Annotated in this window: 49 protein-coding genes and 1 pseudogene (2 of these 50 only partly in view); 17 read left to right on the top strand and 33 right to left on the bottom strand. The window is 63.8% G+C overall.

Translation table 11 applies throughout. The annotated features are described in order from the left end of the window. The 18 genes from SJI03_RS02365 to SJI03_RS02280 form a co-directional block, all read right to left on the bottom strand. Positions 1-529 carry the 5' end (the start) of a ribonucleotide-diphosphate reductase subunit beta gene (locus SJI03_RS02365; protein ID WP_034746600.1) on the bottom strand. 623 nt of this gene lie to the left of the window's left edge, so only the first 529 of its 1,152 coding nucleotides appear in the window; it begins with the start codon at positions 527-529; the stop codon falls past the left edge of the window. 118 nt (positions 530-647) lie between these two features. Beyond that, positions 648-3,599, bottom strand: coding sequence for a ribonucleoside-diphosphate reductase subunit alpha (locus SJI03_RS02360; protein WP_099376531.1), 2,952 nt, complete (start codon positions 3,597-3,599; stop codon positions 648-650). 391 nt (positions 3,600-3,990) lie between these two features. Beyond that, positions 3,991-4,602: a 1,6-anhydro-N-acetylmuramyl-L-alanine amidase AmpD gene (ampD, locus tag SJI03_RS02355; protein ID WP_322426130.1), complete on the bottom strand. Its 612-nt coding sequence runs from the start codon at positions 4,600-4,602 to the stop codon at positions 3,991-3,993. Then, the gene (locus SJI03_RS02350) at positions 4,580-5,653 is read right to left on the bottom strand and encodes a sigma-54 dependent transcriptional regulator (protein WP_322426129.1); all 1,074 of its coding nucleotides are present in this window, start codon (positions 5,651-5,653) and stop codon (positions 4,580-4,582) included. The genes ampD and SJI03_RS02350 overlap by 23 nt, the downstream gene beginning before the upstream one ends. A 118-nt stretch (positions 5,654-5,771) precedes the next feature. Beyond that, positions 5,772-6,032 (bottom strand): PP0621 family protein, encoded by a 261-nt coding sequence (locus tag SJI03_RS02345; RefSeq protein WP_077408507.1) that lies wholly within the window; start codon positions 6,030-6,032, stop codon positions 5,772-5,774. Beyond that, positions 6,029-6,832 (bottom strand): cytochrome C assembly family protein, encoded by an 804-nt coding sequence (locus tag SJI03_RS02340; RefSeq protein ID WP_322426128.1) that lies wholly within the window; start codon positions 6,830-6,832, stop codon positions 6,029-6,031. The genes SJI03_RS02345 and SJI03_RS02340 overlap by 4 nt, the downstream gene beginning before the upstream one ends. 233 nt (positions 6,833-7,065) lie before the next feature. Beyond that, entirely contained in the window at positions 7,066-7,995 is a 930-nt protein-coding gene (locus SJI03_RS02335; protein WP_099376700.1) for an ABC transporter substrate-binding protein, read from the bottom strand. A gap of 186 nt (positions 7,996-8,181) precedes the next feature. Then, complete coding sequence (locus SJI03_RS02330) at positions 8,182-10,701, bottom strand: TonB-dependent siderophore receptor (protein ID WP_322426127.1); 2,520 nt, start codon at positions 10,699-10,701, stop codon at positions 8,182-8,184. Positions 10,702-10,781: 80 nt separating this feature from the next. Continuing rightward, on the bottom strand, positions 10,782-11,750 hold the full coding sequence (locus SJI03_RS02325) for a FecR domain-containing protein (RefSeq protein ID WP_322426126.1): 969 nt from the start codon (positions 11,748-11,750) through the stop codon (positions 10,782-10,784). Beyond that, positions 11,740-12,270, bottom strand: coding sequence for a sigma-70 family RNA polymerase sigma factor (locus SJI03_RS02320; protein WP_322426125.1), 531 nt, complete (start codon positions 12,268-12,270; stop codon positions 11,740-11,742). The genes SJI03_RS02325 and SJI03_RS02320 overlap by 11 nt, the downstream gene beginning before the upstream one ends. Positions 12,271-12,404: 134 nt before the next feature. Next, complete coding sequence (locus SJI03_RS02315) at positions 12,405-14,399, bottom strand: MacB family efflux pump subunit (RefSeq protein WP_322426124.1); 1,995 nt, start codon at positions 14,397-14,399, stop codon at positions 12,405-12,407. Positions 14,400-14,404: 5 nt separating this feature from the next. Further along, positions 14,405-15,592 (bottom strand): efflux RND transporter periplasmic adaptor subunit, encoded by a 1,188-nt coding sequence (locus SJI03_RS02310; protein ID WP_322426123.1) that lies wholly within the window; start codon positions 15,590-15,592, stop codon positions 14,405-14,407. Positions 15,593-15,683: 91 nt separating this feature from the next. Further along, positions 15,684-16,025: a DUF3325 domain-containing protein gene (locus tag SJI03_RS02305; RefSeq protein WP_322426122.1), complete on the bottom strand. Its 342-nt coding sequence runs from the start codon at positions 16,023-16,025 to the stop codon at positions 15,684-15,686. Beyond that, positions 16,022-17,725, bottom strand: a complete 1,704-nt coding sequence (locus SJI03_RS02300; protein ID WP_322426121.1) for a PepSY-associated TM helix domain-containing protein — start codon at positions 17,723-17,725, stop codon at positions 16,022-16,024. Before SJI03_RS02300 ends, SJI03_RS02305 begins: the two co-directional genes overlap by 4 nt. After that, the gene (locus SJI03_RS02295) at positions 17,722-18,003 is read right to left on the bottom strand and encodes a hypothetical protein (RefSeq protein ID WP_322426120.1); all 282 of its coding nucleotides are present in this window, start codon (positions 18,001-18,003) and stop codon (positions 17,722-17,724) included. Before SJI03_RS02295 ends, SJI03_RS02300 begins: the two co-directional genes overlap by 4 nt. A 116-nt stretch (positions 18,004-18,119) precedes the next feature. Further along, complete coding sequence (locus tag SJI03_RS02290) at positions 18,120-20,321, bottom strand: TonB-dependent siderophore receptor (protein ID WP_322426119.1); 2,202 nt, start codon at positions 20,319-20,321, stop codon at positions 18,120-18,122. 112 nt (positions 20,322-20,433) lie between these two features. Beyond that, positions 20,434-21,426, bottom strand: a complete 993-nt coding sequence (locus tag SJI03_RS02285) for a FecR domain-containing protein (protein ID WP_416208695.1) — start codon at positions 21,424-21,426, stop codon at positions 20,434-20,436. Next, entirely contained in the window at positions 21,423-21,932 is a 510-nt protein-coding gene (locus SJI03_RS02280; RefSeq protein WP_099376517.1) for a sigma-70 family RNA polymerase sigma factor, read from the bottom strand. The genes SJI03_RS02285 and SJI03_RS02280 overlap by 4 nt, the downstream gene beginning before the upstream one ends. A 239-nt stretch (positions 21,933-22,171) precedes the next feature. Here SJI03_RS02280 and ffh point away from each other — a divergent pair, with 239 nt between their 5' ends. Both ffh and SJI03_RS02270 read left to right on the top strand, forming a co-directional pair. Continuing rightward, positions 22,172-23,539 (top strand): signal recognition particle protein, encoded by a 1,368-nt coding sequence (gene ffh, locus SJI03_RS02275; protein WP_034780269.1) that lies wholly within the window; start codon positions 22,172-22,174, stop codon positions 23,537-23,539. 436 nt (positions 23,540-23,975) lie between these two features. Next, positions 23,976-24,371, top strand: a complete 396-nt coding sequence (locus SJI03_RS02270) for an SWIB/MDM2 domain-containing protein (RefSeq protein ID WP_071653383.1) — start codon at positions 23,976-23,978, stop codon at positions 24,369-24,371. Between the two features lie 79 nt (positions 24,372-24,450). Here the strand turns inward: SJI03_RS02270 and SJI03_RS02265 are convergent, their stop codons facing one another. Next, a complete protein-coding gene (locus SJI03_RS02265; protein ID WP_099376515.1) occupies positions 24,451-25,077 on the bottom strand; it encodes a lytic transglycosylase domain-containing protein in 627 nt (208 codons plus the stop codon). Then, entirely contained in the window at positions 25,074-26,813 is a 1,740-nt protein-coding gene (locus tag SJI03_RS02260) for a proline--tRNA ligase (protein ID WP_322426117.1), read from the bottom strand. Before SJI03_RS02260 ends, SJI03_RS02265 begins: the two co-directional genes overlap by 4 nt. Before the next feature lie 204 nt (positions 26,814-27,017). Here SJI03_RS02260 and SJI03_RS02255 point away from each other — a divergent pair, with 204 nt between their 5' ends. Continuing rightward, positions 27,018-27,650: an RNA pyrophosphohydrolase gene (locus SJI03_RS02255; RefSeq protein ID WP_034780273.1), complete on the top strand. Its 633-nt coding sequence runs from the start codon at positions 27,018-27,020 to the stop codon at positions 27,648-27,650. A gap of 102 nt (positions 27,651-27,752) precedes the next feature. Here SJI03_RS02255 and mqo read toward each other — a convergent pair whose 3' ends face one another. Next, positions 27,753-29,351: a malate dehydrogenase (quinone) gene (mqo, locus tag SJI03_RS02250; RefSeq protein ID WP_322426116.1), complete on the bottom strand. Its 1,599-nt coding sequence runs from the start codon at positions 29,349-29,351 to the stop codon at positions 27,753-27,755. A gap of 35 nt (positions 29,352-29,386) precedes the next feature. Here mqo and SJI03_RS02245 point away from each other — a divergent pair, with 35 nt between their 5' ends. Both SJI03_RS02245 and SJI03_RS02240 read left to right on the top strand, forming a co-directional pair. Then, positions 29,387-29,563, top strand: coding sequence for a hypothetical protein (locus tag SJI03_RS02245; protein ID WP_158301081.1), 177 nt, complete (start codon positions 29,387-29,389; stop codon positions 29,561-29,563). A gap of 226 nt (positions 29,564-29,789) precedes the next feature. After that, positions 29,790-30,212, top strand: coding sequence for a DUF1841 family protein (locus SJI03_RS02240; protein ID WP_071321999.1), 423 nt, complete (start codon positions 29,790-29,792; stop codon positions 30,210-30,212). 135 nt (positions 30,213-30,347) lie between these two features. Here the strand turns inward: SJI03_RS02240 and SJI03_RS02235 are convergent, their stop codons facing one another. Genes SJI03_RS02235 through nirK form a run of 3 tightly spaced genes read right to left on the bottom strand, consistent with a single transcriptional unit; the run spans position 30,348 to position 34,840 of the window. Beyond that, positions 30,348-32,633 (bottom strand): nitric-oxide reductase large subunit, encoded by a 2,286-nt coding sequence (locus tag SJI03_RS02235; RefSeq protein ID WP_322426115.1) that lies wholly within the window; start codon positions 32,631-32,633, stop codon positions 30,348-30,350. A 14-nt stretch (positions 32,634-32,647) separates the two neighbouring features. Then, a complete protein-coding gene (gene ytfE, locus SJI03_RS02230) occupies positions 32,648-33,325 on the bottom strand; it encodes an iron-sulfur cluster repair protein YtfE (protein WP_035822177.1) in 678 nt (225 codons plus the stop codon). Positions 33,326-33,355: 30 nt separating this feature from the next. After that, positions 33,356-34,840, bottom strand: coding sequence for a copper-containing nitrite reductase (gene nirK / locus SJI03_RS02225; protein WP_322426114.1), 1,485 nt, complete (start codon positions 34,838-34,840; stop codon positions 33,356-33,358). A 150-nt stretch (positions 34,841-34,990) separates the two neighbouring features. On the opposite strand from nirK, the gene norR reads away from it, so the two are divergent. Continuing rightward, positions 34,991-36,547: a nitric oxide reductase transcriptional regulator NorR gene (norR, locus tag SJI03_RS02220; protein ID WP_322426113.1), complete on the top strand. Its 1,557-nt coding sequence runs from the start codon at positions 34,991-34,993 to the stop codon at positions 36,545-36,547. A gap of 13 nt (positions 36,548-36,560) precedes the next feature. Here norR and SJI03_RS02215 read toward each other — a convergent pair whose 3' ends face one another. Both SJI03_RS02215 and SJI03_RS02210 read right to left on the bottom strand, forming a co-directional pair. After that, positions 36,561-36,902 (bottom strand): cytochrome c, encoded by a 342-nt coding sequence (locus tag SJI03_RS02215; RefSeq protein ID WP_322426112.1) that lies wholly within the window; start codon positions 36,900-36,902, stop codon positions 36,561-36,563. 11 nt (positions 36,903-36,913) lie between these two features. Beyond that, the gene (locus SJI03_RS02210; protein ID WP_046684254.1) at positions 36,914-37,243 is read right to left on the bottom strand and encodes a c-type cytochrome; all 330 of its coding nucleotides are present in this window, start codon (positions 37,241-37,243) and stop codon (positions 36,914-36,916) included. A 233-nt stretch (positions 37,244-37,476) separates the two neighbouring features. Here SJI03_RS02210 and SJI03_RS02205 point away from each other — a divergent pair, with 233 nt between their 5' ends. The 8 genes and pseudogenes from SJI03_RS02205 (at position 37,477) to SJI03_RS02170 (ending at position 46,947) form a co-directional block, all read left to right on the top strand. Next, a complete protein-coding gene (locus SJI03_RS02205; protein ID WP_322426111.1) occupies positions 37,477-38,346 on the top strand; it encodes a MoxR family ATPase in 870 nt (289 codons plus the stop codon). A gap of 9 nt (positions 38,347-38,355) precedes the next feature. Continuing rightward, positions 38,356-38,994 carry a GNAT family protein gene (locus SJI03_RS02200; protein WP_322426110.1) on the top strand — a complete coding sequence of 213 codons (639 nt, stop codon included), beginning with the start codon at positions 38,356-38,358 and terminating at the stop codon, positions 38,992-38,994. Beyond that, positions 38,988-40,157, top strand: coding sequence for a vWA domain-containing protein (locus SJI03_RS02195; protein WP_099376503.1), 1,170 nt, complete (start codon positions 38,988-38,990; stop codon positions 40,155-40,157). Before SJI03_RS02200 ends, SJI03_RS02195 begins: the two co-directional genes overlap by 7 nt. A 312-nt stretch (positions 40,158-40,469) precedes the next feature. Beyond that, positions 40,470-41,657 (top strand): cation:proton antiporter, encoded by a 1,188-nt coding sequence (locus SJI03_RS02190; RefSeq protein WP_034780723.1) that lies wholly within the window; start codon positions 40,470-40,472, stop codon positions 41,655-41,657. After that, entirely contained in the window at positions 41,658-42,788 is a 1,131-nt protein-coding gene (locus tag SJI03_RS02185) for a YbdK family carboxylate-amine ligase (RefSeq protein WP_322426108.1), read from the top strand. 278 nt (positions 42,789-43,066) lie between these two features. Beyond that, a pseudogene (locus SJI03_RS02180) lies at positions 43,067-43,549 on the top strand (sigma-70 family RNA polymerase sigma factor); the annotation flags it as partial. A gap of 54 nt (positions 43,550-43,603) precedes the next feature. Then, complete coding sequence (locus tag SJI03_RS02175) at positions 43,604-44,383, top strand: FecR family protein (RefSeq protein WP_322426427.1); 780 nt, start codon at positions 43,604-43,606, stop codon at positions 44,381-44,383. 95 nt (positions 44,384-44,478) lie between these two features. After that, positions 44,479-46,947: a TonB-dependent siderophore receptor gene (locus SJI03_RS02170; RefSeq protein ID WP_322426107.1), complete on the top strand. Its 2,469-nt coding sequence runs from the start codon at positions 44,479-44,481 to the stop codon at positions 46,945-46,947. 13 nt (positions 46,948-46,960) lie between these two features. Here the strand turns inward: SJI03_RS02170 and SJI03_RS02165 are convergent, their stop codons facing one another. Together SJI03_RS02165 and SJI03_RS02160 are read right to left on the bottom strand one after the other, a co-directional pair. Next, a complete protein-coding gene (locus tag SJI03_RS02165; RefSeq protein ID WP_322426106.1) occupies positions 46,961-48,040 on the bottom strand; it encodes an alginate lyase family protein in 1,080 nt (359 codons plus the stop codon). Then, positions 48,037-49,038, bottom strand: coding sequence for a gamma-glutamyl-gamma-aminobutyrate hydrolase family protein (locus SJI03_RS02160; RefSeq protein ID WP_099376498.1), 1,002 nt, complete (start codon positions 49,036-49,038; stop codon positions 48,037-48,039). Before SJI03_RS02160 ends, SJI03_RS02165 begins: the two co-directional genes overlap by 4 nt. 219 nt (positions 49,039-49,257) lie before the next feature. Here SJI03_RS02160 and SJI03_RS02155 point away from each other — a divergent pair, with 219 nt between their 5' ends. Genes SJI03_RS02155 through SJI03_RS02145 form a run of 3 tightly spaced genes read left to right on the top strand, consistent with a single transcriptional unit; the run spans position 49,258 to position 51,120 of the window. After that, positions 49,258-49,566, top strand: a complete 309-nt coding sequence (locus SJI03_RS02155) for a hypothetical protein (RefSeq protein ID WP_322426105.1) — start codon at positions 49,258-49,260, stop codon at positions 49,564-49,566. Next, entirely contained in the window at positions 49,563-50,600 is a 1,038-nt protein-coding gene (dapA, locus tag SJI03_RS02150) for a 4-hydroxy-tetrahydrodipicolinate synthase (RefSeq protein ID WP_322426104.1), read from the top strand. The genes SJI03_RS02155 and dapA overlap by 4 nt, the downstream gene beginning before the upstream one ends. 10 nt (positions 50,601-50,610) lie before the next feature. Then, positions 50,611-51,120 carry a cobyrinic acid ac-diamide synthase gene (locus tag SJI03_RS02145; protein ID WP_322426103.1) on the top strand — a complete coding sequence of 170 codons (510 nt, stop codon included), beginning with the start codon at positions 50,611-50,613 and terminating at the stop codon, positions 51,118-51,120. 57 nt (positions 51,121-51,177) lie between these two features. Here SJI03_RS02145 and SJI03_RS02140 read toward each other — a convergent pair whose 3' ends face one another. From SJI03_RS02140 to kdpB, 5 genes are all read right to left on the bottom strand, one after another. Beyond that, positions 51,178-51,927: a TorF family putative porin gene (locus tag SJI03_RS02140; RefSeq protein WP_099376698.1), complete on the bottom strand. Its 750-nt coding sequence runs from the start codon at positions 51,925-51,927 to the stop codon at positions 51,178-51,180. Between the two features lie 145 nt (positions 51,928-52,072). Then, the gene (kdpE, locus tag SJI03_RS02135) at positions 52,073-52,771 is read right to left on the bottom strand and encodes a two-component system response regulator KdpE (protein WP_034746496.1); all 699 of its coding nucleotides are present in this window, start codon (positions 52,769-52,771) and stop codon (positions 52,073-52,075) included. Further along, positions 52,768-55,509, bottom strand: coding sequence for a DUF4118 domain-containing protein (locus tag SJI03_RS02130; RefSeq protein WP_322426101.1), 2,742 nt, complete (start codon positions 55,507-55,509; stop codon positions 52,768-52,770). Before SJI03_RS02130 ends, kdpE begins: the two co-directional genes overlap by 4 nt. A gap of 58 nt (positions 55,510-55,567) precedes the next feature. Then, the gene (gene kdpC / locus SJI03_RS02125) at positions 55,568-56,143 is read right to left on the bottom strand and encodes a potassium-transporting ATPase subunit KdpC (RefSeq protein WP_099376494.1); all 576 of its coding nucleotides are present in this window, start codon (positions 56,141-56,143) and stop codon (positions 55,568-55,570) included. 10 nt (positions 56,144-56,153) lie between these two features. Beyond that, positions 56,154-57,671, bottom strand: the 3' portion of a protein-coding gene (kdpB, locus tag SJI03_RS02120; RefSeq protein ID WP_322426100.1) for a potassium-transporting ATPase subunit KdpB. Its footprint extends 561 nt past the window's final position; 1,518 of the gene's 2,079 nt are visible here — the last part of the coding sequence; its start codon lies beyond the right edge, outside the window; it ends in the stop codon at positions 56,154-56,156.

Below are 57,671 nucleotides of genomic sequence, written 5' to 3'. Positions count from 1 at the left end.
AGATCTCGCCTTCGTCCAGGCCCAGCGATTCGACGATGTACTGGTAGGCGTGCGTGTGGATCGCTTCCTCGAACGCCTGGCGCAGCAGGTACTGGCGGCACTCGGGCGCCGTGATGTGGCGGTAGGTGCCCAGCACGATGTTATTGGCGGCCAGCGAGTCGGCCGTCACGAAGAAGCCCAGGTTGCGCTTGACCAGGCGACGCTCGTCGTCGGTCAGGCCGTTCGGGTTCTTCCACAGCTCGATGTCGCGCTGCATGTTCACTTCCTGCGGCATCCAGTGGTTGGCGCAGCCGGCCAGGTATTTGTCCCATGCCCATTTGTACTTGAACGGTACCAACTGGTTGACGTCCGTCTTGCCGTTGATGATGCGCTTGTCGTCGGCATTCACGCGGCGCGCCACTTGCTCGGCGTTCGCTTCGGACGGCTCGGCACCTGCCGGCAGGTTCAATTCGGTATTACCCAGTGGCGCTTGCTGCGCCGGACGCGGCACAGCTGCCGACGTGGTTTCATCATCCCATGACAACGACATATTCTTCTTCCTTTCCATGCCGGCGAGCCGGCGATCCGCAACAGGCCCGTTGTATCGGACAATGCGGACATTGACAACATTGAATCAGCCCGACCGTGCCGGGCTGACAACTAAAATCTTACTGGCAGGCTTCGCACTCTTCAAAGCCGTCATCACCCGGACGCAGGTAGCAAGCTTCGCCATCGGCGTCGTCCGCTGCCGCTGCCACTACCGGCGCCACGGCCACCGCTGCTGCCGCCACGACGGCTGCCTGGGCGCTTTGCGCGCTGGCCGACATGCCGCCGTCGACTGCCACGGCGTTCAGGGCGCCCGTCTTGGAGGTCGATTTCTCCATGTGGGTAGCGGCGATGGTACGCAGGTAGTAGGTGGTTTTCAGGCCACGCAGCCATGCCAGCTTGTAGGTCTCGTCCAGTTTCTTGCCCGAGGCGCCAGCCATGTAGATGTTCAGCGACTGGGCCTGGTCGATCCACTTCTGGCGACGCGAAGCCGCTTCCACCAGCCAGCTTGGCGACACTTCGAAGGCGGTGGCGTAGATATCGCGCAGGTCTTGCGGGATGCGGTCGATCTTCACCAGCGAGCCGTCGAAGTACTTCAGGTCGGAGATCATGACTTCATCCCACAGGTCGCGTGCCTTCAGGTCGCGCACCAGGTAGCCGTTGATCTCGGTGAATTCGCCCGACAGGTTCGATTTCACGTACAGGTTCTGGAACGTCGGCTCGATACAGGCCGAGACGCCGATGATGTTCGAAATCGTCGCCGTCGGGGCGATCGCCACGCAGTTCGAGTTGCGCATGCCGAACTTGGCGATGCGTTCGCGCACCGGGGTCCAGTCCATGGCCGACGAGGAATCGACTTCCAGGTAGCCGCCGCGCTCTTCGGCCAGCAGTTTCACCGAGTCCTGTGGCAGGATGCCACGGTCCCACAGCGAACCGGCATACGATTCATAGCGGCCGCGTTCTTCGGCCAGTTCCGTCGACGCCAGGTAGGCGTAGTAGCAGACGGCTTCCATCGAGGTGTCTGCGAACGACACGGCGGCGTCCGAGGCGAACGGGATGCGCATCATGTGCAGACAGTCCTGGAAGCCCATCACGCCCATGCCGACCGGACGGTGGCGCATGTTCGAATTGCGCGCCTTCTCGACGGCGTAGTAATTGATGTCGATGACGTTGTCGAGCATGCGCATGGCGGTGCGCACGGTCTTGGCCAGCTTGACGTGATCGAGCTTGCCTTCCTTCATGTGCGCCGGCATGTTGACGGAGCCGAGGTTGCAGACGGCGATTTCGTCAGGTCCCGTGTTCAGCGTGATTTCCGTGCACAGGTTCGAGCTGTGAACGACGCCGACGTGCGACTGCGGGCTGCGGATGTTGCAAGGATCCTTGAACGTGATCCATGGGTGGCCCGTTTCAAACAGCATCGACAGCATCTTGCGCCACAGGTCCAGCGCGGCGATCTTCTTGAAGACGCGGATTTCGCCGGCGGCAGCCTTGGCTTCGTAGCCCAGGTAAGCCTGTTCGAAGGCCTTGCCGACCTTGTCGTGCAGGTCTGGCGTGTCCGACGGCGAGAACAGGGTCCAATCGCCTTTTTCCATGACGCGCTTCATGAACATGTCGGGAATCCAGTTCGCCGTGTTCATGTCGTGCGTGCGGCGGCGGTCGTCGCCCGTGTTCTTGCGCAGGTCGAGGAATTCCTCGATATCCATGTGCCAGGTTTCCAGGTAGGCGCAGACGGCGCCCTTGCGCTTGCCGCCCTGGTTGACCGCCACGGCCGTGTCATTGACTACTTTCAGGAACGGCACCACGCCTTGCGACTTGCCGTTGGTACCCTTGATGTGGGCGCCCAGGGCGCGCACTGGCGTCCAGTCGTTACCCAGGCCGCCGGCGAACTTGGCCAGCAGCGCGTTGTCCTTGATGGCGTCGTAGATGCCTTCCAGGTCATCCGAGACGGTGCTCAGGTAGCACGACGACAGCTGCGAACGCAGGGTGCCCGAGTTGAACAGGGTCGGGGTCGAGCTCATGAAGTCGAACGAGGACAGCAGGCTGTAGAACTCGATGGCGCGCGCTTCGCGGTCCGCTTCATTCAGCGCCAGGCCCATGGCCACGCGCATGTAGAACGCCTGCGGCATTTCGATGCGCACGTCCTGGATGTGCAGGAAGTAGCGGTCATACAGGGTTTGCAGGCCGATGTAGCCGAACTGCAAGTCGCGGTCGGCGACGATGGCTTTTGCCAGACGCTCCAGGTCGAAACTGGCGAGTACCGGGTTCAGCAGCTCGGCGGCGATGCCCTTGGCGATGTATTGCGGGAAATACGTCAGGTATTCGGCGGCAGCGGCCGCTTGCGGCACTTCCTTGCCGAACACTTCCTTGCGCACCGTGTGCAGCAGGATGCGGGCCGTGACCTGGCTGTAGGCCGGGTCTTTTTCCATCAGCGCGCGCGCCGCCAGGATGGCCGACTTGTGCAGCTCTTCGACAGGCACGCCGTCGTACAGGTTTTTCACGGTTTCAGCGAGGATGGCGTCGGCATCGACGTGCTTTTCCAGGCCGGCGCAGGCGGCGTTGATCAGGTCGCGCACTTCCTGCATGTCCAGCAGGCGGCGCACGCCGTTATCCAGCACGTTCAATTGTGGTGCGGAAACTTGCGCGGAAGCGCCCTGCGCTTCCTTCTGCAGCCGACGCTCTTCCATGTGCTTGGCGCGGTACAGCACGTAGGCACGCGCCACGTCGTGCTCACCCGAACGCATCAGCGACAGTTCCACCTGGTCTTGCACGTCTTCGATATGGAAGGTGCCGCCGCCCGGATGGCGGCGCACCAGCGCGGCGACCACGCCGTCGGTCAGTTGTTCCACCAGTTCGCGGATGCGTGCCGAGGCTGCGCCCTGGCCGCCGTTAACGGCCAAAAACGCCTTGGTCATGGCGATGGCGATCTTCGAAGGCTCAAATGCCACCACCGCGCCGTTGCGGCGGATGATGCGATAGTCGCCCAATGCCGCGCCCGTGCTCGCTACGCTGTTGGCCGCGCCTGGCGCTGGCGATACTGGCGTTGGATGGATGGAAATATCTTGTGGTGATTGCATTGAAGCTCCCGTTGTCAGCTAAAGTCAGCCTGCAGTTTTGCTGCCGCGTGTGTTGTTGAATAGAACGCCCGATGGTCAGGGTTTCTTCAGGTATTTGTTGCTAAATAGTAAATTTATAATGCATAAAACAGGTCAGTATCCATCTCGCCACACCGCACTGCCCGGCTGGCGCAAAACACGATCAAGGGTGATAAACCGCCAGTTCCAGTGCTTTATCAGCAATCCGGGTAGCTTTGACAATAATTCTGAAAACGTCTGTGATGGCACTACATATAGTCTTTACATCCAACTTCTGCACTAATTGTAGTGCCCATCGGAGGGGGATGCAATAGTTTTCCGGCATCCGCGGGCGTAATTTTTTGTATTTTCATATACGATTTCGGTTGACTTTTCAGGGCATGGATGGGAAGCCCAATCCCCGCGAAGTAAGCGCTAACGCAGGCTGCCCGCACAGAATTTCCAGCCAGCACTCTTGGTAAAAATACCAGTCGAAAAACGGCCCCGGATCCGTCTTCCTTCCCGGCGCAATATGCTCGTGACCGCGCACCTGGGACAGTCCGTAGCGCGCCACCAGTGCCGCCGTCAGCGCCGCCAGCACATGATATTGCCGCCGCTGGAAGGGCACATCGTCCGCGCCTTCCATTTCGATACCGATGGAATAGCCATTGCACTGCGGGCGTCCCTCGAAGGTGGACGCGCCCGCATGCCAGGCACGTTGATCAGTAGAAACATATTGCAACAGCGCACCATCGCGCCGCACAAAAAAGTGCGCCGACACCTGCAAGCCACGCAGGTCGGCGAAAGAAGGATCGGCATTATAATCTACCCGGCCCGTAAACAAGTCCGACACATGCGGTCCGCCAAAGTGGCCACCCGGCAAACTGATGTTATGGATCACCAGCAAATCGACATGCACCCCGTCCGGGCGCGCATCGTGGTACGGCGAGTCATAGCGCAACGCGCCGTCGCACCAGCCGTCTTCATCTATCATCCATGCGCTCATCAAATAGGGCTTCCTGTATCGTCAATTTCTGCATGCGGTAACGCAACTGGCGCACGCTCAGGCCCAGCTGGCGTGCCGCCCGCGCACGGTGGTAGCGCGCCTGCACCAGCGCCAGCATGATCATGTCGCGCTCGGCCTGGCGCAAATACATGTCCAGCGGCAAGGCCGGGGCCACGCCATGCGCCGCCATGCCGGGCAGGCACAGTTGCCGTTCCGGCAAGGCCGGCGTTGCTGGTGCCGCCCGCAAGGGTATGCTGCCCGCCGCGGAGGGCAAGGCCAGCCCGTCGAGCGCAATCACGCCGCCGTCGGCAAAGGCCAGCGCCCGCTCCAGCAGGTTTTCCAGTTCCCGCACATTGCCGGGAAACGCATACGCGCCCAAGGCCGCCAGCACCGGCGGCGCCAGACTCACGGCCCGGCGTGGCGACAGGCGCGCCAGGATCACCTCACATAATACCTGCAGATCGCCGCGCCGCTCGCGCAGCGGCGGCAGCGCCAGCTCGATCACATGCAGGCGGTAAAACAGGTCTTGGCGAAACGTGCCGGCGGCCACCCCGCGCGCCAGGCCATGCTGGCTGGCGCACAGGATGCGCACGTCGACGGCTTCGTCGCTACTGCCGCCCAGCTTGCGCACGCGGCGCTCCTGCAGCACGCGCAACAGTTTTACCTGCATGGTCAGCGGCAGGTCATCGACTTCGTCGAGCAGCAGGCTGCCGCCATGGGCCGCCTGGAACAAGCCCTGGCGTTCGTGCAGCGCGCCCGTATAGGCGCCCGGGCGGCAGCCGAAGAATTCCGCTTCCATCAGCGCTTCGGGAATGGCACCGCAGTTGACGGCGATAAACGGGAAGCTGGCGCGCGCGCCCTGCGCATGGATGGCGCGCGCCGCCAGTTCCTTGCCCGTGCCCGATTCGCCGCGGATGGCCACCGGCGCGCCACAGCGGGCGATGCGGCCGATCTGCGCGCGCAGCGCCTGCATGGGCAGCGAGTTGCCGCTCAATTGTGGCGCCGGCGGCATGCCGGCAGCGGTATGCGGACTGGGGTTGGGACGGGACATGAGGCGCGCCTTTCTACAATGGCGGCGGCGAACCGCCTGTTGCAGATGCTACGCCGGACGGATGCCGGAGGACGTTACGATACGGATGAGCAACGCGCGCAAACCTGCGGGCCCGCCCTTACAAGGTGGCGTGCGCGTGGCTGCAGTAGTCGTGGCCCTTGGCCTGCACGTTTTCCGAGGCCGGGTAGTACACGCCGCAATGAGCGCAGCACAGCATCAGCTCGGCATCCGGCAATTCCTGCGGCCGCACCGGTGGCGTAAACGGATTCGGCCGCTGTTGCTGTTGCGCACGGGCCCGTTGCTGCATGCCACGAATCTTGCTGCGGATAGCAAACAGCACCAGAAACACCAGCGCCAGCCAGAATAAAACACGTGTCATGCGAATCCTCGGTGTAAAACCACTTCCAGTACAAAACGGCTGCCGACATAGGCCAGCAGCAAGGTGGCGAAACCGGCCAGGGTAAAGCTCAGGGCCGTCTTGCCGCGCCAGCCGCGGAAGCGGCGCCCTGCCAGCAGCGAGGCAAACAGCAGCCACGACAGCATGGTAAACACGGATTTATGATCCCAGTTCAGGGCCTTGCCAAACAGTTGTTCGGAAAACACGATGCCCGACAGCACGGTCAGGCTGAGCAAAATAAAACCCAGACCGATCATACGGAACAGCAGCTTTTCCATCGTCAGCAGGGCTGGCAACTGGTCCAGCGCCGTGCCGATGAAGCCACGGCTTTCACTGCGCGTATGCAGACGCGATTCCTGCAGCGCCATCAGCACGGCGTGAAAGGCGGCAATCGTCAGGGTGCTGTAGGCGAGCACGGCGACGGCGATATGCCAGCCGAAGACGGCTGACTTGCCTTCCATGTTGACCTGGCTGCCAGGAAAGGCCCAGGCCAGGCCGATGGCGAGGACGGCGCTGGGCATGACCATGCGGCGCAGTCCGTCCAGGCTGAAGTTGCGGTTCTCTATCCAGTAGGCGCCCACCGAGACCCACAGCGCGGCCGACAGCATGGCGGAAAAACCGAAGCGCAAAGTGCCCGGCGCCATCAGGTCGAACCACAGGGTGGCGGCGTGCGCCAGCCAGGCGACGCCGGTCAGGCCGGCAATGAGCCGGGCACGAGACGAGGGAAGCACCGCGCACACCGCGTACAACAGGGCGGCGATGAAAAAGAAATAGATCTGCATAGTTTAAGTTTACACCATAGCCGACAAGCGCGATTCAGGCGACAGCCCGGTGACAGGCACGACGCCGCCAACCAATGCCGCAAGCCTGCCATGATATCGCGCCTGAGGCATGACGGGGTGGCGCACCCTCAAGATTTCGGCAATCTTTCGCACCGCCTGCTTATATATATTAGTATGCCGCAAAAAAATGATGGCCCGCTTAAGCGGGCCATCGGGTATTGCCAATATCCGGCTTACTTCACGTTCAGGCTCTTTTTCGCCTGTTCCAGCAAGTCCGTCTTGACCCAGTCCTTGGCCACAGGCGGCTTCGTCATGCGGCCCACGCCCGTTTTCACCATCACGTCCGTGGTGATCTGGATATGCTCGGGCGAGATGTCATACGAATACGGCGAATTGCTGATCGCGTCGTCGAAGTCATCCTTCGTGATCTGGCCGCGGAACACCACTTCGCGCACGTACTTTTCCGCCGTCGCCTTGTTGTCGATAAAGGTCTTGGTGGCTTCGACGAAGCAGCGCATGAATTTTTCCGCCACGGGACGGCGTTCCTTGTAGAACTTTTCCGTCATCACCATGGTGCGCACGGGCTCGCCGATCGGCGTGTCGTACGGTTTGATGACTTCACTGCCGAAACCCTTGTTGATGGCCTGCGACGATTGCGGCTCCGACTGCATCATGGCGTCGATATTCTTGCCCATCAGCGCCTGGTTCAAGTCGGCGTAGGCCAGGAATACCAGCTGCACATCCTTGCCCTTGGTTTCGGAATACGTCAGGCCCGCCTGCGACAGCTCGGCCAGCAACAGCACTTCCTGTATGCCGCCGCGCGTCACGCCCACGCGCTTGCCCTTGAGTTCCTTGACGCTGGCGATCTTTTGCCCGGCGCCCGCAACCAGGCGCGCGCCGCCCTTGGCAAAACCGGCCACCACATAGATGGGCGCACCGCCGGCGCGGCCGGAAATGGCCGCTTCGGACGCCGTCGCCCCCACGTCCAGCTCGCCCGCGATAATCGCCTGCATCACGTCGAGGCCCTTGGCGAAGATATGCTCTTCGACCTTGATGCCGCACTTGGGCGCGATTTCCTTGATGTACGACACGGCGCCGTAGTGGGCGAATTTCAGATTGCCCAGGCGTACGACTTCCTGCGCCTGCGCCTGCACGGCGCCCATGCCGAAGGCCAGCACGAGGGCGGCTGCGATACCGGTCTTCAAAGTTGATTTTTTCTGCATCGGGTTCTCCTGTGGTGGTTGGTGTGTGCCCGCAAGGGCACGCGAAACACTGCTTTTATTATCAGGAGATAGTACCGCGTGTTGGAGCCAGGGCAACATTTTTTTGCCCTGGCCAGCCCATCCTGCTTAAAACGTGGAGCGCAGGGTCACGCTCGCATTGCGTGGCGCACCGTACCAGTTGCCGCCCCCCGTGTAGCCCGTCTTTTCATAGTAGCGCTTGTCAAAGACATTATTGACGTTCAGGGCCAGCGACCAGCGGGGATCGATGCGGTATTGCGCCAGTGCGCTCCAGACGGCATAGCCGCCCTGCGTAAACTGGAAGTCCCGCTCGCCGCCATCGCGCGTGACCACCGTGCCACTCGTGTAGTTGGCGCTCTGGATGGCGACATTGCCGCCCACCTTCCAGGCCGACCAGGCGCCAGACAAGGTATACGCCGTCGACAGCTTGAACAGATGCTTGGGCGTGATGCTGCTGAAAGGCAAGCCCGTGCTGTCATTCTTGCTATGGTTAAACGTATAGCCGGCGGCAGCCTGCAAGCCGGGCAAGAGTTCGCCGCCCACTTCCATATCCACGCCGCGGCTGGTCACCTTACCCTGCGGCAAGTAGCAGCAATTACCCGCATACAGGTCGGTTTCTTCCGGATAGCCAGGGTCCAGCACGGCCTCACCACTGCGTTCGACATGGAACAGGCTGAAGGTAGCATTCAGGCGGCCCTCAAGCAATTCGCCCTTGAGGCCGCCTTCATAGCTCTTGCCCGTGATGGGCTTGAGCGAGGTGCCCGGCACTGGCCCCGCCTTGTACAGCGCCTGCGGCTTGAAGATGGCGGAATAGCTGGCATACGCCGACCACTGTGGATTGAGGTCGTAGATGATGCCGCCATACGGCGTCAGCTTGGTCGGCTCGCTGAAGCGGCTGTCCGAATCGGGCGACCAGCTTCCCGTGTCGCCATCCAGCGATGCCACGTATTGCTTGAACTTGTAGCGGGCCAGGCGGGCGCCCAGCACCACGTGTAGCTGGTCGCTGGGATGCAGGCGCACGGTGCCGTAAGCGCCATATTGTTCCTGCTCCCATGGATGGAAACGGTACCAGACAGGGCCATTATCGCCGCCAGTCCAGGGCGTGGCATCGGGATCGAAGGGATTGGCCGGGGTAGTGCCGGCCCCCGTCTGCCGGGCCGAATCCCAGTAGCTCGTGACCTTCTGCCGGTCTGCCCCCAGCAGCAACTCATGCGTGCGTCCCAGCAGCCCGAAATTGCCCGTCAGGTTCAGGTCCAGCACATTCTGGTGATTCCAGGCATTGTTGCGCGTGCCGGCCCACACGACGCCATCGCTGCCGCCAGGCTCCACGGCGCCAGTGGTAAACGTGCCGCGCCCCTTGGAGCTCTGCTCGACATGGCTGGCATTGATTTTCAGCTTCCAGCCAGCGGCAAAACGGTGTTCGAGCTGGGCAAACAGTTCCGTGACCTCGTTGTCAACATAACCCCAGGGCTGGCTCAGGTTGGTCGAGCGCGGCAACTGCACATCGGCGCCGTCCGCATAGCGGGGCAAGCCGGAACCACTGCCAGTCGTATCACGCTTGGCCTGCGAAGCGCCCACGGTCAACAGCGATCCCGCGGGCAGATCCGCTTCCAGCACGCCGTACACGAGCGCCTTTTCCGTGCGGAAGTGGCGCATGAAGGAGCCATCATTTTCATACATGGCCACCACCCTGCCGCGCAGCCGGCCGTCATACGCGAGCGGCCCGGTGGCGTCGATGTCGGCGCGATAATTGCTCCAGCTGCCCGCCGACAAGGCAGCCGTCAGTTGCCGGTGCTCGAGCGGCTTCTTGCGCGCCAGGTTGATGATGCCGCCCGGATCACCGGCACCGGCCAGCAGGCCGGACGCGCCGCGCATCACCTCGACCCTGTCATACATCGCCATATCCTGGATTGCCGTCGCGGTATAGCTGCCGATATTGAAGGGGGCGCCGCCATCGATCTGCATGCTGTCGATTTGGAAGCCGCGCGAATAGAAATTGTAGGCGTGGCCGTTCACGCGCTTGGAGGTGATGCCCGGCGTCAGCGCCATGGCGCCGCCGATATCCTTGACGTCCTGGTCATCGAGCTGCTGGCGCGTCACCACGGACACCGACTGGGGAATTTCGCGGAACGACTGGTCGCCCTTGGAAGCGATGCTGGTGACGCGGCTCGTGTAGGAACCCGTCCCTTCCGTACTGCCATCGCTGGAGCGGCGCGCGCGCACGCGGATCGCGGCCAGGGTTTGCTCGCCGGCGGCGCTGGCGGTGGTAGCCGCAGCAGCGGCTGCAGGTGTCGCGGGCGCCACTTTTTGCAAGGTATAGCTGCCGTCGCTGCGGCCGGTGATTTCCAGGCCGCTGCCGGCCAGCAGGCGCGCAAGCGCTGCGCGCGGGGTATAGCTGCCGCTCAGCGCGGGACTGTTCAAACCCGCCGTCAGGGCCGGATCGAAGGACAGGGCGATGCCCGCTTCGACGGCCACGGTGGACAGGTTGCGGCCCAAAGGACCGGCCGGCAGTTCGATGCTGCGCGCGACGGGCGCGTCGAGCGACGCCGCATGGGCGGGTGCCGCCATGGCCAGCATGGCAAGGTGGACGGAGAGAAAAACGATGGAACGGAAGGGAGCTGCGGGCATGACGTTTCCTTTACATGGCAATGGGATCTTCTTCCCCTTGCCAGCCCGGCGCGAAAAAAGTGTCAGGTTTTGAAAACTATTTATTCAGGCGCATCCAGGGTGACCCAATAGCCGCCAAGGCGCGTGCGCGCCGCCACGGGATAGGTCGACACCAGCATCACCAGCGCCGCATCCGTATCCGTGATGGGAAACGCCCCCGAGACGCGCACATTGGCCACGCGGGGATCGCAGCGCACGATGCCGGGCCGGTAGCGGCCCAGTTCCAGCGCAAAATCGTGCAGGCGCATGGCGTCGGCCAGCAGCATGCCGCGCTGCCACGCCAGCTCTCCGGCGTCCAGCGCTCGCGGTTCGCCGATAGCCGCCGCTGTGAAGGCCACCTGCGAACCCGCCGCAATGATGTGCTGCGCACCGCTGTGCGCCAGCACGCGCACGCGGCTTTCCCGCACGGCCAGCGCCGTCCGGCCCTCCTCCTGGCGCACGGAAAACACCGTGCCAAGTGCTTCGAGCCGGCCTTCGGCCGTGGCGACGAAAAACGCACGGCCTTGTGGATCGGGCGACGTCCGCACGGCGATTTCACCGCGCCGCAGGGTCAGCAGACGCTGCGCGCCATCGAATTGCACGTCCAGGGTGGTGGCCGTATTGAGGCTGATGCGGCTGCCATCGGCCAGCACGATGTTGCGCCGCTCGCCCGTCGCCGTCCGGTAATCGTGGCGCCAGCCCTGCTGCTCCATCAGCAGCCAGGCGCCGGGCACCACGGCCAGCAAGGCCGCCAGTTTCAGCAGCGCGGCGCGGCGCGCCGAGGTTCGCGATGCGCGGGACCGGTCCAGCGCCGGCATGGCCAGCTCCGGCGGCAGGCCACCCAGCTTGCCCAGCAGCGCTTCGGCACGCTGCCAGGCGCGCGCATGTTCCGGGTCACTCGCGCGCCAGCGTTCGCATTCGCGCCGCTGCTGCGCGCTGGCCGCGCCCGAGTGCAGTTGCATCAGCCAGTCAGCCGCCTGCTCGAGCACGCGCGGATCGATGGGAACGCGGGCGCCCAAGCTAGTCGCCATCGAGCCGCAGGCACGCCAGGAACGCCTGCTTCATATAGCGCTTCACGCTGGCCAGCGACACGTCCAGCCGTACGGCGATGGCGTCATACGTCAACCCTTCCAGCTGCGACAGCAGAAAGGCGCGCCGCACGGCGGCCGGCAGGGAATCGAGCATGGCGTCGACTTGGTGCAGGGTTTCCAGGATCAGCAATTGCTCTTCGCATGAAGGCGCTTGCGCTTCGGGCAGCAGGGCGATGGCGTCAAGATAAGCGCGTTCGAGCGCCTGGCGCTGGTACCAGTTGATCAGGATGCCGCGCGCCACCGTCGTCAGGTAGGCGCGCGGCTGGCTGATGGCGCCGAGGTCGCGCCGCGCCAGGATGCGGATGAAGGTGTCGTGCGCCAGGTCGGCCGCGTCGGCGGCATTGCCCAGCTTGTAGCGCAACCAGCCATGCAGCCAGCCGTGGTGCTGCTGGTACAGCGCCTGGGCGGCATGCGTGGGAGAAGAGTGGTCTTGCTGTAGGGCGAAGTCGGCGGCCGACATGGGCATCCTTTCCTGTCAGGCGCCTGGCACCAATGCAAATAAGAATTATTCTCATTTTAGCCGAAACAACAACGCCGGCGCAATGCCTGGCCGCGATGGCAGGCATTGCGCTGGCGTTTTTACAACAGCCGACCTTACTGGCCAGCGAGCGCCACGACGGGGTCGAGGCCCGACGCCTTGCGCGCCGGCATGAAGCCAAACACCAGCCCCGTCACCACGGCGCAGGCAAACGCGCCGGCGATGGCGCTCAGCGAAAAGATCACCGGCACGTCCCATACCAGCAGCAAGCCGGCCACCGTCACGCCGACCACGATGCCGGCCACGCCGCCCACCACCGACACCAGCACGGCTTCGGTGAGGAACTGGCGCAGGATGTCGCGCCGGCGCGCGCCCGTCGCCATGCGGATGCCGATTTCGCGCGTGCGCTCGCGCACCGTCATCAGCATCACGTTCATGACGCCGATACCGCCCACCACCAGCGAGACGGCGGCGATCAGGCTGAGCATCATGGTCATGTTGTCCTGCGTCTTGGCTTCGGCGGCGATCGACGCGGCCGCGTTGCTGATGCCGTAGTCGCGGATGCGGTGGCGCTCGAACATGGTGGCGTCGACCGCCGCCTCCACCTCCGTCACGCGCTTGACGTCGGCCACCGCCATGACGGTGTACGTCGGCTCGCGCTGACCGAAGACACGGATGCCGGCCGTGGAAAACGGCAGCAGCAGCACGTCGTCTTCATCCTTCTCACCCGTCAGCGCACCCTTCGCGCTCATCACGCCGATCACCTGGAAAGGCACATTGCCGATCAGGATGCTCTGCCCCACGGGATTGGGCACGTCGGGCATCAGCTTTTCCGCCAGGTGCGCACCCAGCACGGCCACGGTGGCCATCTCGCGCTCGTCTTCCTCGGTAAAGAAGCCGCCCTTGGCCACGGGCCAGGTCTGGATCTGCGGCAGGGCCGGCCCCGTGCCGCGCACATAGGTCTGCACGTCGAGGTTGCCATGGCGGATCACCTTGTTGCCCGTGACATTCGGCAGCACGTGGGTGATGCCCGGCACGTCCTTGAGCGCATCGAGGTCGGCCAGGGTGATGCTGCGCCCCGGGATGCGCGAGCTTTCGCCGCGCGACGCCATGTACAGCAGATTCGAGCCGAAGGCGCCCAGTTGCGCCATCACCTGCTGGCGCGTGCCCAGGCCGATGGCCAGCATGACGATGACCGAGGCGACGCCGATGACGATGCCGAGCAAGGTCAAGCCCGTGCGGAAGCGGTTGATCCACAGCACGCGCCAGGCGGCGCGCGCCGCGTCGAGCAATTCCGTGCCCAGCGACGCACCTGTATCGTGCGCGGCGCGCGCCATGTCCAGCGGCGGCAAGGCCGTCGACGTGGCGGGAATGGCGATGGCGCCCGAGTCTGCGATGATTTCGCCATCGCTGATCTCGATCACGCGGCGCGCCTGGGCCGCCACCTTGCGGTCATGCGTAATGAGGATGATGGTGTGGCCCGCGTCGGCCAGTTCGCCCAGCAGGGCCATGACTTCGGCGCCGCTGCTGCTGTCTAACGCCCCAGTCGGTTCATCGGCGAGGATGATGCGCCCGCCATTCATCAACGCGCGCGCGATCGACACGCGCTGCTGCTGGCCGCCGGACAACTGGTTCGGCCGGTGATCGAGCCGCTCTCCCAGGCCCAGGCGCTTGAGCAGCGCTTCCGAACGGGCGTGGCGGGCGGCCGCCGGCATGCCCGCATACAAGGCCGGCACTTCCACGTTTTCGCGCGCCGATTCGGTGGCGATCAAGTGATACCCCTGGAAGACGAAGCCGAACGCTTCGCGCCGCAGCCACGCCAGTTCATCGGGATTCAGGCTGGCCACATCCTGGCCGGCGAAGCGGTAAATGCCGTCGCTGGGCCGGTCAAGACAGCCAAGCAAATGCATCAGGGTCGACTTGCCGGAACCGGAGGCGCCGACGATGGCGACGAATTCGCCGGCGCCAATCGACAGGGTCAGGCCGCGCAGCACTTCCACGGCCGGCGCGCCGTCATGGCCGCCGTAGCGCTTGCGGATGCCGGCAAGCTCAATCAATGGCGCCGGCTGGCCAGGTTCCCCGGCCTGCCCCAGCGACGCGGCCTCGCTCATGGCGCTCACAGCTGGAACCTGCTGCTGCCGTTGCCGGCCGGCTGCTCGCCCGTGACCAGCAACTCGCCTTCGCGCAAGCCTTGCAGCACTTCCGCGCTGAGGCGGTTGCGCACGCCCACTGTGACGGCGCGCGTATCGACCTTGCCGTCCGCATCCATCACGCGGGCCGTGAACTGCCCCGGCTTGGCGCCTTCTTCCGTCGATGGCTTCAGGGCCGGCAAGGGAACGGCCAGCACATTGTTCGCCGCGGCCGTGACAAACACCACCTGCGCCGTCATCTGCGGCATCAATTCACCATCGGCATTATCCACGTCGAACAGCACGGTATACAGGATCACCTTGCTGGTCGACGGCGCCAGGGCCGTGCCGGCGGCGGAACCACCGGGCACCGGCGGGGCCGGCAGCACTTGGCGCACCTTGCCGCTCCAGCGCCGCTGGTCGCCGCCCAGGGTGGTGAAGTACACGGGCATGTCCGGGCGCACGCGGCGCACGTCCGCTTCCGATACTTCCGTCCACACCGTCATGGCCGACAGGTCGGCGATGCGCAGGATATTCGGCGTCTGGTACGTGGCGTTCAGGGTTTGCCCTTCCTTCGCGTCCAGGCCCACTACCTTGCCGGCCATCGGCGCGTAGATGCGCGTGTAGCCGAGGCGCGCCTCGTCCGCCTTCAGGCTGGCCTGGGTCTGGTCGATCTGCGCCTTCAGGTGGTCGATCTTGGCGCCGGCCGAGGCCAGGGTGGCTTCGGCCGTTTCCAGGTCGGCCAAGGGCGTCGAGTCGAACTTGGCCATCTGCTTCTGGCGGCCATGCTGCTGGCCGGCCAGGCGGTGCTGCGCCTGCTGGTCGGCCAGCTGCGCACGCAAGCCCGCCAGCGCGGCGCGACCCGCATCGACCGTGGCTTGCTGCACGCTGGGGTCGATCTCGGCCAGCAACTGGCCTTTTTCCACGGCGCTGCCGGGCTGCACGTGCAGGCGCGTGATCTGGCCCGACACTTGCGCGCCCACGTCGACATAGGTTTGCGGCTGCAAGGTGCCGATGGCCGTGACGCTCGCTTCGATATTGCCGCGCTTGACGGGCGCCGTGTCAAATACGGTGGCCGGGCCGCGCGTGGCCCACAGGGCGCCGGCGCCAAACAGCGCCAGCAAGACCACGCCGCCCAGGATGCGGGCGCGGCGGGAAGGCAGACGGGCCGCCATCAGGCAGCCACTTTCAATACATTCAAAACATCAATCGGTGTCGCCAGGCGTGAAAAGTGCATCGGTCTATCCTTGAAAATGGCGGTGAACATCACCGCAGGAACGTCACAAGACCTGCCAGCGCGGCGACGGCTGCCAGCAGGGAACTACGAAACAGCAAGCGGGGGGCATATGGCAGCAGCAGGGCCACCAGCAGCGCGCCGGCCCCGATGAATCCCAACCAGGCAACCACGCCGACGGTGGCGCTCCAGCCAGCCACGCAGGGCCAGATGGCCAGCGCCAGCAGGACGGCGCCGGCCAGTTGCAGCGCGCGCCGCACGTTCGGCGCCGCGTCCCTGCCCCAGACCTGGCCATGGTGGCGGTCCATCGCCAGCGACAGGCTGGCCATGCCCGCATACGACAGGCCCAGCGCGCAAAGGATGGTAGTGATCATGACTGTCCTTCCGTATTGACTTGCAGGCTGGCCGTGGGCGCAGCGTTTTCCCTGGCCGCGGCCTTTTTCAGTGGTTTTTCCTTGCGCTTGTGGACTTTCCACGCGCCCCAGGCGGCCAGCAGACCGAAGGCCATGCTACCCAGCTCCACGCCGGCGCTTTCCCAATCGCCGCGCGCGATCTGCGCCACCAGGTTGTCACCCGTGCTCAATACATTCAGGACCGGCAACAGCAGGCACAGGGCGGCCAGCAAGCCCAGTTGCTCGATCCACGCGCGCTTTTCCCCGCGCAGGCAGGCGTGCACCAGCATCACAAACCACACGCCGAAGAAGGCGCGCACTTCCCAGCCGGCGCGCTGCTCGATGCCGACGGGGATCAAACGGTTCGCCCACAAGAAGCCCACGCAGGCGATGGACAGGCCGGCGATCGCCGCCACGTTCAGGCATGTGATGACCCGGTACACGCGCTGCGTGTAGGCGCCGAACTCGCCGCCGGACTTCTGGCGGCGCTTGACCATGAACAGGATCGCCCCCGTGCCCATCATGGCCGTGCCGGCCAGGCCGCAGAAGAAGTACAGCCAGCGCATCGGCGTGCCGCCGAAACCGACCATGTGCAGGTTCGACATGACGGAGCGCGTCAGGCCCGCGCCGCCCGTGTCCGACTCGCCGGGCAGGCGCAAGGCAACCTGCTCGCCCGTGGCCAGCGCATAGCAGGCCCGGCCCGAATTGGCGCTGATCCGTTCCAGCAAATCCGCGTCCTCGTTCCAGCCATACATGCAGACGCGCATGGAGGCATCGTTCGGATTGTCCAGCACCACGGCGCGGATTTCCTGGCCGATGGCCTGTTCGGCGCGCAGCGCAAACGATTCCAGCGCGGGAATGGCCAGCGGCTGGCCCGTTTTCACGGGTTTACCCACATCGTTCCAGTCGGCCAAAAAGGCCTTCTTGGCATTGTCCATGCCGTATTGCGCGACCACGGGGGCCGGCACATAGTCATCGCTGAAGAAGGCCAGGCCCGTGTAGGCGATCATGAACTGGAACGGCAATGTCAGCACGGCCACCGCGTTGTGTGCATCAAGCCACGAACGCTGCCCCTTGGCCGGGCGGAAGGTGAAGAAATCCTTGAAGATGCGCTTGTGCGTGATGACGCCGCTGACCAGCGCCACCAGCATGATCATGGTGGTGATGGCGACGATCCATACGCCGATGCGCCCCGCGTGCAGTTCGTAATGGAAATCGACGAAATGGTGGCCGCCGATGGTTTCCCGTTCCGTTGCCTCGCGCGCATGCTCAATGACGGCGCCCGTCAGCGGATCGAGATCCGCCGCGCCATAGCCGCCAGCGGGCTGGAACCAGTAGGCGGACAGGCCGTGGCCGGGACGCTGCACGGGCCAGATTTCCCACATGTCCGCCTTCGGATGTTCCTTGGCCATGAAGTCGAGCGCCAGTTCCAGGCGGTGCGCGCGGTCCGTGACCTTCGGCAGCGGCGGATCGTTCGCATGCGCCGCCTCTTCAAGCGCGTGCTCGGGCGTCATCCAATGGCCGATCGGGTCGTCGAAGACGGCCAGGGTGCCGGTCAGGAAAATGGCGAACAGCAGCCAGGAAATCCACAGGCCGCTCCACGTATGCAGCCAGGCCATGGCCTGGCGCAGGCCGCCCTGCTGCGGCGTTTTCACCACTTTGTCTACCTTGACGGCGTTCATGCTGCACCTCGCGACAGCAGCAGGCCGATGCCGCCGCAGACGATGGCCGGCAGCAGCATGCCCAGCCAGACACGGCGCAGGTCTTGCACGGCAAAGACCCAGATCACGGCGCAGGTGTAGACGACGAAGGCGCTCAGGGTGGCCGTCAGCACGGCTTCGGCGCGCGACAGCGGCAGCACGGCCGACAGCAGCACGGCTACGCCGGACGTCAGTGCATAGCCGCCAAAGATGGCGGCGAGCACGCGCGAGAACAACATCATGTTGGCCGATTTCATCATCGCGGCGCTCCCTGTGGCACACGCTGGCTCACGCCATTGCTGGCGTGGGCCAGATTCAACTGCACATTCATAAGCCATGCATCCTTCATCAAGATAAGTCATTCAAAAGTGATTATTTACAGTTTGTAGTTCAAAGTCAGCATCAGGTTGCGCGGCGTGCCCACCAGATTGCCGAAGACATCGGAATAGATGCTCTGGTAATAGTGCTTGTCGAGCGCATTGTTGACGTTCAGGCGCAGCTCGGCGCGGCTGTCGATCTGCCACGCCGCATTCAAGCCCAGGATCGCGTAGCGGCCCTGGCGCAGATGGTAGGTGCCGTCGTTTGATTCGGTCGCGCCCTGCCCGTACACCGAGGCACCGACGCGCCAGCCCTGCGCTGCGCCGGACAGGCGGTAGCTGGTGGCCAGCTTGAGCTGCTGGCGCGGATAGCGGCTGTTGAAGTCCTTGCCGATATTGGCCGGATCGCTGTCGCGCGTAAATTGCGCCTTCACATACGTAAAGCCGGCCGACAGCTGCCAGTCGGGCGTCAGGGCGCCCGCCACGTCCAGCTCCACGCCTTCGCTGCGCACTTCGCCCGACGCGCGCTGGCAATAGCCCCAGGTGCTGCCAGGGCAGGGATCCGGGCCGGCCAGGTCGTCCACGCCGCGGTTTTGCTGGCGGATCTGGAACACGGCCGCGCTGGCATTGAGGGCGCCGCCGAAGTATTCGCCCTTCACGCCCGCTTCATAGTTGGTGCCGCTGACCGGCTTCAGGGGCTGCCCATTGGCGTCGGTGGACGCTTGCGGCTGGAAGATCTCGGTCCAGCTGGCGTACACGGAATGCTGCTTGTCGAGGTCATACACGACACCGGCGTAGGGCGTGAATTCGCGCGCCACCGAGTAGCCGGCATCGTCCTTGTACCAGCTCACGCGCCCGCCCAGCACCAGTGACAGCGGCTCGGCCAGGCGCATGCGCGTGCCCGCATACACGCCGCTTTGTTCGGTGATGCTGGCCGTGCGCCACTGCGCGTAATTGATGACGGGACGCGCCACGCTGCCCGCATCCCAGTTGAACGGGTCGAGCACCGGCGCCGCCGCGCCCCAGCTGTACGGGGCCCAGCCGCCATAGCTGTTTTTCGACGAACGGCGGTGGCTGGCGCCGACCGTCAGCTCGTGCTCGCGGCCGAACAGGCTGTAGCTGCCGCTGGCATACGCGTCATAGCTGGTGTTGGCCAGCTCGGCGCGGTAGCTTTGCGAATTGAAGCGCAGGGTGTCGCCGCGGCGGTTGATGCCGGAAAACGTCGTGTCGATCTCGGGCGTCTTGCGCGTGGCCGCCAGCTTGGCCTTCCAGCCATTGCCGAAGCGGTGCTCCAGCTCGGCGAAGATGGTTTTATCCGTCTGGCGCCAGTCATCGAAGTCGGTGCCCAGGTAGGTCGAGCGGGGCAAGTTCAAAAAGCTGCCGTCGGCGGCCGTCACCACGCCCGTCGCGACGCCGTCGTTGTCCGTCTTGCGGTAGTGGGCGCCCAGGGTCAAGGTGGTGTCGGGGCGCAGGTCGGCCTCGATGATGCCGTACAGCTGGTGATTGCGGCCATGCAGCACGTCGACAAAATCCTTCTTGTCCTGCACCGTCGCGACGATGCGTCCGCGCAGGGTCTTCGCTTCGTTGAGCGCGTTGGCCGCATCGGCTTCCAGCCGGTAGTTGCTCCAGCTGCCGACGCTGGCCGAGAATGACGCTTGCGGCGTGGCCGTCGGGCGCTTGCGCACCATATTGATGGCCGCGCTGGGCGTGCCGCTGCCCGTCATCAAGCCCGTGGCGCCGCGCACCACTTCGATGCGGTCATAGATGGCCAGGTCGTCATTGTCGCCATTGAAGGTGCCGTTCGCGCCCAGGCTGGTAGGCAAGCCATCGAACAGGATGTTCTCGACTGGAAAGCCGCGTGCGCTGAAACTGCCTGAATCGCCCGTAAAGTTGCCCTTTTGCATGACAAGGCCCGTGATCGACTGCACGGCGTCGTCCAGTGTCGTGATGCCCAGGTCATCGATCTGCTGGCGCGTCAGCACGCTGACCGACTGCGGCGTTTCGCGCAGCGACAGGTTCAGCTTGGTTGCCGTATTGCTCACGCCCGTCGTATAGGAGCCGCTGCCTTCCGTCGTCGCATCGCGCCCTGCCGTGACGGACACGCCAAGCATGGTCTGTTCGGCAGCAGGGATGGCAGGCGCGGCCTGCTGCGCCAGCGCCGGCAGGCTGGCGGCCAGGCACAAGGCCGCCGCGGCCTGCGCCAGCGGACGCAGTGCGGAGTGAGACGATGGCAAACTGACAAAAGGCAAAGCGTGCGACATGCAAGTTCCTGATAGTGGTGGCGTCATCAGACGGTAAAAAACAGGCGCCTACTCTGTAGGTGCCGCGAAAACAAAAAACGGGCAGTCCGGCTGCAAATATATTTTGTGGGTACTACGGCGCCGGTTCGACGCTGACCCAATACCGCGTGCGGCTGCGCACCTGCACCGGCAAGGAATTGGGCAGCATGTTCAGGATGCGCTGGGTGTCGGCCAGCGGGAACACGCCCGACAGGCGCAGCTGGGCCACTTCCGGCGCGCAATGAATCACACCGGGGCGGTAGCGGGCCAGGTCGGCCAGGAAATCGCCCAGGGTCACGTCGTCGACGATCAGCTGGCCACGCGACCAGGCGTGCGCATACGCATCGATGGCGTGCGGCGCGTCTGGCGCCTGACGGGAAAACGCCACTCCGTGGCCGGCCGCCAGCAGCAAGGGCGCGCCGCTGCCGTCGCGGGGCAGGATTTCAACGGCGCTTTCCAACACGTCCACGGTGCTGTAGCCATCCTGCTGGCGCACGGCAAAGCGCGTGCCCAGTGCACGCACACGGCCTTCGCGCGTGGCCACCACCAAAGGCGCGTCGCTGCCGGCGCCGTGGCCGCTGGTGACGAGGATTTCGCCGGCCAGCAGCTCGATCAGGCGCCGGCTGGCGTCGAAACGCACGTTCACGGCCGAAGCCGTATTCAGGCTGAGCACGCTGCCATCGTCCAGCACCACCTCGCGCCGCTCGCCCGTGGCCGTGCGGTAGTCGGCGCGCAGGGCGCGCACGCCATCCCACGCATCCGTCTGCGCGGCCAGCATGCCGCCGCCGGCCGCCACGCCCAGCCACGCCAGCAACTGGCGCCGCTTGCCGTTGACGGCTTTCTGCTGCGTGCCGGCCAGCGCCTGCGCGGCCGCACCGCGGTGCAAGCCGTTGATCCGTTGCGTGACAGCGTCGATATGCTGCCAGGCCCGTTCGTGTTCCGGGTCGGCCTCGCGCCAGCGCTGCCAGGCGGCGTGTTCCGCTTTGCTGGCCTCGCTCGACATCAGCACGGTCAGCCACTCGGCCGCCTGCTGCTGCACCTCTTCGCGGATGGCTGCCGGGGCTGCGGGTTCTGCCACCGTGCTCATGCCGGCAGGGAGAAAAACACCTGGCGGTTGGCACGCGTCAGGTATTGCTTGACCGAGCTGGCCGACACGTTCAGGCGCGCGGCGATCTCGGCATAGCTGAGGCCCTCCAGTTGCGCCAGCAGGAACGCCGTGCGCACGGGCGCCGGCAAGCCGTCGAGGGCCTGGTCGATTTCCTGCAAGGCTTCCAGCGCCAACAGCCGTTCTTCGGGCGCGGGCGCCACCTCGGGCGGCAGGCAGGCCAGCGCCTCCAGATACGCGTCTTCCAGCACTTGCCGGCGGTAGCGGTGCGCCACCAGGCGGCGCGCGATGGTAGCGAGAAACGGCCGCGCCTCGCGGATCTGCGGCGCGGAATCGGCCGTCAGCACGCTGATGAAGGTGTCTTGCGCCAGGTCCGCCGCGTCGCCCGCATTGCCCAGCTTATGCCGCAGCCAGCCCTGCAGCCAGCCGTGATGGCTGCTGTAGAGCGCGTGCAGGTCTTGTTGCTGTGCAAAATCGGCGGCCGACATGGCATCCCTTTCCGCTCAGGCGTGCGGCACCCGAGAATGTAAATAAGAATTATTCTCATTTTAACCGTGTTTTTGACTTTCATGCAATCGCGGCATTGCCAGAAATACCAACTAATTCAAAAGCAGGCCAACCGCCAGGCGATGCAGCGCAGGACCGCCAGCCAACCGCGATAAGGTAAAATGACGGCCATCGTCCGGCTTTCGCCGCCCACTCCCAAGCTTTTCATTGCAGGTTCATCATGCTAGATAATCTCACCCAACGGCTTGCCAAAGTCGTCAAGACCATGCGCGGCGAGGCGCGCCTGACCGAAGCGAACACCGCCGACATGCTGCGCGAAGTGCGCCTGGCGCTGCTCGAAGCCGACGTCGCCCTGCCCGCCGTGCGCGAATTCATCGCCAAAGTCAAAGAAAAAGCCATGGGCGAGGATGTCATTTCCTCGCTGACGCCAGGCCAGGCCCTGGTTGGCGTGGTGCAGCGCGAGCTGGCCGCCCTGATGGGCGCCGACCTGGGCCCGGAAGCGTCGCAGATCAGCTTTGCGCAACAGCCGCCCGCCATCATCCTGATGGCCGGTTTGCAGGGTGTGGGTAAAACCACCACCGTCGGCAAGCTGGCGAAGTACCTGAAGGAAGAAAAGAAGAAGAAAGTGCTGACCGTCTCGGCCGACGTGTACCGTCCCGCCGCGATCGCCCAGCTGCAATCGGTCACCGCCCAGGTGGGCGCCGACTTCTTCCCGTCCAGCAGCACGGACAAGCCGGTCGATATCGCCCTGGCCGCGCTGGACTGGGCGAAAAAGCATTACCACGACGTGCTGATCATCGATACGGCCGGTCGCCTCGGTATCGACGAAGAGATGATGCGCGAAATCGCCGCCGTCCACGGCGCCGTGAAACCGATCGAAACCCTGTTTGTCGTTGACGCCATGCTGGGCCAGGACGCCATCAACACGGCCAAGGCCTTCAATGATGCGCTGCCGCTGACGGGTATCGTGCTGACCAAGCTTGACGGTGACGCGCGCGGCGGTGCAGCCCTGTCCGTGCGCCACATCACGGGCAAGCCGATCAAGTTTGCCGGTGTCTCGGAAAAACTCGACGGCCTGGAAGCGTTCGACCCGACCCGCATGGCCAACCGTATCCTGGGCATGGGCGACATCCTCGCCCTGGTGGAAGAAGCGCGCAAGGGCGTCGACAGCAAGGCAGCGGCCGACCTGGCGCAGAAGATCAAGGTCGGCGGCAAGTTCGACATGAACGACTTCAAGGCGCAACTGGGCCAAATGAAGAAAATGGGCGGCATGGCCAACCTGATGGACAAGCTGCCGGCCCAGTTCCAGCAGGCGGCAGGCGGCAAGAACATGGATCAAGCCGACAAGCAGGTGCGCCGCATGTGCGGCATCATCGACTCGATGACGCCGCAGGAACGCGCCAAGCCTGAACTGATCAAGGCCACGCGCAAGCGCCGCATCGCCGCCGGCGCCGGCGTGCAAGTGCAGGAAGTGAACCGCATGCTGACGCAATTCGAGCAAATGCAGACGATGATGAAGAAATTGTCGGGCGGCGGCATGATGAAGATGATGCGCAGTATGAAAGGCATGATGCCCGGGATGAGGTAGTGGAAGGCTTCAAAATCCGCTGCGCGGTGGTCTTTGCGGCCGGCGATGCTCACCGTACTAAAGTACGGTTGCGCTTCTCAGCCACAAATACCATCCGCTCGCTGTGATTTTGAAGGCCTTCGAGATGCAGCAGTATCTTCGTTTGAAACCCAAAAAACACCGTTCTAAATAATGCCGGATTGCATTTTCATGTGTCCGGCATCACTCTTCCCTCCCCCAGCAGCACCCCTCCCCGCATAGCCAGCAACCATGCCATTTACGGGCAAAAACGCCGTTCTGCGCTCCCAAGCGGTGCGCCCGGGCGACAGCATTGCCATTTCCCTGCTTTTTCCTCGTGAAAACGTGAAAAACACTTGCATACAAGGTAAATCCACACCAATATTAGCCGTGCGATTAATTGCGCAATTTCCCATGTGTTTGTTAAGGAGGCTCGAAGATGGCAACAGCCAAAAAAACCCCAGTAGCAGCGCCAGCCAAAGCAGCAGCAGCCAAGCCTGCAGCCGCCAAGAAAGCAGCACCCGCAGCCAAAGCAGCAGCTAAACCAGCAGCGGCGAAGAAAGCGGCAGCACCGGCAACACCACGCAAGCCAAACGCAGCATTCATGAAAGCAATGACGCCATCGAAAGAGCTGGCCGCCGTTGTTGGCGCAGCACCACTGCCGCGCACGGAAGTGACCAAAAAGGTATGGGATTACATCAAAAAACTCGATCTGCAAGATCCGGCCAACCGCCGCATGATCAATGCGGACGACAAGCTGAAAGCAGTTTTCGGCGGCAAAGCCCAAGTCTCCATGTTTGAAATGACGAAACTGATCTCCGATCATTTGAAATAATCAGATACGCACAGGGCGTTTCGCGCCGTGTGAGTGCCCCGCCGCTTTACTGCGAGCGGGGCATTTTTTTGCCTGCCGTTCAAGCGGCCGGCTTGAATTCCCACTGCCGCCACGCCGCCCGCACGGCATTCGGATACTCGGCCCGTCCCCGGCTGCCGTTATACCGCCCCAGCGCCAGGTACAAATCGCCCTTTTCCATATCCAGGTACATGCGCAAAATCGCGCAGCCGTAGCGCAGATTCGTCTGCATGTGGAACAACTTGCTGCGGTCGCTGTCGCCGATGACGCCCGTCCAGAACGGCATCACCTGCATGTAGCCACGCGCGCCAGCCAGCGAGACGGCATATTTGCGGTAGGCGGATTCCACCTGGATCAGGCCCAGCACGAGGGCCGGTTCCAGACCCGCGCGGCGCGCTTCGTACCAGACGGTTTCCAGAAATTCCGTACGCAGCTGGGCGTCCGGCAGCTTGCGCTGCAGGCGCGACGACATCTGCGCCAGCCATTGCTGGTAGCGCTGCAAGTCGGCGGGCGTGGCAAATTTGGGCTGCGGCGGGCGTTCGTCGCGGATCGCGTGCGACAGGGCCAGGCGGACGGAGTCGGCCAGCGCCTCCTCCTTCTGGTTGCCAGCCTGCGCCGGAGCGACGCAGGCCAGGCAGGCGGCCAGCGCGAGCGCGCCAGCCGTCTTGCTTACTGATAGACGCTTCACTGCGCCATTTTGCCCTGGATGAAGGCGACGATCTCGTCCGGTGCCACGCCAGTTGCTTCCGCGTCGCGGCGGCCCTGGTATTCCAGCTTGCCTTCTTTCAGGCCGCGCTCGCCGATGACGATGCGGTGCGGCACGCCAATCAGTTCCCAGTCAGCAAACATGGCGCCAGGGCGCAAACCGCGGTCGTCGACGATGACGTCCACGCCAGCGCCTTGCAGGGCCGCGTACAGCTTCTCCGTCTCTTCCTTGACCAGTTCGCTACGGTCCATGCCCATCGGGCACAGCACGACCTCGAATGGCGCGATCGACGCCGGCCAGATGATGCCCTTGTCGTCGAAGTTCTGCTCGATGGCGGCGCCAAGGATGCGCGTCACGCCGATGCCATAGCAACCCATCTGCAACGGCGCAGGCTTGCCGTTTTCGTCGAGGAAGGTGGCTTTCATGCTTTCCGAGTACGCCGTACCCAGCTGGAACACGTGGCCCACTTCGATGCCGCGCTCGATGGCGAGTGCACCCTGGCCGTCCGGCGAAGCGTCGCCGGCGACGACATTGCGCAAATCGGCCACGATGGCAGGCTCGGCCACGTCACGGCCCCAATTGGCGCCCGTGTAGTGGAAACCGGCCTCATTCGCGCCGCACACGAAGTCGCTCATGTGGGCGACCGTGCGGTCCGCCACCACGGTGACGGGTGCCTTCGTGCTGATCGGGCCCAGGTAGCCAGGAATCGTGCCGTAGACTTCCAGGATTTCCGCTTCCGTGGAGAAACGGTGACCGGCCAGGCCGGCAACCTTGCCCACCTTGATCTCGTTCAATTCATGGTCGCCGCGCAGCAGCAGCATGAAGTGCTGTTTCGTGACTTTTTCATCCTTGCCCGTCGTTTCCACCGTCAGGGCGATGGTTTTCACGGTCTGCGACAGTTCCAGGCCCAGCAAGGCGGCCACGGTTTCGCACTTGACGGTGTCCGGCGTAGCCGTTTTCGTCAGCGCCTGGGCGGCGGCCGGGCGCTCACCGGCTGGCGGCAGCGCTTCGGCCGCTTCCATGTTGGCGGCGTAATCGGAGGTCGGGCAGTACACGAGCGCGTCTTCACCCGTGTGGGCGATGACGTGGAATTCATGCGAACCGGAACCGCCGATGGCGCCGTTGTCGGCGGCCACAGCGCGGAATTGCAGGCCGAAGCGCGTGAAGATGCGCGTGTAGGCGTCGAACATGACCTTGTACGACGCTTGCATGCCGGCCAGGTCGCGGTCGAACGAGTAGGCGTCCTTCATGGTGAATTCGCGGCCGCGCATCAGGCCGAAGCGTGGGCGGCGCTCGTCGCGGAACTTGGTCTGGATGTGATAAAAGTTCAACGGCAACTGGCGGTAGGACTTGATTTCCGTGCGCACGACGTCGGTGATGACTTCTTCCGATGTCGGCTGGATCGCGTATTCGCGGCCGTGGCGGTCTTTCACGCGCATCAGTTCGTCGCCCATCTTGGTCCAGCGGCCCGTCTCTTGCCACAGTTCGGCTGGCTGCACGAGCGGCATCAGCAGTTCGATGCCGGCGGCTTTGTTCATCTCGTCACGGATGATGGCTTCCACCTTGCGGATCACGCGCAAGCCCATCGGCATGTAGGTATAGATGCCGGAACCGAGGCGTTTGATCATGCCTGCACGCATCATCAACTGGTGGCTGACGATTTCCGCGTCAGAAGGTGCATCTTTAAGTGTGGAAATAAAAAAACGGGAGGCGCGCATAACGGTGAATTCTTTTTAAAAAGAGAGGGTTATAATCAACCTAATTTTAAAGGATTAGCTGGCTGATGCGTCCATACTTTACACAAATGCGCTCAATTGGTGCGATTCCGGCGCTTTTCGCACCCCGAAAAGGTCACCGGCTTGCGAAGTTGTGGGTAATTATGTAAAAAAAGACGCACTGTCGCAGAAAGTTTGAGGTGCATTATGCTCGACCGTGAAGGGTTTCGGCCCAACGTCGGCATCATCCTGCTAAACGCCCAGAACGAGGTGTGGTGGGGCAAGCGGGTGCGCGAGCACTCATGGCAGTTTCCGCAAGGCGGTATCAAATATGGCGAAACACCGGAACAAGCCATGTTTCGCGAACTTGAAGAGGAAATCGGACTCAGACAGGAACACGTCAAAATTGTCGGCCGCACCCGCGACTGGCTGCGCTATGAAGTGCCAGACCACTTCATCAAGCGCGAGATTCGCGGCCATTACCGTGGCCAGAAGCAGATTTGGTTTCTGCTGAGAATGTGCGCGCGCGATAACGACGTCAATCTGCGCCTGACCGACCATCCCGAGTTCGACGCCTGGCGCTGGCATGAATACTGGGTCCCGCTCGATGTCGTCATTGAATTTAAACGCGATGTTTACCAGCGCGCCTTGCAGGAGCTGTCCCGCTTCCTGACCTGGCCCGTGCATGGCAACGCACAGCAAGCGCACCGCCACACGTCGCGCTACCTGCGCCAGCCCCATGCGCCACGGGCGCAGGATGGTACGGCACTGGCCAAGCCTTGCGACGGCATCGCCGCCGAAGGGTGTACGCCGGAGCTGATTCTGCCAGGCAAGGAGTAGTCTGCCGCACCATGAACGCACTCTCCCACGCAAAAGGGGCAGCCTGAACAGGCTGCCCCTTTTTTCATGCCGGCAGGAAATTCCCCTGCCGGTCAGGCTGACTTAGTTTGCTGCCGACGCTGGCGCAGCGGCGGGAACATCCAGGGTGATGGCTTTCAAGCCCAGGATATTGCTGCTGTAGTGGCGGATCTTGTTGGCCAGGGCTGGATCGTTATTCAGCTTTTGACCGTACGACGGCACCATTTCCACCATCTTCGCTTGCCATTCCGGCGTCGCCAGACGGCTCTTGAATGCCGTTTGCAGCACCTTGATCATGATCGGCGGCGCGGTCGAAGCGCCTGGCGATGCACCCAGCAGGGCAACGATGCTGCCATCGGCGGCGCCGACGACTTCCGTGCCGAACTGCAGCAAGCCGCCTTTGACAGGGTCATCCTTGACGATCTGCACGCGCTGGCCGGCGTTTTGCAGGGTCCAGTCTTCCATCTTGGCGTTCGGCAAGTACTCGCGCAGGGTGTTCAAACGGTCTTCCGGCGAGTTCATGACCTGTTCAACCAGGTATTTCGTCAGCGGAATATTGTCGTAGCCGGCTTGCAGCATCGGTTTCACATTGCCCGTGCCGATCGAGGCAGGCAAGTCGATCCAGGAACCATTTTTCAGGAACTTGGTCGAGAAGGTGGCAAACGGGCCAAACAGCAGGGCTTTCTTACCGTCGATGATGCGCGTATCAAGATGCGGCACGGACATCGGCGGCGAACCGACGGACGCCTTGCCGTAGACCTTGGCCGCATGCGCCGCCACCAGTTCCGGATTCGTGGTCACGAGCCATTGGCCGCCCACCGGCACGCCGCCGTAGCCCTTGGCTTCAGGAATGCCCGATTTTTCCAGCAGCGGCAGCGAACCGCCGCCGGCGCCGATGAAGACGAACTTGGCGCGCATGGTCTTTTCCTTGCCAGCGTTCAAATCTTTCACCGTCACGTTCCACACACCGTCGGCGCCGCGCTGGATGTCTTCCACCTGGTGGCGCAGGTGCAGAACCATGCCATGGCTGTCCGTCAGGTATTTCACGAGACCGCGCGTGAGGTTGCCGAAATTGACGTCGGTACCGATTTCCATGCGCGTCGCGGCCACTTTCTGGCCCTTGTCACGGCCTTGCATGACCAGCGGCGCCCATTGCTCGATCTGCGCCTGGTCTTCCGAGAACAGCATGCCCTTGAACAAGTTTTCCTTTTGCAGCGCAGCATAGCGCTTCTTCAAAAAGGCAATATTGTCGTCGCCCCACACAAAGGCCATGTGCGGCACATTGTTGATGAAGGTTTGCGGTGCGCCCAGATGCTTGTTGGCTACCTGATAAGCCCAGAATTGCTTGGAAATTTCGAATTGCTCGTTGATGGCAACGGCTTTCTTGGTCTCGATGCTGCCATCGGCCGCTTCAGGCGTGTAGTTCAGCTCGGCAAACGCCGAGTGGCCCGTGCCTGCGTTATTCATCGCGTCCGAACTTTCGGCGGCCACGGAATCGAGGCGCTCGACCATTTCCATCGTCAGCGACGGATCGAGTTCCTTGAGCATGCTGCCCAGGGTGGCGCTCATGGTGCCAGCGCCGATCAGCAGCACGTCGACCGGTTTTTCGGACGAGGCCGGAGGGGTCTTGTTACATGCCGCCAGGATCAGGCACGACATCAAAAGTAATAGCGATTTACGCATACGTAACTCCGTTTATGAATACTGAAGGATGATTCTTGCGCGCCACCGTGGCGGCACCATCGCTGTATGAAATGCAAACAGCCAGCCGGAACGCCAGGGCGGCCGGACAGGTCAAGTCGATGGTGATAGGCATGCTGCCGCGCTCCGGGATATCCCTGGAGCAATATCTGGTGGCAAAGGTGCGGGCAATGGAAACAGGGGAATGGCAATAAAATCGCCGTCATGTCCAGTGCAAATATCAAGAGCGGCGATTTTATCACCGTTATTTGGCGCCGCCGGGCCGTGGCGGTAGTGGATAATACTTACTGCAGGGTATTAAATGACAGTGACTCTCGGGTCATGCCAGCGGCCACCAGACGGCAAAAAGGGCATCCTCGATGCCCTTTATTTATGTACGCGGTACAATGCCGGCTGCCCTTTAGCCATAGTCCTTCAGCCATGTTCAACCCCTCTTCCGACGATGTGCGCCGTTTCTTTTGCGACACTTTGCGCAAGCACCGCGCCCATGACATCCTCACGCCGATGGAAGCCATCGCGCTCGACTGGATCCTCGAACACCCCGAGTATGAAAACGAGCTGAGCGACGTCGAAGCGGCGCTGGCGCGCGACTATTCCGTCGAAGGGGGACAAGCCAATCCGTTCTTGCACCTGTCCATGCATCTGTCGATCACGGAACAAGTGCAAGTGGACCAGCCGCGCGGCATCCGCCCGGCCGTCCAGCAGCTGACCCAGCGCCTCGATTCGGCCCATGCCGCCCAGCACGAAGTGATGGAATGCCTGGGCCAGATGATCTGGGCTTCGCAACGCTCGGGTTTGCCGCCGGACACGGACGCCTACATCGACTGCGTGCGCCGCCGGTAGGAACACCTGTCAAAACCTACTGCGCGTCGCGCTTTGCGGCCTGCGATGCTCACCGTACTAGAGTACGGTTGCGCTTCTTAGCCACAAATCGCTGCCGCTCGCTACGGTTTTGCCAGGTGTTTTACCAGTACTGCTTCACATCGGTTTTACTGCCTCCTTCATACGCTGAGGCAAGGCGTGTGCAGGCCCCTTTTCCATCAACCCCAGCACCACCTGCAATGCCATGGCGATGGCGCCAACGATGAAGACCACGTCGCCGAAGGTGCGTATCCAGCGCAGGTTCTGCAACAACGGCTGCTGCATGAACGCTTCGCTGCGCGCATACCACAGGCCTTCCGTCACGCTGGCGTGGAACTGGATGATGCCTATCGGCAGCAAGCTGGTAAAGATCATCAGCACCAGGCCCGCATTCAAGCCCCAGAACGCCGTCTTCATCAAGGCAGGGCTGAAGCGGTAGTCGGGCCGCAAATAGCGCAGCACCAGCAAGGTAAAGCCCAGCGCCAGGAAGCCGTACACGCCGAACAGCGCCGCATGCGCATGCACGGGGGTCGTGTTGAGACCCTGGATGTAGTACAGCGCCACGGGCGGATTGATCATGAAACCCAGCACGCCGGCGCCCAGCATGTTCCAGAAGGCGACGGCGACAAAGCACATCATGGGCCAGCGCAACTGCTCCATCCACGGCGCGCGCTCCTTCAAGCGCCAGTTTTCCCACGCTTCATGCCCCAGCACGATCAGCGGCACCACTTCCAGCGCACTGAAGCTCGCGCCGATGGCCATCACGGGCGTGGTGGTGCCGGCGAAGTACAGGTGGTGGAAGGTGCCGGGTATCCCGCCCAACATGAACAGCGAGGCCGATGCCAGGCTGGCCGTCGTGGCCATGCGCACCGACACCAGGCCCAGGGTCGAAAAGATGAAGGCCAGCGCCGTCGTGGCGAACACTTCGAAGAAGCCTTCCACCCACAGGTGCACCACCCACCAGCGCCAGTATTCCATCACGGACAGGTGCGTGCGTTCGCCGTAGAACAGGCCGGCGCCGTAAAACAGGCCGATGGCGCCGACGGATGCGGTCAGCAGCGCCAGCAGGTTCTTGTCGCCGCCCGGCTTGCGCAGGGCCGGCACGACGCCGCGCAGCATCAGCACAAGCCACAGCAGGATGCCGATATATTTACCGATTTGCCACAAGCGTCCCAGGTCCACATATTCATAGCCCTGGTGACCCAGCCAGAAATTCCACTCGGGCGGCATCACTTGCGCAATGGCCAGGTAGTTGCCGATGAACGAACCGACGACGACCGCGACGAGGGCCCAGAACAGCACGTCGACACCGAGGCGCTGCCACTTGGGGTCCTTGCCGCCATTGATCAGGGGCGCGAGGAACAGGCCGGCGGCCAGGAAGCCCGTGGCGATCCAGAACAGCGCGGCCTGGATATGCCAGGTGCGCGTGAGCGCATACGGGAACCAGCGCGACACGTCGACGCCGTAGAACTGCTGCCCTTCCACCGTGTAGTGCGCCGTAAAGCCGCCGATGAAGACCTGGAAGGTAAACAGCGCCACCACGAGGAACAGGTATTTTCCCAGTCCCCGCTGCGAAGGCGTCAGGGCGAACGTGGTGAGCGGATCGCGCGGACCGGCGGCCGGCAGCGCTTCGTCATGGTCGCGCAGGAAGGCCCAGCCCCAGACGAGGAAGCCCACGCCGGCCAGCAGCACCACCACGCTGGCAACCGACCAGACGAGGTTTTCGCCGCTGGGCTGGTTCCCGATCAGCGGTTCATGCGGCCAGTTGTTCGTATAGGTCACTTTCTGGCCAGGGCGCTCGGTGGCGGCGGCCCACGCCGTCCAGAAGAAGAACTGCGACATCTGCGCGCGCCGCTCGGCGCTGGGCAGGGTGTTTTCCTTCATGGCGAAATGCTCGCGGCTGGCGTGCAGCGCCGGCGCGTCGGAGAACAGCTGGTCGTAGTAGTGCGCCGTGTTGGCGATCGCTTGCACGCGGCGCGGCGACAGGCGCAGCACTTGCGCATCATCGGTGCGGTTGCCGCGGTATTCGAGCTTGAGCGCTTCGCGCAGCGCCGCCTGCGCGGGGCCGTCGAGCGCCGCGTACGCCTTGCCATGCTGTTCTTGCGCGGCCAGTTCCAGCCAGGCCGTCAATTCGCGGTGCAGCCAGTCGGCCGTCCAGTCGGGCGCCTGGTAGGCGCCGTGGCCCCAGATGGAACCGAGCTGCATGCCGCCCACCGATTGCCAGGCCGTCTGGCCATCGAGGATGCCCTCGCGGTCGAACAGCTGCCGGCCATCCTGCGCCAGCACTTGCGCGGGAATGGGCGGCGCCTGCCGGTAGACTTCCGTGCCGTAGTAGCCGAGCAGCGAAAACGTCACGATCAGCACACCGATCAGGGTGAACCAGAGTTTTTTGTAGGGACCCATGGGTCTTTCCTTTGTCAGTGCACCACGGCCGGCGCAAAGCGCTCGAACAGGATATTGTTTTCGGTATGGATGTGCGCCATCAGGTCTGCACGGAAGGTGCGCAAGCCCGTGTACAGCGCGCGCCAGGTGGTGCAGGCGCCGGCCGGCGCGGTGATATCGTTCGTCATTGCCTCCATGGCGCGCAAGGCCACGCCATGGTCGTCATGCTCCATGCGCATCACGTTGATGGGCGCGCCGGCCCGGGGCCCCTGGCCGCGCACGATCATCGGAAACAGCACGTCTTCTTCCTTGCGCATGTGGCTTTCCAGCTCCTGCGCCATGGCCGACAGGTGTTCCGCCAACCCGTGCGGACAGTCGGCGCGGTCGCCATGCACCTGCTCGACCTTGCGTGCCAGGCGTATCAACTCGGGCAGCTGCTCGCGGTGCACGGCGTGGTAGCGCGCCAGGATGTGCTCCACCAGTTCGGTGGCCGAGGCCTCCTGCCAGTCAAGCTCGCCGCTGGCGTCAGTCCGTCCTGCCAGCAGTTTCAGTTCCTCGACGATAGGCGCCGTGTCCACGCCGGCCGCTTCGGCCGCCGCGCGCAATGTCTTGTTGCCGCCGCAGCAGAAATCCAGGCGGTGCGCATCGAACAGGCGCGTGGCGCCGGGGATGCGGCGGGCCAGCTGGCCCAGGGATTGTTCGATCAGTTCCATAGATACTCCTTGATGATGAATGTGGTGGTGTTATTGAACGGCGCCCGCGTGGTAGACGCCGGGCACGGCTTCGCCAGTCACTTCCAGCACGCCCACGGCGCCCTTGCCTGCGCGCGACAGCGCATGGTCGACCAGCAGATAGCTGCCAGGGTGCTGTACCTTGAGTTCGACGATGGTCGCGCCGCCCGGCGCCACGAGCGTCGTTTGCACGTCGTGTTTCGGGCTGCTGATCGAGCCTTCGCTGTACACCTTGTCGAAGATCTCGCCGATGATGTGGAACGATGAAATCTTGTTCGGGCCGCCGACGCCGAAATAGATGCGCACCGTCTCGCCGACTTTCGCCTGCAGTTTGTGCGTCTTGCTCAGGGCGCCCACTTCGCCATTGAAGACGTAGTAGTCGGGCAGCTCATTCGCCATTTTTTCCAGGTTCGGCTCCTGGTGCACGGGGGCGCCGTGCGGACGGCCCGTGTACATCTCGCCCTGCATCACGTAGTACTCGCGGTCGACTTTCGACAGGCCGCCTTCCGGTTCGACCAGGATCATGCCGTACATGCCGGCCGCGATATGCTGCGGCACCAGTGGCGTGGCGCAGTGGTACACGAACAGGCCCGGATTGAGCGCCTTGAAGGTGACGGTTTTTTCCTGCCCCGGCGCCACCTGCGTGTGCTGTCCGCCGCCATGGCCGCCCGTCACGGCGTGCAGGTCGATCGAGTGGATCATCTTGCTGTCCTTGGCGTTGAACAGGGTCAGCTCCACCGTGTCGCCCACTTTCGCGCGCAGCATGGGGCCGGGCACCTGGCGATTGAAAGTCCAGTACGTAAAACTGGTACCGTCATCGAGCTTGCCCGGCAGTTCCACCGTCTCCATCCGGTATTTCAGGGTTTGTGGCGCGCGCGCGCCGATGGCGGACGGCACAGAGGCCGGATTGGCCGCCACGTTGACTGCCGAAGGATCGGGGCCGCGCATCGGCGACGGCGCGGGCGTGTACAGGGCCAGCGCGGCGGCCTGGCTCGATTCGCTGGCAGCGCTGCCGGCGCCAGCCACCTTCGGTGCGCCGGCTTCGGCCAGCGAAGTGCCGCTCACTACCAGCTTGCCTTCCATGCCGATCTGGCGGTGGCCGGGGATCGAGCAGTAATAGGTGAACGTGCCGGCGCGCGTGACCTTGAAGCGCACGGTGGTGCTGCCGCTATTGGCGCTGAACTTGGCCGATGCGACGTTCAGTTCCGGGATCAGCAAATCGTGCTCGGCGCCTTCGCCGCTTTTCAGCACGAGTTCCACCGTGTCGCCCACCTTGGCCGCCAGCACGGGGTTGACCTGGCCCTTGGCGTCGATGAACACCATCTTGCCGTCGACGATATTGGTTTGCAGTTCATAGCGCTTGAGCGTTGCGGCTACAGGTTTGGCCGCAGTGGCGGCGGCACTGGCCGGCAGGCTGGCCTGGGCTTGCACGGACAGGGGCATGGCCAGTACGCAGACGGCGGCGGCGATGGCGCGGAGGGAGGGAGTCGTTTTCATCAAGCTTTCCTTGGTCTTGTATGCCGGTTCGGCCCCCTTACCTAGGCAATCCGTGTGCCAGGAAAAACTTGTTTTAAATCAACGATTTGAAAAATGCAGGGTCGGTATGACCCTCTTTGGACGTGGTCCGTTGTACCCTGCATGGTACTTATGACCACCACTGCCATCCACCTGCTGTTACTGACCGACCTGGTCGCCGACCTGCCCGTGGCCGTGCGCCTGCAACGCCTCGTCGGCAGCCTGCGCGCGCACTTCGGCTGCGAAGCCGTGGCCTTGCTGAAAATCGATGGCGAGCACCTGCGCCCCGTGGCGATGGCCGGCCTGGCCAGCGACGCGCTGGGACGCCGCTTCGCCGTCGCCGACCACCCACGCCTGGCCGCCATCCTGCAGCGGCGCGGCGTGCTGTGCTTCCATCACGACAGCTCCCTGCCCGATCCCTACGATGGCCTGATCGCCGAGCGGGCCGGCGAACCGCTGCCCGTGCACGACTGCATGGGCATGGCGCTGGACCTGGAAGGCGAACGCTGGGGCGTGATCACGCTCGACGCGCTGCAGGTGGGCACCTTCGATACCCAGGCGCAGCGCGACCTGGGCGAACTGGCCTGCGCCATCGAGGCGGCCGTGCGCGTGACGCGCCTGGAGACGGAAATCCGCGCCCTGCGCCTGTCGGGCGGCGCCATGCTGGCCGATGCGCAAGCGCCGCGCGAGGAACACGATTTCGTGGGCCAGAGCAGCGCCATCACGCACTTGCTGCACGAATTGCAGGTGGTGGCCGATTCCGAGCTGCCCGTGCTGCTGCTGGGAGAAACGGGCGTGGGCAAGGAACTGTGCGCGCATCGCCTGCACCGGCTGTCGCGCCGTGCCGGCAAGCCCCTGATCCACGTCAATTGCGCGGCCTTGCCCGAGTCCCTGGCCGAAAGCGAATTGTTCGGCCATGTACGCGGCGCGTTTTCCGGCGCCGTCAGCGACCGGCCCGGACGCTTCGAGGCGGCCGAAGGGGGCACCCTGTTTCTCGATGAAGTGGGGGAATTGCCATTGTCGATACAGGCCAAGCTGCTGCGCACCTTGCAAAATGGCGAAATCCAGCGCCTGGGCGCGGACCGGCCGCGCAGGGTCAACGTGCGCGTGATCGCCGCCACCAACCGCAGCCTGCGCGAGCATGTGCGCGACGGTTCGTTCCGCGCCGACCTGTATCACCGTCTATCCGTGTATCCCGTGCCAATTCCGCCGCTGCGCGAGCGGGGCAATGACGTGCTGCTGCTTGCCGGTGGCTTCCTGGAACTGAACCGCGCGCGCCTGGGCTTGCGCAGCCTGCGCCTGTCCGCTGCGGCGGAAAACGCCTTGTGCCATTACCGCTGGCCGGGCAATGTGCGCGAACTGGAACATGTGATCAGCCGGGCCGCGCTGAAAGCCGTGATCCGCGGCGCGGACCGCAAAGAGATAGTAACGCTGGAAACGGATATGCTCGACCTCGATGCGCTGGAAGCGCCGACCGGCGCGGACGCGCTGCCACCAATGTCAGCCGCATGTGGGGCGCCGGCGGCGCCGCTGCTATCGATGCATCAGATCGTGGAGGCGAGCCAGCGCCAGGCCATCCGCCAAGCGCTGGTGCTGCATCAAGATAACTGGGCCGCCGCGGCACGGCAATTGGGACTCGACGCCAGCAATCTGCATAAGCTGGCGCGCCGGGTGGGGCTGAAGGCCTGAGCCGAACTCAAACTCAGCGGTGGATCACCAGGGTGGTCGGCAGGCTGTGCAGGTAGGCGGCCAGGTCCTTGATGTCCTGGTTGCTCAGCGGTTTTACCTGGCCCGTCATGATGGCGTTGTTGCGGCCGTTGGCCTTGTCGCCCCGTTTATATGCCGTCAACGCGTGTTCCAGGTAATCCTTGTGCTGGCCCGCCAGTTTCGGGTACGACGGGTCGATGGGTGAACCGTAATCCTTGCCGTGGCAGGTGGCGCAGCTGTATTTTTCGGCCAGGGCTTTACCTGTATTGATATTGCCGGCGGCGCTGGCGCCAAACGAGACGGTGGCGCAAACGAGGGCGGCGAGTAATTTTTTCATCTGGCTGGTCCTCAGTTCGGCTTGGCTTGTTGCGCATAATACGCGGCGACATCGGCGATATCCTGGTCCGACAGGCTGCTGGCGATACCCTTCATGCTGGGGTGCTTGCGGTCGCCTTTCTTGTAGGCTTGCAGCGCATTCTCGATATATTTTGCCGGCTGGCCGCCGATCATCGGCACCTGGAATACTTCGGGGAAGGTCGCCTTATAACCGGGGATGCCGTGGCAGCCGATACACATTTCCACCTTGGCAGGGGCTGCCTTGGCGTTTCCTACAATGTCAGCCGCTGTGACGGCATTTGCTATGCCGGCAAGCACGAGAAGTGCAAATATTTTTTTCATAGTGGCAATGTGAACAAAGGTAATCGGAGAAACGCCAGAGCTGGTTTTTATTGATTTTATGTATTGACAATTAAGGTTGACAATTAATCTGCTGCTTGCCGATTCTAGCCAAGATATTCTTGCAAGTCCACCTATAAAACCCGCATTGTAGGCAGGCAGGCACAGGCCGTCTGCGTGGCGGTGCGCCACAGTTCTGTTTATACTCACCATTTCCCTACTTTGGCAGACCGCTCATGCAAGCACAGCACACCCAGCAAGGCCAACGCTTCGAAGGTTCCGACAGCTATGTCGCCACCGCCGACCTAAAACTGGCCGTGAATGCGGCGCTGACCCTGCAACGCCCGCTGCTGATCAAGGGCGAACCGGGCACGGGCAAGACCATGCTGGCCGAGGAAGTAGCCGCCGCGCTGAACATGCCGCTGATGCAATGGCATATCAAATCGACCACCAAGGCGCAGCAGGGCCTGTACGAATATGATGCCGTCTCACGCCTGCGCGATTCGCAGCTGGGCGACGAGCGCGTGCGCGACATCCAGAACTACATCGTCAAGGGCGTGCTGTGGCAGGCCTTCACGGCGCCCGAACCGGTGGTGCTGCTGATCGATGAAATCGACAAGGCCGACATCGAATTCCCGAACGACCTGCTGCGCGAACTGGACCGCATGGAATTCTATGTCTACGAAACGCGCGAAATGGTCACGGCGCGCCACCGTCCGCTCGTCATCATCACCTCGAACAACGAAAAGGAATTGCCGGACGCCTTTTTGCGCCGCTGCTTCTTCCACTACATCAAATTCCCGGACAAGGACACGATGGAGCAGATCGTCGCCGTCCATTACCCGCACCTGAAACAGGAATTGCTGGCGCAGGCGCTGCAAACCTTCTATGAAGTACGCGACGTGCCGGGCCTGAAGAAAAAGCCGTCGACATCGGAATTCCTCGACTGGCTCAAGCTCCTGCTGGCCGAAGACATCCCGCTTGACGCGCTGCGCAGCAAGGACAACAAAGCCGTCGTGCCGCCGCTGCACGGGGCGCTGCTGAAAAACGAGCAGGACGTGCACCTGTTCGAGCGCCTGATGTTCATGTCGCGCACCAACCGTTAAGGAGCGCCGGTGAACGACATCAGCCCCGACAAGGTCTTCGTCCCCCTGGAATTGCACGGCATCCGCCTCGAAGCGCTGGCGCCGCACCATGCAGCTGGCTTGCGTGCGGCGGCCATGGATGGCGAACTGTGGAACTTGCGCGTCACCTCCGTGCCCGAGCCGGACCAGGTGGATCAGTACATTTTCAAGGGCATCGAGATGCGCCCTTCGCGCTTCGCCTTTGCCGTCATCGATGTGGCCAGCGGCGAGGTGCTCGGCACCACCAGCTACCACGACGTGGTGCCAGAGATCAAACGCCTGGAAATCGGCTACACCTGGTACGCCAAGCGCTGCCAGCGCAGCCACGTCAACACCACCTGCAAATTGCTGCTTTTGGCGCACGCCTTCGACACGCTCGGCTGCGCGCTGGTGGGCCTGCGCACCGATAATTTCAATCACGCCTCGCAGGCGGCCATCGAACGTCTGGGCGCAAAAAAGGACGGCGTGCTGCGTCACCATGCGCTGCGCCGCGACGGCACCGTGCGCGACACCGTCATGTACAGCATCACGCGCGGCGAGTGGCCGGAGATTGCCGCCCATCTGCGCTACAAGCTGGCGCAGCGCCCCATCGCCGCACTGCCCCGCGCGGGAGAGCCCGCGCCATGCTGATCGACTTCTTCTTCACGCTCAAGGATGCGAAGATTCCCGTCTCGATCAAGGAATTTTTGACCTTGCTTGAAGCGCTGCAAAAGAACGTCATCGGCGCCTCGATGGACGATTTTTACTATCTGGCGCGCCTGACCCTGGTCAAGGATGAAGCCCATTTCGACAAGTTCGACCGCGCGTTTGCGCAGTACTTCAAGGGCGTCAACGCGGCCTTCGACACGAACGCGGCGATTCCCCTCGACTGGCTGTTGAAACGCATGCAGCGCGAGCTGTCCGAGGAACAGAAGGCGCAACTGGAAAAATTCGGCTACGACAAGCTGATGGACCGCCTCAATGAACTGCTGAAGGAACAGAAGGAGCGCCACGAAGGCGGCAGCAAGTGGATCGGCACGGGCGGCACCTCGCCATTCGGCAATGGCGGCACGAACCCGGAAGGCATCCGCATCGGCGGCAAGGGCGGCAACCGCACGGCCGTCAAGGTATGGGAAGCGCGCAGCTACAAGGATTACGACGGCGAGCGCGAACTGGGCACGCGTAACATCAAAGTGGCCTTGCGCCGCCTGCGCAAGTTCGCGCGCGAAGGCGCGGAAGACGAACTGGCGCTGGACGCCACCATCGCCGCGACAGCGAACAATGCGGGCTACCTCGACATCAGGATGCGGCCTGAACGCAAGAACCGCATCAAGGTGCTGATGTTGTTTGATGTCGGCGGCAGCATGGACGACCATATCGAGCGCACCGAAGAACTGTTTTCGGCGGCGAAGACGGAATTCAAGAACATGGAGTTCTTTTACTTCCATAACTGCGTCTACGATTACCTGTGGAAGAACAACCGGCGCCGCAACGCCGAGCGTTTTCCCACCTGGGACGTGCTGCGCAAATACCCGCCCGACACCAAGCTGATTTTTGTCGGTGACGCCACCATGAGTCCCTACGAAATCCTGCAGCCGGGCGGCAGCGTCGAATACAACAACGAGGAAGCGGGATCGACGTGGCTGGCGCGCTTTACCCAGGCGTTCCCGAAATTCATCTGGCTCAATCCCGAATCGGAAGGCTTGTGGCAGTACCGCCAGTCGATCGGCGTGATGCGGCAGTTGATGAACAACCGTATGTTCCCCCTGTCGATCGACGGGCTGGAACGGGGCATGCGTCTGCTCAGTAAATAAAAACGCGCAACAAAAAGTCCATGGCGGCAGGGGGCCGCCATGCCGTACACTGCGACACGGCACTACCGTGCGGAGCATCTCCGCTGCGGGCGGGTACCATACGCTGATACCAGCCCTGCCCAACCTGCTGCATCCTGTGCGCGGCCGCCATGGCCGCGACACTGTTCGATTGCGCACATCGTGCGCGCCTTCTGCTCCGGTAGAATCGGCGCATCGCTCTGCGCAAACCATGCACCACCGCTGCACCATGACATTGCCGCGCCAGCCCCCGTGCTGCCGGCCGGTGCCAGCGCCATTTTCAAAGGAATGAGCATGCAAAGTCTGATCTCGATCGCCGCCGACCTGTCCTGGCCGTTCGCCATCACCCTGGCCTGGGTGGTGGGCGAATTCGGCCACCGCTGGACTGGCCTGCCGCGCATCAGTTTTTACGGCGTGATCGGTTTCGTCCTCGCGCAGACGCAGGTGGGCATCCTGCCGCAGACGGACGCCGGCCCCATGCTGGTGCTGGCCGACGTCGCCTTCGGCCTGATCCTGTTCGAAGTCGGCTACCGCATCAACCTGCGGTGGCTGAAGAACAATCCGTGGATCGCCGTCACGGGCCTGGTCGAATCCTTGCTGACCTTTGCCGTCGTCTACTTCATCGGCATCGAATTCGGCAGCACCTCGATGACGGCGCTGCTGCTGGCATCGCTCGCCATGTCCACCTCGCCGGCCACCATCATGCGCGTCATCAACGAGGAACGCAGCTCGGGCCAGGTCACGGAACGCATCGTCCACCTCACCGCATTGAATTGCGTGCTGGCCGTCTTCACATTCAACATCATCGTCGGCTTCTGGATGTTCCAGAGTTCCACCGACCTGATTGAGGCAAGCAGCAGCAGCGCCGCCGTGCTGGCCGCTTCCGTGGCCGCCGGCACCGTCTTCGGCATCGTCGTGCCGGCCATGCTGCGCCGCCTGGGCAACATGGCGCAGGATGCCACCGTGGCCTTCGCGCTGTCTGTGATGCTGCTCGTCGCACTGACCTACACCACCAGCCTGTCGCCGCTCCTGGCCACGCTCACCTTCGGCCTGGTGGCGCGCCACCGCAGAGTCGCCTTCAGCCAGGCGCAGCGCAATTTCGGCGCGCTGGGCGAGCTGCTGACGGTGCTGCTGTTCGTGTATGCCGCCTCGACCCTGGAATGGGCCAGCGTGGCGGCCGGCGCGGGTCTGGCCCTGGCCGTCGTCGGCGGTCGATTGCTGACGAAGGTCGTCGGCGTGGCCGCGTTTTCGCATGTGAGCGGCATTTCCTGGCGCAAGGGCGTGCTGACGGGCGTGGCGCTGACGCCCGTCTCCGTCTTCATCATCCTGCTGCTGGAACACGCGCGCCAGCATGGCGTGAACTTCGGCGATGAATTGAACGCCCTGGCCGCCATCACCCTGGGCCTGGAACTGGTCGGCCCCGTGCTGGTGCAGCGCGTGCTGATGCTGGCCAAAGAAACCCACGAAATCAAGGAGCGCTAAATGCCGCTGGAACCCTTTGGCCAATCGGCCGCGCTGACCTTCGGCGTCGAACTCGAACTGCAGCTGGTAAACCTGTCGGACTATGATTTGACGGCCGCCAGCCCCGACCTGCTGCATCTGCTGAACAAAAAACCGTTCCCCGGCAACGTCACGCCGGAAATCACCGAGAGCATGATCGAGATTAACTCGAGCGTGCATACGCATCACGGCCCGCTGCTGGCGCAGTTGCAGGAGATCCGCGACACCCTGATCACGGCCGGCGACAAGCTCAATATCGGCATCGCGGGCGGCGGCACGCACCCATTCCAGCAATGGTCATCGCAAAAGATCTTTTCCAAGCCCCGCTTCCAGGAAATCTCGGAACTGTACGGCTACCTGGCCAAGCAGTTCACCATCTTCGGCCAGCACGTGCACATCGGCTGCGCCTCAGGCGACGACGCCATGTTCCTGCTGCATTCGCTGAACCGCTACATCCCCCACTTCATCGCCCTGTCGGCGTCCTCGCCCTACGTGCAGGGGCGCGATACCCTGTTCGATTCGGCCCGCCTGAACTCCGTGTTCGCGTTTCCCATGAGCGGGCGCGCGCCGTTCACCCTCAGTTGGGACCAGTTCTCCAACGAGTATTTCGCCAAGATGGAGAACACGGGCATCATCAAGAGCATGAAGGACTTTTACTGGGATATCCGTCCCAAGCCGGAATTCGGCACCATCGAACTGCGCGTGTGCGACACGCCGCTGACGGTGGAACGGGCCGCCGCGCTGGCCGCCTACCTGCAGGCCCTGTGCCGCTATCTGCTGGAGCGCAAGGAAACCCCACCGGTGGAAGACGATTACCTCGTATATAACTACAACCGCTTCCAGGCTTGCCGCTTCGGCCTCGATGGCGCCATCACGCATCCGAAAACCTACGAGACGATGTCGCTGCGCGAAGACATCATGACCACCCTGCGCAAGATGGAACCGCACGCCGAGGCGCTGGGCAGCACGCCGGCCCTGAAACACCTGTCGGACGTGGCCAAGCAATGGAGCGACGCACAATACCTGCGCAAGCAGCGCAATGTGCAGGGCAGCGCCGAGGGGATGGTCGATTCGGCCATCAGATGTTTTCGTGGTGAACCCATGAACTATTGAGGATGCCTGGCCAAACCTACTGCGCGTCGGCATAGGCGGCCTGCGATGCTCACCGTACTTATAGTACGGTTGCGCTTCTCGACCGCCTCGCCCTTTCGCTCGCGACGGTTTTGCCAGTCATCGTGACTTTTACCCCAACAACGCAAACCCAAAAAAACCACACCCCATCTCCCCGTCATTTACAGCCACCTCCCCCGCTTGTTACAATAAGTGAGAATGATTCTTATTATTGTTTAAAAACACCAGTCCACCCGGACCGGCCATGCAAGGGGAACGCGATGCCGCTGGCAGAGCCGCTACAACGCCAGGACATCGCGACACTGTATGCCGACCACCATGGCTGGCTGCAGGGCTGGCTGCGCAAGAAGCTGGGCAGCACGGCGTGCGCGGCCGATGTGGCGCATGACACCTTCGTGCGCCTGCTCGACCGCGAAGACGCCGTCGCCGCGCGCGAGCCGCGTGCCTTGCTCGCCACCGTCGCGCAGCGTGTGCTGTTCAACCATTACCGCCGTCAGAAACTGGAACAGGCTTACCTCGACGTGCTGGCGCAACTGCCGCCCCGGCATGCGCCATCGCCCGAGGAACGGGCGCTGCTGCTGGCCACCGTGTTTGAACTCGACCGCATGCTCGACGGCTTGCCGCCTCCCGTGAAACGGGCTTTTTTGCTACGCCAGCTCGACGAACTGCCGCAGGAAGACATCGCGCGCCAGCTCGGCATCTCGCTGGCGACAGTCAAACGCCATTTGCAGCGGGCCGGCAGCGCCACGCAGGCGTGGCAGCAGCTGCAAACGCAGCATGAACACCTGCCGCCCGCCATGCACGCGACCCTGCTGCGCGCCTGCGTGCAGGCGAATGCGCCGCGCCGCCACGCCGTCAAGACGCTGGCACTGCTGCTGGCCTGCGGCGCCTCGCTGTATGCGTTTGAGCGCCGCAGCCCATGGCGCGGCTGGATGGCCGACTATCGCACGGCTGTCAACCAGCGCCGCGTGGTCACCCTGGCCGACGGCACGCAACTCACGCTCAACACCAGCAGCGCCGTGAATATCGTTTACGACGGCGCGCAGCGCCGCATCGAACTGCTGGCCGGGGAAATCTTCATCGCCACCGGCAAGGATGGTGAGCAGCGCCCCTTCTTCGTCGGCACGCCGCACGGCAGCCTGCAGGCGCTGGGTACGCGCTTCACCGTGCGCCTGCACGAAGGCTATGCCAGCGCCGGCGTGCTCGAAGGCGCCGTCGCCGTGCTGGCCGATGATGGCGCCCAGCGCCTGGTGCTGCGTCCCGGCGAAGGCGCCCATTTCGACGGCACCGGCTTGCACCGCCAGGCGCTGGCGCCGTATGGCGGCGCGTGGCTCAATGGCATGCTGGTGGCGCGCGACATGCGCCTGGCCGATTTCCTCGCCGAGCTGTCGCGCTACAGCGACCATCCGCTGGGCTGCGCGCCCGCCATCGCCGGCTTGCGCGTGTCCGGTTCCTACCCGCTGGCCGATGTCGGCGCCATCCTCGATGCCGTCAGCGCCAGCCTGCAACTGCGGCGCAATACCGTCACGCGCTTCTGGGGCCATCAGGTGGTGCGCATCGAACTGGCGGCCCACTGAAAAATATTTTCTGCAAAGTGAGCTGTTTCGCCGTGCTCGCGTGACTTGGAAGATAGGCAGTCTCCATCTTGCGCATCCACGAAAGGTTTTATTCCATGCACCACGCTTCGCGTTCCCTCCTCACCCGCACCGTCCTGGCCTGCGCCCTGTCGCAGATCGGCATGGTCCTGGCCCTGCCGGCATTCGCCCAGGCGCAAAGCCAGCAAGTGCGCGTCTACAGCATTCCGGCCGGCGCGCTGGGCGACGTGCTGACGCGCTTCGGCAGCGACAGCGCCATTTTATTGTCGTTCTCCAGCGACACCACGCAGGGCTTGCGCAGCGCCGGCCTGCAAGGCAGCTATGGCGTGCACGATGGTTTCCGCGTGCTGCTGGCCGGCAGCGGCCTGCAAGCCGTGCCGCAATCGAACGGCGGCTACCTGCTGCAAAAAATTCCCGCCAGCGGCGGCACACCTTCGGCGGACAGCCGCGGCGTGGCCGTCATGGGCGGCGTCACCGTGGTGGCGACGGCCGAGCGCAGCGCCGCCACCAGCGGCACGGGCAGCTATACGGGCGGCCCCGCCAACGGCGCCACGGGCCTGGCCTTGACGCAGCGTGAAACGCCGCAGTCGCTGACCATCGTCACGCGCCAGCAGATGGATGACCAGAACAGCAGCGCCGTCTCCGACGTCATGAAAAACGTCAATGGCGTGAGCGTGCAAAACTACGACAGCGATCGCTGGAGCTTCCAGGCGCGCGGCTTTGCCGTCACCAATTTCCAGTACGACGGCGTGTCGGCCATCTATGACGGCGTCTACGACTGGGGCACGACGAACAGTGACATGGCCATCTACGACCGCATCGAAGTGCTGAAAGGCGCGACGGGCCTGATGAGCGGTTCGGGCGACCCGTCGGCCACCGTCAACATGGTGCGCAAGCGCCCCACCGCCAGCTTCGAAGGTTCGGCCACCCTGGGCGCGGGATCGTGGGATAACTACCGCGGCGAAGCCGATGTCTCCGGCCCCCTCAATGAAAACCGCTCGGTGCGCGGCCGCCTGGTGGGCGCCTACCAGGACAAACACTCCTACCTGGACCGCTACAAGCAGCAGAAATCGGTCGCCTACGGCATCATCGAGGCGGACCTGACACCCGTCACTCTGCTGACGGCCGGCTTCACGCACCAGGATTACAAACCGCGCGGCTCCACCTGGACGGGCTTTCCCCTGATGTTTTCCGACGGCACGCGCACGAACTTTCCCACCTCGTGGAATCCTGCCACCGACTGGAGCCGCCGCGACATGCAGAACACCACCCTATTCACGTCGCTGGAACACAGCTTCGCCAACGCGTGGAAAGTGAAATTGAGCGCCAACCAGTTGCGCAGCAAGCATGACAGCGTGTTGAGCTCGGTCAGCGGCGGCTATCCTGACCCCGTCACAGGGGAAGGCGCCAGCTTCTACATGGGCAAATACGCGGGCGACCGCCGCCAGACTACCTTCAACGTGGACGCCAGCGGCCCGTTTACCCTGTTCGGTCGCCAGCATGAAGCCATGCTGGGTTATTCTTCATCGACGGCCAAGCAGGACGGCCCCGTCTACAAATCGGTCTATCCGCCCCTGGACGGCAGCTACTTCGACTGGCGCGGCCAGTATGCGGAGCCGGCGTTCGAACACCAGGGCAACGACAACGACAGCACGCGCCAGAGCGGCCTGTATGGCGCCGTGCGCCTGCGCCCGAGCGATGCACTATCGGTAATCGTCGGCACGCGGATCAGCAACTACAAGATGGACCAGAAGCGCAGCTTATTCGACAATGCCACGCCCAGCCATACGCGCATGGACGAAAGCGGCGTCATCACGCCGTATGCGGGCATCGTGTATGACCTCGACAACACCTATTCCGTGTTCGGCAGCTACACGAGCATCTTTGCGCCGCAAAGCAGCCGCGACGTGAAGCGCAACTTCCTCGCACCCGTGCGCGGCAAGGGTGTGGAAGCGGGTGTGAAGGCAGAGTATCTCGATGGCAAGGTCAATGCCAGCGCGTCCCTGTTCCATATCCGTCAAAGCAATGTGGCCAGTTCCGTGGGTGAAGTCAACGGCGAAGTAGCGTATACAGCCATCGATGGCGTCACCAGCCGCGGCGTGGAAATGGAAGTGACGGGCGAGGTGCTGAAGGATGTGAAACTGAGCGCCGGCTACACGTATGCACATGTGCGCGACAAGGATGGCAAGGCAGTGTTCGCAGAAACGATGAAAACCACGCAGCCGGCCCACCTGGCAAGAATGCAAGGCAGCTGGCGCCTGCCGGCCAGCCTGGACAAAGTGACGGTGGGCGGCGGCCTGACCTGGCAAAGCAGTTTCCACGGCGAGGTCTGGAATCCTGCCGTCAACGACAATGCGCGCCTGAAGCAGGGCAGCTATGCATTGGTCAACCTGCTGGGCCGCTATGACATCAGCAAGAACGTCACGGCCAGCCTGAACGTCAACAACCTGATGAACAAAAAATACCTGACGGGTCTGGGCCTGTTCGGAACAGGTTTTTATGGCGAACCGCGCAATGTGATGTTCACCGTGCGCACGAAGTTTTAACGCGAAGTTCCAGCTAAGCGCAGTACAGCGCCAGCGCCCACGCTGGCGGGCGTAAATCCAGCGCCAGCGACAGGTAAGCGGGATCGAAGCGCGCCGCCAGCAGGTACACATTGGCGGCGCCCTTCGGCTCCCAATTACCCGTAAAACCCTTTTCGCCGGCCGCCACGCGCTTGCGGTCGAAGGGCACGGCGCTTTTGGCGAATTCCTCGTGCGTCTTTTTGCCCTGCGCATACGGCGCCAGCCAGGCCAGCGCCTCGGCCAGGCGCTTCGCTTCCGGCGCGCCATACCAGTCGTCGCCATGCGCCTGCGCCATCAGGGCCGTCGTCAGCAGTGGCTCCAGACTGTAGGTGGTGTAATGCAGGGCGTCGCGCTGCTCGAAGTCGAAGGGCACGCCGCCGGCGCCGATATTGCGCGGCACGTGCGCCAGGAAACGCTCTTTCGCCCTCGCGATCAGCAAGGTCTCGCCCGTGACATACGCGGCGGCCGTGCCGATCTTGATGCGGTGGCTGTGCCAGTTGTTGCGCGCCGTGGACGGGCCGCCCACCTTGATGGGATCACTCAGATACCCGTGCGCCAGGGTGCGGCAAAACGCCTGCACCTGCTCGCGCTCGACGCCGGTCAAACGTTCCTGCACCAGGTCAAAACCCATCAGCAGGCTGGCCAGCTCCGTCTCGTCGACGGGACTGAACGACGGCTGGTAGCTGCCGCTCCAGGCCAGCAGCAGCTGGCGCGCCGCCTCGAAATGCCCCATCTCGCCCGACAGCCGCCAGGCCAGCGCCTGCAAGCGTGCCTGGCGCCAGTCTTCCTGCGCCTGCTGGCTGGTCTCGCGTCCGCCCTCTCCCTTCAGCAAGCCACCGGTGCGCACTTCGGCCATCAGGTGCACGGGCCGCGCCGCATCCTTGCGCGCCGCCTTGACCACCTGTTCCGCAATGGCCGGCGCCACCCGCGCCTTGAGCGTGCGGGCGCGCGCGGCGGAGCTCAGCGCAAACGGCAGCGCGCCTTCATGCGGGCGCGGCGCCGCGCGCAAGCCCGCCAGGGGCAGCGCCAGCAGGCTGGCCAGCACAGCGCGCCGGCGGATCAGATGCGTACTCAAAACCGCGTCTCCCGCGCCGCGCGCAAAAAGTTATCGAGGATGGGCGTGCAATCGAGCAGTTCGACGCCGCCCGCCGAATGGAATTCCGGGTGCCACTGCAAGCCCATGACGAAGCGCGCCCGCTGGTAGCGGATGGCTTCGACGATATTGTCGCCTTGCGAATATGCTTCCACGGTGACGTCGCGTCCCAGGTCCTTGACCGACTGGTGGTGGATGGAATTGACGAGCGCCTCGCCCGTCTTCGGAAACATGCCCGCCAAGGACGAGCCTTTCGGGAAGACGATGGTGTGGCGGTGGCGGTCATACAGGTCGTTGACGTGCGAGGTGGCCCCTTCCACGTCCGAGGCGATGTCCTGATACAGCGTGCCGCCAAAGCCCACGTTGATCAGTTGGCAGCCGCGGCATATACCCAGCACGGGTTTCCCCGCATCGACGAATTCGTGTAGCAATTCCAGCTCGTACAGGTCGCGCGCGCGGTCGCCGTTCCATTCCGGCCGCGTGGCCGCCTCGGAATACGTCTGCGGCGAGACGTCGGCGCCGCCCTGCAGCACCAGGCCATCGAGGTGGCGCGCATAGTGGCGCAGGGTGATGTTACTCGGATGTAGCTGGCCACTGGTATTGACGGTCGGGATCATGAACACCAGCACGTCGCGCGACATGACCCACTGGGCGATCGACTCTTCCAGGTATTGCAGGTTCTTGCTGCGCAGGCCAGTGGCGCCCGGCTCCGGGTGGAAAATACGCGCCGAGATGCCGATGCGCAGGGTGCGTCGCATGAAATCGCGGCTGGCCTTGTCGCGCATGGAGCGGTAGCGCGACGAGATCACCCGCCAGGCCAGCGCCAGGGGCGTGTCGTTATCCTTCAGGTAGCGGGGAGCGGCGTCGCGCGCACGGTGCTCCTCATCGGGTGCCCGGCGGCCCACCCGGTCGGGCCGCGACGGCGCCGACGCTGCGGCATCGGTGGAAGGGGGAAGCTGGGGATCTTTTTCGTCTGACATGGCGGGGCTGACTGAAAGCGGAGAACGGTTTCAATATAAACCCCTGCTTCCGAAAGCACGATTCAATTTTGTAACAAAAGCATACCCGCGGGGCGTCCACGCAACAGGCGGGCGCCCGACGCATACGGCCCGTTTACGCCGGCGGCCCCGCTTTTTAGAGAATCTTTACGCCCCCGCTGCTAATCTTGAACGTACCTCAACCACCGCTGCAAAGCCACCATGGAACCCCATTCACGCCTGCAAACGCATCAAGCGCATCAAGCACTGCCCCATCGCCATCCCCGTCTGCCCACCTTCCTCATGCATATCACGGTCGACAAAGCCTGCCTGGCCGAGCTGCGCCAACTGGTCGTCAGGACGTGCGGCGGCATGCTGTCGTTCATGCGCGTCGAGGCGGTCGACCATGCCGAACGCATGAAAGTCTGGCTGTGCGTGACGGAACCGGCCCTGCGCCTGACCATGGATGCCGTCATGCACCTGCTGCCGGCCGCGGAATTTGGCCGCATCAGCCAGGGGAAATCGCTATGAACCAGTATGCCTGCGACCACGCGATGTCTTCCTCGCGCATCACCGCGCACTTCCAGGGCATCTGGGTGCCGATGGTCACGCCCTTCCTTGATGGCGATGGCGACATCGACTTCGACGCCGCCCAGCAACTGGCGTGCGAACTGGCCGCCAGCGGCATCGATGGCCTGGTGGTGTGCGGCACCACGGGCGAAGCGGCCATGCTGAGCGCCGCCGAACAGACCATGCTGTTAGATAGCGTGCTCGAAGCCGTCGGTTCCCGCTTTCCCGTCGTGATGGGGATAGGCGGCAGCGATACGCGCAGCGTCGTCTCCGCCGTGCAGCGCTACAACGACCATCCGCTGGCCGGCCTGCTGGTCTCGGCCCCCGCGTATGTGCGCCCTTCGCAGGACGGCATCGTGCGCCACTTCCAGGCCATCGCCGCCGCCACCGACCAGTCCATCGTGCTGTACAACGTGCCGGCCCGCACGGGAGTCAATATCGAACCGCAGACGGCCGCCCTGCTGGCGCGCGACTCGCACTTCGTCGCCATCAAGGAAGCGGGCGGCAAGCTGCAGCAGCTGGGCGAACTGCTGCTCGACACGCGCCTGGACGTGCTGTGCGGCGACGATGCCCTGCTGCTGGCCAGCCTGTCCATGGGCGGCCACGGCGCCATGTCGGCCGCCGCCCAGGTGCGTCCCGACCTGTATGCGCAGCTATATCATCTGGTCAAACAGGGGCGCCACGGCGCTGCCGGCGCCCTGTTCAAGACCATGCTGCCCGTCATTCGCCTGCTGTTTGCGGAACCGAATCCCGCTCCCGTCAAGGCGGCGCTGGCCATGCAGGGCAAGGTGCGCGACATATTGCGCCTGCCGATGACGTCGATGTCTTGCGCCGGCCATGCCGCCCTGGCCGCGGCACTCGAGCCCCTGATGGCACTGCCCGTATGGACAGCCAGCGACAGGGACGCCCCACGCGAAGGCTGTCTGCTGCAGCTGGTCTCCCCTGCCAACATCATGCCAGCCGTGCGCCAAGATGATCATCGCTATCACGGATGAACGCGGGGGGATGGAGAAATCCATCCTGGCCGGGCGGCTGGCCGCCTCCCGCGCGCTGGCCGGACGCAAGGTATTGCTGCTTGATGCCGATCCGCGCCAGGGCGCCATGGCGCAGGCCCGGAACATGCACGACGGCGCCATGCACGGCAGCCTGACGCGGCCGCGCCTGATGGCGCGCGCCATCAGCGCGAAGGGCTTGCAACCGGAGCTCGAGCACCTGGTGCACTGTTACCACGACATCGTCATCGACAGCGAAGGCCGCGACTCCATGGGCAGCCGTTCGGCCCTGATCGCCGCGCGCGTGCTGGTAGTACCGCTCGACGGTGTCGTCAACGACGCAGCGCAGGCAGGCCTGGCACGCCGCATCGCACACGCGCGCAGCGTCAATCCGGGCTTGCGCGTGCTGCTGACAGCGGACGCGCAAACGGCGCCCGCCCATGCCCTGGCCACGCAGATTCCGGCCGCCCGCGTGGTCAGCCTGGGCCAGCTGTACTGCGCCGTTTTCAACCTGCCAGCGTAAGTACGCAAAAAAAAAGGCGGCGCATGCGCCGCCTCTCCTTTCAGTCAATTCAATCCATTAGAACGTCTTGCTGACCGTCAGCTGCAACGCCGTCTTGCCCATGAATTTGCCATTCACGGGCGAGGCATAGGCCGACTTTCCCGCATTTGTGCCGATCACGGCCAGCGCGCCCGAAACAAAGCCGAAGTCGCGCGTGACGCCCACTTTCCAGTCCGTGTAGCTCGATGCATCATTGTTCTTGACCTTCTGGTGGCCCGCGTGCAGGTTGCCGGTCCAGCCGCTCGTCAGGTCGATCGTCGCGCCGATGTCCAGGTAGCCGCTGTTCTTGCTGTTGACGATGCCGAACAGGTTCGAGACAGCGTGCGAATATTTGATGTAGGCGGGACCGTACGACAGCTGGCCGTAGACTTCCTGCGTGTCCGCATCGGCCAGGCCGGCGATGTGCTTCAAGCCATTGTCAGCGTACACATAGGCGAGCACGCCGACGTCATAGCCAACGTCGCTGGTCAACTGGCCGCGCTTGCCCGCATACAGGTCCACTTCCACGTCGCCGCTGCCGCCCGCATCCTTGGTCCACTTGATGGTGGAGGCCCAGGCGCCCGCATACAGGCCCGTCGGATTATTGACATAATCGGCGCCGCCCTGCAGCGCCGGTTTCAAGCGCGTCTGCGAAATGCCGCGGTAGCGGTAGTCGGATACGCCGGCCACGTTGAAACTGACTTCATTGTCCGGCTTGGCCTCGTCCGCGTGGGCCAGGCTGCCCGTAAAGGCTGTGGCGACGGCAAGTGCAAGTAGCATTTTATTCATGGTTTTTCTTCTTCATGGGTGGTATGGGCCTTTGCCAACATGGCGCAGCTGGCCCGCCGCTGCAAAAATTCGCTGCTAAAATTTAAAGTAAAGCGTCCCCCTGGCGCGCGCAGCGCCTGTTTTCAAACGGGGGAAAAGAATCGGTTTAGAGCGGCAGCAGCAAGCGGTAGCCGACGGCCGTTTCCGTCAACAGGTACTGCGGCTGGGCCGGATCGGCTTCCAGCTTCTGGCGCAGATGGCCCATGTAGATGCGCAGGTAGTGGCCGTTTTCACTGTTCGACGGCCCCCACACTTCACGCAGCAGTTGCGGATTGGTGACCACCCTGCCCGCGTTTTTTACCAGCACCGACAACAAGCGGAATTCCGTCGGCGTCATGTGCACCAGCTGCTTGTTGCGCGTCACCAGACGATCCTTCAGGTCGACGCGCACATCGCCAAACTGCACCACGCCATCGTCGCTGGCGGCGGGCTGGCGCTGGCGGCGCAGGGTGGCGCGCACCCGGGCCAGCAGTTCGCCCACGCCAAACGGCTTGGTCAGATAGTCGTCGGCGCCCGCGTCGAGCGCACGGATCTTGTCCTGCTCGTCGACCCGCGCCGACAGCACGATGATGGGAACGGCCGACCATTTGCGGATGTCGGCGATGAAATCGATGCCATCACCATCGGGCAGCCCCAGGTCCAGCACGATCAGGTCGGGCCGGCGCGTGCCGGCATCGATCAGGCCCCGCTGCATGGTGGCGGATTCGAAAATCTGCCAGCCCTCGTCTTCCAGCGCGGCGCGCACGAAGCGGCGGATTTGCGGTTCATCCTCGACCAGCAAGGCGGTGGCGGAAGGTTCGTTCATGTTGGTTTTCCTGTTTCATGGTCGTTGGCGTCATCGAGCTCGATCTCCGGCGGCGCCGGGGGCGTGCCCAGCGGCAGGCTGAAGACGATGGCGGCGCCCTGTCCCGGCGTGTGCGGCTGCGCGTGGATGGTGCCGCCGTGCGCTTCGACGATGGCGCGGCAAATGGCCAGCCCCAACCCGACGCCCGGCTTGTTCGATTCGCGCTCGCCGCGCGTAAATTTTTCAAAGATGGCTTCTTCGCGGCCGGACGGCAAGCCTGGGCCATCATCAAACACCGTCACCTGCAGGAACTGGCCGTGCACCCCGGCCGCGACCGTGATGGTGCTGCCGGCCGGCGTGTACTTGGCCGCGTTTTCCAGCAGGTTGCACAGCACGCGCTCGATCAGCACGGCGTCGTAGCGCACCAGCGGCAAGTCCGGCGCCAGCTGCGTCTGCACGGCATGCTGCTGCAATTGCGGGCCGCTGGCGCGCAGCGCGCTGCCCACCACCTCTTCCAGCGCCTGCCATTGCAGGTTCAGGCGCACCTGGCCGCTTTCAATGCGCGCCATGTCCAGCAAGTTCGCCACCAAGGCGCTCATGCGCACGGTTTCGGACTGCAGCGAGCGCGCCATATCCAGCTGCGCGGGCGACAGCGCAGGCCGGGACAAGGCCAGCGATTCGGCCAGGCCCACCAGCGACGTCAAGGGCGTGCGCAAGTCGTGCGACAGGGCCGCCAGCAGCGAATTGCGCAGCCGTTCGGACTCCATCTGCAGCAGCGCGCCCTGGGCCACGTCGATGTAATGCACGCGTTCGAGGGCGATGGCCGCCAGCGCGGCAAAGGTATCGAGGTGCTGGCGCTGTTCCGGCACCAGCAGCCAGCGCCCGCGCTGCGCGCCCTCGAGCGGCAGCAGCGCCAGCACGCCGCGCGTGCGCATCGGCGCGATCAGCGGCAGGTAGAAAATGGGCGACGCCGGCAAGGTGTCGGTGCCCGTTCCCGCCGCCTGCGCATGGTCGAAGGCCCACTGTGCGATGCCGATATCGAGCGGCTCGCCGCCATTCGGGGCCTGCAAGCTGCCCTCGTCATCGGGCAGCAGCAGGGTGGCGCGCGCGCGGAAAGCCCGTTCGATGGCGCTTTTCGTGATGTCGAAAATCTGCTCCGTCTGCAGCACGCCGGACAGCTCGCGCGAGAATTCATACAGGGCGCGGGCGCGCGCTTCGCGGTGCGAGGCCACGCGCGCCTGGAAACGCAGGCCGGCCGTCAGGTGGCCCGTGATCAGACCCACGGCCAGCATCACGCCAAAGGTAATCACATACTGGAAATCGCCCACGGCAAACGAGAAGCGGGGCGGCACGAAGACGAAATCGAAGCAGGCCACGCCCACCAGGCTGGCCAGCGCCGCCGGTCCGCGTCCCAGGCGCACGGCCACCAGCACCACCGTCAGCAAGGACAGCATGGCGATATTGGCCAGGTCAAGATAAGGCTGCAGCGGTACCGAGGCGAGGGCCGTGGCCAGGCTGGCGCCGGCAGCCAGGATGTAGCGCCAGTGGCGCGAGGTCCGGCGCGGCACCTCCGCATCGTCGCCGACTGCGCGCCGCGGCGCCGCATCGGCTGGCGGCAAGCCCACCTCGATCAAATCGATATCGGGCGCCAGGCTGGCCATGCGCGCCGCCGGCGGTGCCTGCCACAGGCGCGCCAGCGCATTGGCGCGACCACGGCCGACGATGACTTTCGAGATATTCGCGCTGCGCGCATACTCGACCACGGCGCCGGCGATGTCGGCGGACGGCATAACAGCCGTGCGCGCGCCCAGGTCCTGCGCCAGTTTCAGGGTTTTCAAAATGCGCTCGCGCTGGCTCGCCGGCAGGCGCTGCAAACGCGGCGTTTCCACGTACAGCGCATGCCATTCCGCATTCAGCTGGCTGGCCAGGCGCGCCGTGCTGCGGATCACGTGTTCGCCACCCGCATGCGGCCCCACGCAGGCCAGCAGCGCGGCGCCCGTCTTCCACACGGGATTGATGGACTTCTCGACGCGGTAGGCTTGCACGTCATCCTGCACCCGGTCCGCCGTGCGGCGCAAGGCCAGTTCGCGCAGGGCGATCAAATTACCCTTGCGGAAAAAATGCTGGGACGCCCGCTCGGCCTGCAGCGGCTGATACACCTTGCCCTGCTTCAGGCGGCGCAGCAGTTCATCGGCGGGAATATCGACCAGCACCACTTCATCGGCGCGGTCGAACACCGTATCGGGCAGGGTTTCGGCCACGCGCACGCCGGTAATCCCCCCCACCACGTCATTGAGGCTTTCCAGGTGCTGCACGTTGACGGTCGACAGCACGTCGATGCCGGCCGCCAGCAATTCCTCGACATCCTGCCAGCGCTTCGGATGGCGCGAACCGGCCACGTTCGAGTGGGCCAGTTCATCCATCAATATCAGCGGCGGCGCGCGCCGCAGCGCTTCGTCAAGGTCGAACTCGAACAGGGTCTTGCCCCGGTACTCGATCGCTTTTAGCGGAAGCACGGGCAAGCCGTCCAGCTGGGCCGCCGTATCCTGGCGCCCATGCGTCTCCACCACGCCCACCAGCAAGTCCTGTCCATCGGCCAGCAATTTGCGCGCGGCGGCCAGCATCGCATAAGTCTTGCCGACGCCGGCCGAGGCGCCAAAGTAAATACGCAGCCGGCCGCGCGCGGCTTTCTTTTCCTGCGCCTGCACTTGCGCCAGCAGGGTGTCAGGGTCGGGGCGTTGGCTGTCGTTGGGGAGCATGGGCATCTTTTAATGTCAAAACCAGGGGCAAAACCGGCGGCTCCGCCCCTGCATCATCTTACTTCGCGGCCGCATCGAGCGCCAGATTCAGTTCCAGCACATTCACGCGTGGTTCGCCGAAAAAGCCGATATACGCGGTTTTCTGCACCTTGGCGATGGCGTTTTCCACCTGCGCCAGCGGCACGGCGCGCACGCGGGCCACGCGTGGCGCCTGGTACAGGGCGCCCGCCAGGCTGATTTCCGGATCCAGGCCGCTGCTCGACGCCGTCACCAGATCGACGGGGATGGCGCGCGTATTGCCAGGGTCAACTTCCTTCAGGGCGGCGATGCGCGCCTTGACGGCGTCCACCAGGGCTGGATTGGTCGGTCCCTGGTTCGAACCGCCCGAGCCGGCACCGTTATTGGCCATCGGCGCGGTGGCCGATGGCCGGCCCCAGAAATACTTGGGCGAGGTGAATGACTGGCCGATCAGAGTCGAGCCGACGGGCTTTCCACCACGCTCGACGATGCTGCCGTTGACTTCATCGTTGAAAGCCAGCTGCCCGATGCCGGCCGTGGCAAATGGATAGACGACGCCGCAGATCACGGTCAGCGCGGCAAACAGGACCAGGGCGGGACGTACGATAGTGCTCATGATGGTTCCTTTAGACTAAATTGAGTGCGGACAGCAGCATATCGATCAGCTTGATCCCGATGAAGGGCAGGACGATGCCGCCCAGGCCGTAGATCAGCAGGTTGCGGCGCAACAGGCTGGCCGCGCCGATGGCCCGGTATTGCACACCTTTCAGCGCCAATGGAATCAGCACGACGATGATCAAGGCATTGAAGATCACGGCCGACATGATGGCCGACGCAGGGCTGGCCAGGTGCATGATGTCGAGCGCCTTCAATTGCGGATAGGTACCCACGAAGGCGGCCGGGATGATGGCAAAGTACTTGGCGATATCGTTCGAAATCGAGAACGTCGTCAGCGAGCCGCGCGTCATCAGCATCTGCTTGCCGATTTCAACGATCTCCAGCAGCTTGGTCGGGTTCGAATCCAGGTCGACCATGTTGCCTGCCTCCTTTGCCGCCTGCGTGCCCGAGTTCATGGCCACGGCTACGTCGGCCTGCGCCAGCGCCGGCGCATCGTTGGTGCCGTCGCCCGTCATCGCCACCAGGCGGCCTTCGGCCTGGTAGCTGCGGATCAGTTTCAGCTTGTCTTCCGGCGTCGCTTCGGCGAGGAAATCGTCCACGCCCGCTTCGGCGGCAATCGCCGCAGCCGTCAGCTTGTTGTCGCCCGTGATCATGACGGTCTTGATGCCCATGCGGCGCAATTCCGCGAAGCGCTCCTTGATGCCGCCCTTGACGATATCCTTCAGCTCCACGGCGCCCATCACGCGGCCATCGTCGACCACCACCAGCGGCGTGCTGCCGCGGCGCGCGATGTCGTCGACGGCGCGCCCCACCTCGGCCGGATACGGCTGGCCCAGCGCTTCCACATACTTTTTCATGGAGTCGGCCGCGCCCTTGCGCAGCTGGCGCACTTGCTGCTCGCCCGGGATATCCACGCCGCTCATGCGCGTTTGCGCCGTGAAGGGCACGAAGGTGGCGTGCAGGCTGGCCATTTCGCGTTCGCGGATATTGAACTTCTGCTTGGCCAGCACGACGATGCTGCGCCCTTCCGGCGTTTCATCGGCCAGCGAGGCCAGCTGCGCCGCATCGGCCAACTGCTGCTCCGTCACACCGGGCGCCGGCACGAAGCTCGACGCCTGGCGATTGCCCAGGGTAATGGTGCCCGTTTTATCGAGCAGCAGCACGTCCACGTCGCCTGCCGCTTCCACGGCGCGGCCCGACGTGGCGATCACATTCGCCTGCATCATGCGGCTCATGCCGGCCACGCCGATGGCGGACAACAAACCGCCGATGGTGGTCGGGATCAAACACACGAGCAGCGCGATCAGCACGGTGATCGTCACCGGCGTGCCAGTGCCGGCCGCCGCCACGGAAAACAGCGAATACGGCAGCAGGGTCACGGTGACGATCAGGAACACGATCGACAGGGCCACCAGTAAAATCGTCAGGGCGATCTCATTCGGCGTCTTCTGGCGCTTGGCGCCTTCCACCATGGCGATCATGCGGTCGATGAACGCTTCACCGGGGTTGACGGAGACGCGCACCAG

It is taken from the genome of Janthinobacterium sp. GMG1 (assembly GCF_034427795.1).
GTDB lineage: Bacteria > Pseudomonadota > Gammaproteobacteria > Burkholderiales > Burkholderiaceae_D > Janthinobacterium.
This window is presented reverse-complemented; position numbering and strand designations above follow the sequence as displayed.

Excerpts from the sequence above, each read along its gene's own strand:
- ampD (WP_322426130.1), bottom strand. The coding sequence starts at position 4,602 with ATGAGCGCATGGATGATAGATGAAGACGGCTGGTGCGACGGCGCGTTG.
- SJI03_RS02170 (WP_322426107.1), top strand. The coding sequence starts at position 44,479 with ATGCACCACGCTTCGCGTTCCCTCCTCACCCGCACCGTCCTGGCCTGC.
- SJI03_RS02360 (WP_099376531.1), bottom strand. The coding sequence starts at position 3,599 with ATGCAATCACCACAAGATATTTCCATCCATCCAACGCCAGTATCGCCA.
- ffh (WP_034780269.1), top strand. The coding sequence starts at position 22,172 with ATGCTAGATAATCTCACCCAACGGCTTGCCAAAGTCGTCAAGACCATG.
- SJI03_RS02340 (WP_322426128.1), bottom strand. The coding sequence starts at position 6,832 with ATGCAGATCTATTTCTTTTTCATCGCCGCCCTGTTGTACGCGGTGTGC.
- SJI03_RS02140 (WP_099376698.1), bottom strand. The coding sequence starts at position 51,927 with ATGAATAAAATGCTACTTGCACTTGCCGTCGCCACAGCCTTTACGGGC.
- SJI03_RS02255 (WP_034780273.1), top strand. The coding sequence starts at position 27,018 with ATGCTCGACCGTGAAGGGTTTCGGCCCAACGTCGGCATCATCCTGCTA.
- SJI03_RS02295 (WP_322426120.1), bottom strand. The coding sequence starts at position 18,003 with ATGATGAAATCGGCCAACATGATGTTGTTCTCGCGCGTGCTCGCCGCC.
- SJI03_RS02330 (WP_322426127.1), bottom strand. The coding sequence starts at position 10,701 with ATGCCCGCAGCTCCCTTCCGTTCCATCGTTTTTCTCTCCGTCCACCTT.
- dapA (WP_322426104.1), top strand. The coding sequence starts at position 49,563 with ATGAACCAGTATGCCTGCGACCACGCGATGTCTTCCTCGCGCATCACC.
- SJI03_RS02315 (WP_322426124.1), bottom strand. The coding sequence starts at position 14,399 with ATGAGCGAGGCCGCGTCGCTGGGGCAGGCCGGGGAACCTGGCCAGCCG.
- SJI03_RS02270 (WP_071653383.1), top strand. The coding sequence starts at position 23,976 with ATGGCAACAGCCAAAAAAACCCCAGTAGCAGCGCCAGCCAAAGCAGCA.
- SJI03_RS02240 (WP_071321999.1), top strand. The coding sequence starts at position 29,790 with ATGTTCAACCCCTCTTCCGACGATGTGCGCCGTTTCTTTTGCGACACT.
- SJI03_RS02210 (WP_046684254.1), bottom strand. The coding sequence starts at position 37,243 with ATGAAAAAAATATTTGCACTTCTCGTGCTTGCCGGCATAGCAAATGCC.
- SJI03_RS02235 (WP_322426115.1), bottom strand. The coding sequence starts at position 32,633 with ATGGGTCCCTACAAAAAACTCTGGTTCACCCTGATCGGTGTGCTGATC.
- SJI03_RS02280 (WP_099376517.1), bottom strand. The coding sequence starts at position 21,932 with ATGTCGGCCGCCGATTTTGCACAGCAACAAGACCTGCACGCGCTCTAC.
- SJI03_RS02215 (WP_322426112.1), bottom strand. The coding sequence starts at position 36,902 with ATGAAAAAATTACTCGCCGCCCTCGTTTGCGCCACCGTCTCGTTTGGC.
- kdpC (WP_099376494.1), bottom strand. The coding sequence starts at position 56,143 with ATGAGCACTATCGTACGTCCCGCCCTGGTCCTGTTTGCCGCGCTGACC.
- SJI03_RS02305 (WP_322426122.1), bottom strand. The coding sequence starts at position 16,025 with ATGATCACTACCATCCTTTGCGCGCTGGGCCTGTCGTATGCGGGCATG.
- SJI03_RS02130 (WP_322426101.1), bottom strand. The coding sequence starts at position 55,509 with ATGCTCCCCAACGACAGCCAACGCCCCGACCCTGACACCCTGCTGGCG.
- SJI03_RS02195 (WP_099376503.1), top strand. The coding sequence starts at position 38,988 with ATGCTGATCGACTTCTTCTTCACGCTCAAGGATGCGAAGATTCCCGTC.
- kdpE (WP_034746496.1), bottom strand. The coding sequence starts at position 52,771 with ATGAACGAACCTTCCGCCACCGCCTTGCTGGTCGAGGATGAACCGCAA.
- SJI03_RS02310 (WP_322426123.1), bottom strand. The coding sequence starts at position 15,592 with ATGGCGGCCCGTCTGCCTTCCCGCCGCGCCCGCATCCTGGGCGGCGTG.
- SJI03_RS02300 (WP_322426121.1), bottom strand. The coding sequence starts at position 17,725 with ATGAACGCCGTCAAGGTAGACAAAGTGGTGAAAACGCCGCAGCAGGGC.
- SJI03_RS02285 (WP_416208695.1), bottom strand. The coding sequence starts at position 21,426 with ATGAGCACGGTGGCAGAACCCGCAGCCCCGGCAGCCATCCGCGAAGAG.
- SJI03_RS02185 (WP_322426108.1), top strand. The coding sequence starts at position 41,658 with ATGCCGCTGGAACCCTTTGGCCAATCGGCCGCGCTGACCTTCGGCGTC.
- mqo (WP_322426116.1), bottom strand. The coding sequence starts at position 29,351 with ATGCGTAAATCGCTATTACTTTTGATGTCGTGCCTGATCCTGGCGGCA.
- ytfE (WP_035822177.1), bottom strand. The coding sequence starts at position 33,325 with ATGGAACTGATCGAACAATCCCTGGGCCAGCTGGCCCGCCGCATCCCC.
- SJI03_RS02325 (WP_322426126.1), bottom strand. The coding sequence starts at position 11,750 with ATGGCGACTAGCTTGGGCGCCCGCGTTCCCATCGATCCGCGCGTGCTC.
- SJI03_RS02350 (WP_322426129.1), bottom strand. The coding sequence starts at position 5,653 with ATGTCCCGTCCCAACCCCAGTCCGCATACCGCTGCCGGCATGCCGCCG.
- SJI03_RS02155 (WP_322426105.1), top strand. The coding sequence starts at position 49,258 with ATGGAACCCCATTCACGCCTGCAAACGCATCAAGCGCATCAAGCACTG.
- SJI03_RS02345 (WP_077408507.1), bottom strand. The coding sequence starts at position 6,032 with ATGACACGTGTTTTATTCTGGCTGGCGCTGGTGTTTCTGGTGCTGTTT.
- SJI03_RS02160 (WP_099376498.1), bottom strand. The coding sequence starts at position 49,038 with ATGTCAGACGAAAAAGATCCCCAGCTTCCCCCTTCCACCGATGCCGCA.
- SJI03_RS02290 (WP_322426119.1), bottom strand. The coding sequence starts at position 20,321 with ATGTCGCACGCTTTGCCTTTTGTCAGTTTGCCATCGTCTCACTCCGCA.
- SJI03_RS02320 (WP_322426125.1), bottom strand. The coding sequence starts at position 12,270 with ATGTCGGCCGCCGACTTCGCCCTACAGCAAGACCACTCTTCTCCCACG.
- norR (WP_322426113.1), top strand. The coding sequence starts at position 34,991 with ATGACCACCACTGCCATCCACCTGCTGTTACTGACCGACCTGGTCGCC.
- SJI03_RS02175 (WP_322426427.1), top strand. The coding sequence starts at position 43,604 with ATGCACGCGACCCTGCTGCGCGCCTGCGTGCAGGCGAATGCGCCGCGC.
- SJI03_RS02145 (WP_322426103.1), top strand. The coding sequence starts at position 50,611 with ATGGAGAAATCCATCCTGGCCGGGCGGCTGGCCGCCTCCCGCGCGCTG.
- SJI03_RS02260 (WP_322426117.1), bottom strand. The coding sequence starts at position 26,813 with ATGCGCGCCTCCCGTTTTTTTATTTCCACACTTAAAGATGCACCTTCT.
- SJI03_RS02190 (WP_034780723.1), top strand. The coding sequence starts at position 40,470 with ATGCAAAGTCTGATCTCGATCGCCGCCGACCTGTCCTGGCCGTTCGCC.
- SJI03_RS02205 (WP_322426111.1), top strand. The coding sequence starts at position 37,477 with ATGCAAGCACAGCACACCCAGCAAGGCCAACGCTTCGAAGGTTCCGAC.
- nirK (WP_322426114.1), bottom strand. The coding sequence starts at position 34,840 with ATGAAAACGACTCCCTCCCTCCGCGCCATCGCCGCCGCCGTCTGCGTA.
- SJI03_RS02335 (WP_099376700.1), bottom strand. The coding sequence starts at position 7,995 with ATGGGCGCCGTGCAGGCGCAGGCGCAGGAAGTCGTACGCCTGGGCAAT.